This window comes from Mycoavidus sp. SF9855 (assembly GCF_024582735.1).
Lineage (GTDB): Bacteria > Pseudomonadota > Gammaproteobacteria > Burkholderiales > Burkholderiaceae > Mycoavidus.
On sequence record NZ_CP102085.1, the window covers coordinates 1031054 to 1088724 of the forward strand.

General features: G+C 49.1%; 26 protein-coding genes (2 of these 26 running past the window's edge). 15 read left to right on the plus strand and 11 right to left on the minus strand.

From position 1 onward, the window contains the following. The 6 genes from NQD60_RS04200 to NQD60_RS04225 all read left to right on the plus strand — a co-directional run. Window positions 1-3952 carry the 3' portion of a Tc toxin subunit A gene (locus NQD60_RS04200; RefSeq protein ID WP_257101188.1) on the plus strand. 929 nt of this gene lie to the left of the window's left edge, so the window shows 3952 of its 4881 coding nt (coding positions 930-4881); the start codon falls outside the window, past its left edge; it ends in the stop codon at window positions 3950-3952. A 12-nt stretch (window positions 3953-3964) separates the two neighbouring features. Continuing rightward, window positions 3965-8515 carry a neuraminidase-like domain-containing protein gene (locus NQD60_RS04205; RefSeq protein ID WP_257101189.1) on the plus strand — a complete coding sequence of 1517 codons (4551 nt, stop codon included), beginning with the start codon at window positions 3965-3967 and terminating at the stop codon, window positions 8513-8515. Window positions 8516-8562: 47 nt separating this feature from the next. Further along, window positions 8563-10320, plus strand: coding sequence for a hypothetical protein (locus tag NQD60_RS04210; RefSeq protein WP_257101190.1), 1758 nt, complete (start codon window positions 8563-8565; stop codon window positions 10318-10320). A 51-nt stretch (window positions 10321-10371) separates the two neighbouring features. Further along, the gene (locus NQD60_RS04215) at window positions 10372-11598 is read left to right on the plus strand and encodes a hypothetical protein (protein WP_257101191.1); all 1227 of its coding nucleotides are present in this window, start codon (window positions 10372-10374) and stop codon (window positions 11596-11598) included. Between the two features lie 530 nt (window positions 11599-12128). Then, a complete protein-coding gene (locus NQD60_RS04220; protein WP_257101192.1) occupies window positions 12129-16589 on the plus strand; it encodes a SpvB/TcaC N-terminal domain-containing protein in 4461 nt (1486 codons plus the stop codon). A 97-nt stretch (window positions 16590-16686) separates the two neighbouring features. Then, window positions 16687-19608 carry an RHS repeat-associated core domain-containing protein gene (locus NQD60_RS04225; protein WP_257101193.1) on the plus strand — a complete coding sequence of 974 codons (2922 nt, stop codon included), beginning with the start codon at window positions 16687-16689 and terminating at the stop codon, window positions 19606-19608. 493 nt (window positions 19609-20101) lie between these two features. On the opposite strand, the gene NQD60_RS04230 is transcribed toward NQD60_RS04225, so the two are convergent. The 7 genes from NQD60_RS04230 to dapC all read right to left on the minus strand — a co-directional run bounded on the left by NQD60_RS04230 (window position 20102) and on the right by dapC (window position 28088). Beyond that, complete coding sequence (locus NQD60_RS04230; RefSeq protein WP_257101194.1) at window positions 20102-22030, minus strand: ATP-binding cassette domain-containing protein; 1929 nt, start codon at window positions 22028-22030, stop codon at window positions 20102-20104. A gap of 9 nt (window positions 22031-22039) precedes the next feature. Next, the gene (gene cls / locus NQD60_RS04235; protein ID WP_257101195.1) at window positions 22040-23488 is read right to left on the minus strand and encodes a cardiolipin synthase; all 1449 of its coding nucleotides are present in this window, start codon (window positions 23486-23488) and stop codon (window positions 22040-22042) included. Then, window positions 23488-24375, minus strand: coding sequence for a 50S ribosomal protein L3 N(5)-glutamine methyltransferase (gene prmB / locus NQD60_RS04240; RefSeq protein ID WP_257101196.1), 888 nt, complete (start codon window positions 24373-24375; stop codon window positions 23488-23490). Before prmB ends, cls begins: the two co-directional genes overlap by 1 nt. 13 nt (window positions 24376-24388) lie before the next feature. Then, window positions 24389-25534, minus strand: a complete 1146-nt coding sequence (gene dapE / locus NQD60_RS04245) for a succinyl-diaminopimelate desuccinylase (protein ID WP_257101197.1) — start codon at window positions 25532-25534, stop codon at window positions 24389-24391. Window positions 25535-25652: 118 nt separating this feature from the next. Further along, the gene (locus NQD60_RS04250) at window positions 25653-26012 is read right to left on the minus strand and encodes an ArsC family reductase (protein ID WP_257101198.1); all 360 of its coding nucleotides are present in this window, start codon (window positions 26010-26012) and stop codon (window positions 25653-25655) included. After that, window positions 26009-26854, minus strand: a complete 846-nt coding sequence (gene dapD / locus NQD60_RS04255) for a 2,3,4,5-tetrahydropyridine-2,6-dicarboxylate N-succinyltransferase (protein ID WP_223694547.1) — start codon at window positions 26852-26854, stop codon at window positions 26009-26011. The genes NQD60_RS04250 and dapD overlap by 4 nt, the downstream gene beginning before the upstream one ends. A gap of 28 nt (window positions 26855-26882) precedes the next feature. After that, window positions 26883-28088 (minus strand): succinyldiaminopimelate transaminase, encoded by a 1206-nt coding sequence (dapC, locus tag NQD60_RS04260; protein WP_257101199.1) that lies wholly within the window; start codon window positions 28086-28088, stop codon window positions 26883-26885. A 176-nt stretch (window positions 28089-28264) separates the two neighbouring features. Here dapC and NQD60_RS04265 point away from each other — a divergent pair, with 176 nt between their 5' ends. From NQD60_RS04265 to NQD60_RS04280, 5 genes are all read left to right on the plus strand, one after another. Further along, a complete protein-coding gene (locus tag NQD60_RS04265) occupies window positions 28265-29242 on the plus strand; it encodes a DMT family transporter (RefSeq protein WP_257101200.1) in 978 nt (325 codons plus the stop codon). Between the two features lie 353 nt (window positions 29243-29595). Next, entirely contained in the window at window positions 29596-29814 is a 219-nt protein-coding gene (locus NQD60_RS09175) for a DUF1127 domain-containing protein (protein ID WP_368736112.1), read from the plus strand. A 344-nt stretch (window positions 29815-30158) separates the two neighbouring features. Next, window positions 30159-33677, plus strand: a complete 3519-nt coding sequence (smc, locus tag NQD60_RS04270) for a chromosome segregation protein SMC (protein WP_257101201.1) — start codon at window positions 30159-30161, stop codon at window positions 33675-33677. 26 nt (window positions 33678-33703) lie between these two features. Next, the gene (locus NQD60_RS04275) at window positions 33704-34843 is read left to right on the plus strand and encodes a cell division protein ZipA C-terminal FtsZ-binding domain-containing protein (RefSeq protein WP_257101202.1); all 1140 of its coding nucleotides are present in this window, start codon (window positions 33704-33706) and stop codon (window positions 34841-34843) included. 104 nt (window positions 34844-34947) lie between these two features. After that, window positions 34948-39852: a YadA-like family protein gene (locus NQD60_RS04280; protein WP_257101203.1), complete on the plus strand. Its 4905-nt coding sequence runs from the start codon at window positions 34948-34950 to the stop codon at window positions 39850-39852. Here the strand turns inward: NQD60_RS04280 and NQD60_RS04285 are convergent. Then, the gene (locus NQD60_RS04285; protein WP_257101204.1) at window positions 39849-40028 is read right to left on the minus strand and encodes an Hpt domain-containing protein; all 180 of its coding nucleotides are present in this window, start codon (window positions 40026-40028) and stop codon (window positions 39849-39851) included. The genes NQD60_RS04280 and NQD60_RS04285 overlap by 4 nt on opposite strands. 956 nt (window positions 40029-40984) lie before the next feature. Here NQD60_RS04285 and NQD60_RS09135 point away from each other — a divergent pair. Beyond that, complete coding sequence (locus NQD60_RS09135) at window positions 40985-45151, plus strand: YadA-like family protein (protein ID WP_306438082.1); 4167 nt, start codon at window positions 40985-40987, stop codon at window positions 45149-45151. On the opposite strand, the gene NQD60_RS04295 is transcribed toward NQD60_RS09135, so the two are convergent. The 3 genes from NQD60_RS04295 to NQD60_RS04305 form a co-directional block, all read right to left on the minus strand. After that, window positions 45148-47670, minus strand: a complete 2523-nt coding sequence (locus NQD60_RS04295; protein WP_257101205.1) for an ATP-binding protein — start codon at window positions 47668-47670, stop codon at window positions 45148-45150. The two genes, NQD60_RS09135 and NQD60_RS04295, sit on opposite strands and share 4 nt — an antisense overlap. Before the next feature lie 225 nt (window positions 47671-47895). Then, window positions 47896-48396, minus strand: a complete 501-nt coding sequence (locus NQD60_RS04300; RefSeq protein WP_257101206.1) for a DUF4385 domain-containing protein — start codon at window positions 48394-48396, stop codon at window positions 47896-47898. Between the two features lie 188 nt (window positions 48397-48584). Then, window positions 48585-48749 (minus strand): hypothetical protein, encoded by a 165-nt coding sequence (locus NQD60_RS04305; RefSeq protein ID WP_257101207.1) that lies wholly within the window; start codon window positions 48747-48749, stop codon window positions 48585-48587. A 304-nt stretch (window positions 48750-49053) separates the two neighbouring features. On the opposite strand from NQD60_RS04305, the gene NQD60_RS04310 reads away from it, so the two are divergent. From NQD60_RS04310 to NQD60_RS04320, 3 genes are all read left to right on the plus strand, one after another. After that, on the plus strand, window positions 49054-54744 hold the full coding sequence (locus tag NQD60_RS04310) for a pentapeptide repeat-containing protein (RefSeq protein ID WP_257101208.1): 5691 nt from the start codon (window positions 49054-49056) through the stop codon (window positions 54742-54744). Window positions 54745-54878: 134 nt separating this feature from the next. After that, a complete protein-coding gene (locus NQD60_RS04315; RefSeq protein WP_257101209.1) occupies window positions 54879-55133 on the plus strand; it encodes a DUF6429 family protein in 255 nt (84 codons plus the stop codon). A gap of 753 nt (window positions 55134-55886) precedes the next feature. Beyond that, window positions 55887-57671 carry the 5' end (the start) of an SDR family NAD(P)-dependent oxidoreductase gene (locus NQD60_RS04320; protein ID WP_257101210.1) on the plus strand. Its footprint extends 13848 nt past the window's final position, so only the first 1785 of its 15633 coding nucleotides appear in the window; the start codon lies at window positions 55887-55889; its stop codon lies beyond the right edge, outside the window.

Sequence of the window (57671 nt, forward strand, 5' to 3'; positions counted from 1 at the left end):
TACCCTGCTTACAAAGTCAGAGACTCTCCTTGAAGAGCAAGCGAGGTTTTTTAAGCGGAACTTTGGGGTGGAGACCCTGCAGGAGCTTCAACGCACAGAGGTATTTTGTCTTCAGACAGATACGCCGCGCCATGATTTAGACACATTATTTGCGATCCAAACACATGCGCCGTTTATCTCGCCCAACGTGCAAACGAATAGCCGTACAAACGATGCATCTGTCTTTGGTGCTACATTCATCAACAGCGGCCCTCAGCCGCCGATTGGTCTAGAGAGTGCTGGCGCGATCGAAGAGATGGAGGAGGACGAAGCAAAGCCCGCACACATTCTGCGTGATCTGACTGCGGATCGGGCCGACCGCGTCAATCGCATGATTCGGCTCAGTCGCTGGATGGGAGTGTCGTATAGCGAAGCGGACCAGTTGGTCATGGCCACCATCACTGCTGAGCAGGGGGATCCCGCACGACCCTGGATGACGACTAATACGCTTCGTGCGTTAGGAGTGTTTCGTGATCTGCGAGCGCGCTATGGGGTGAAAGCAGAGGATTTTGCCGCCTGGCTTCATCAGATTTCGCCGTATGGACAAGGCGATACGCCCTCGCAATTCGACCGAATTTTCAACATTCAATCGCTCTTTGCTGAGCCGTTTGTGTTGGATGGCACGCCTTTTGACATTCAGCCTGCGGATACCGACGAGCGTGGCAAGCAGACTGTACAGCAAATTAGCACTGCCTTGGGGCTCAACCAGGAAACCTTCCAATATATGGGCCGATTGATTGTGACGAGCGCTGAGGAGACCCAACTCACACGCTCGCTCGAGGTGGTCTCATCGTTTTATCGCATCACAAGCCTTGCGCGGTACTTGAAGCTACACCCGATTGTGCTCACTGCGTTATTAGAGACACTCGACCATGGCGGTGAGTCGCTGGTGCGTCAGGTGATGGGAAAACCAGTCAATATTTCATATCAGGTCTACGGTTACGCTGATCTGCTCAGTACACTGGTTGCCGTGGTTTCCTGTATCGAGTGGTGTCGGGATAACGACATTGATGTCGTGTGGCTGATCCAACATATTCAGTCGCCGGTGACGCCCACCGTTGCCACCGAAGCGGAAAACAAATTAATTCGCGAAATTAAGAGTCGGCTGGAGCCCGTCCGCGTGACCCAAACCGTTCTACTCGAGTCTGGGATACCAGAGACGATTTACATTCCGGATCCCCGACCAGGAGAGTATCCTCCGATAGAAAAGACGCCCAACTGGTTTGATCTGTTACAAGATTTGGTGGATGTTGACGGGATTATCCGAGACGGCGTGTCGGCTTCGGACGAAGACTACGCCTTTAGTGCTCGTAACATCATTGATGATATGTTGGACCAACTCTATACAGTCGAGACAAATTCAACTTTTGCCCAGAGGCAGCCTGCCGCGGAGGAAACAGTGCTTGCTCGTCCGGGTGACGTGACGGTGGAGGTGGAAAAGCGTCAACTGGCCGAAACGCTGCTGGCTATTGTGCTGCGCGCTCGGGCGGCACAATATGCGGTGGTGCAGGAAAGTGGAGCGGGCTATTTGAAGCTGAGTGCAGAACTGGTGTTGCCGCTCATCGCCTGGGCTGGCCAAAGTGCGTACGACCTGCTGGCCTGGTCGATGCGCGCAGTCGATGAGCCAGGCAATGCGATGCTGGCAGCAGCCAGACGTATGAGCACGCCGTTGGATCAAGACGAAGAGGAGGAGGCGAGTAGCTATGACAAGATGCTGATCAAAATGGTCGATCTCAGCCGGCTGGCCCGTATTGTTCAGCAATTCCAGTTGGATGCTGCGATGTTGCAAGCCCATACGCAGATGTGGGGGCAAGATTGGTTTGGTTTTGAGGCGGGTGCGGTGACGCTGCAGAATATCTATTACCTCAGCCTATATGCGCGCCTAATCAAAAATGCACGGCAACCCCCTGAAAAGCTATTGCATTATCTGAGGCTGGTCAATGACCCAGAGCTGTTTGCTTCGGATGCCATGGACGGGCCGTCTGCAGATCACTTGCGTTTAGTGCGCGATGGGGCCGCTGGAAAACTGGCTGAGTTACTGGGCTGGAGCGCCCGCGAGATCCTGCAGATCGCTTTGACGATCAATCCATACGGCATCGTGTTCAACCTGGTTGAATTCGACAAGCTACTGCGCTGCTACGTGCTTTGTCAGTCAACGGGTCTAAATGCGCGGGCATTGCTTGATCTGGGGCAACTGGATTTTCATTCTCCCGATGAGGTTTACCGCAAAGCGGCGCAGAACGCGCTCAGTTGCTTGACTGTCGCGACGGTGGCTACTCAGAAGGCGGAGCAGGGGCCCGTGGCCGAGGTGGGTCAGAGTGTGACGAGTACCTGTGAGGTTAGTCCCGAGAAGTTGATCGCGAATTACGACGATTCTAAAAATGTGGCGACCTTGACGCTGACCATCCGGGATCTGACCAATCAGCCGCTGCGTGGCATTGTGGTTCGTTGGAGTGTCGATGACGCGGGTAGCTTGCGTCAGACACAAACAGTTACCAACGAGGATGGTGTGACCACTGTGATGCTTTACCCGGGCATTATCATGGGCGTGGCGCGCGTGCGTGCACGGATTGGCTTGGACCAAGTGCTCGATATGCCCGTCGTACTAATCGACTGCGACGAGGACAGCTTGGATATTGTGAGCTATACCGGCCGGCCGCCGTCGCCACCACCGCTGGCTGGCGAAAAAACCAAGGTGGATTTGTATGTTAGGTTAAAGGACCGGCCGTATGACAACGCTGGCGTGGATCGCCTTGTCAGATGGGAGACGAATGCCGGACGATTGCTGCAGACTAACGTGCACACCGATCTGGAAGGCTATGCACGCGTTCAATTAGTGAACAAATTTGCGGAGCCATGCCAAGTTAAGGCCTATTACAATGGCGTGACCGTGGATCTGCCACCTATTAGATTTGAAGATAGACCGTATATTGATGACCGGTATCGATTGCGTCTAACTACGAGCAATGTGGCCGGCGAAGACATCACGGTGACTTGCCGTTTACTGGGATTGTCGGGTGAGCCGGTCGATGGCGAAACGATTTGCTGGACGGTTGATGATGCCGAGCCACAAGCCTCAACCACGCAAGACGGAGGGATCGCCCAATTCACGTTCCGACCGACTGAGCATGGTCGCGTTAAGGTAAAAGCGCAATATAAGCCGAGCGGATGTGAGGCGCCGCAAACACTTGATACGTTTGAGCAAGATATTGATGTGCTGTCGGATCCGACACTGATCCGGGTGACTGAATCGACCCTGACCACTATTGCTAACCCTGAGCAACCGCTGCTCCTGAGAGTACGGGTGGATTCTGCCCAACCCAGTGGTGATAAAGGGGATAAAAAGCCCATCGCGCGCTATCCTGTGACATGGCGCATCAGCGGCGGTGAAAAAGTGTTGACAGCTGAGTCGACTGATGAGCTGGGCTACAGCACCTTCGCGATGCCGCGGGCTACAGAGGGCAACTATGAGGTGGTGGCCAGTTTGTCGGACGAGCAGAAGATAACGCTCCAGATCCGCGTAATTCCCGTGCCGCAATGGGACATAACACTTAATGGTCAGCCGGTTTCGACAGCATCAACATTAACCTTTCGACACGGTGAAAATGAAAAATACTGCTTACATATCAAGCCAGCCGCGGGCCAGGCTTGGTTGAAGAATGAAAGGGTGGCATTGACGTGGGATGGTCCGAACGTAATTGGGCTCGGTTTAAGCGCCAATCCGTCGTTTCTTCAAATACTGCCCATAGAGACCGAGGAGGGCCTTGAGTGGACCATCATCTGCAAGGGTCGAGAGAGCGCTCAGTTTGCGCTGGGCGTGCGTCTGACCGCGCTTGATCACGTCACCTGGCTGAGGGTCAATCTGCTGGAGTCGGCCAGCGGCCCCGCCATAAAAAACAAGTTACGTAAATAAGGATCCGCTACCATGAGCACTGATCATCCCATTCTCGCCCAACTTAACGAAAGCCGGCGCGATGCCCTGGTGCAGTTCTATCTGGGCCAAATCGTCCCCGCCGAGGGTACTGCAGCCGGGCAACTCGTGACGCCGGAAGATCTCTATCAGTATCTGTTGTTGGACAACCAGGTGAGCGCTAAGGTGACGACTTCCTGGGTAGCCGAGGCAATTGCCAGTCTGCAGCAGTACATTCACAGTATTTATAATGGTATGGAGCCAGGGCACCTAGCGGCCTACGAGCGTGAGGAAGTCGAGAGATGGCGAAATTGGGAGGCGCGCTATTCCATTTGGGCCGCCAATCAACTATTGCAATCCTATCCGGAAAACTATATTGATCCGACGCTGCGCATTAAAAAAACCGAGATTTTTAGAGAGTTCGAGTCAAAAATCGGTCAAGCGCGCATTAACAGTGATCGAGTGCGCGATGCGGCACTGGACTATTTACGACGTTTTGAGGAGGTCAGCAATCTCCAGGTGATGACGGGCTATATCGATGGTCCGAGCCATCAGGATGCGGATTACTACTTTGTCGGGCGAGAAAAAATTGCTCCCCACCGTTACTATTGGCGAAAAGCACGTGTGCAGATCGAGCCAGATAACACTCAACTCAATCCAAGCGTTTGGGACGAGTGGAAACTGATTGACCTCGCTTTCAGTGAAGAGGTCACCCACATTCGCCCGGTTCGCTCGGGCGGGCGGCTTTATATCGTCTGGGTCGAAAAACATCTCGATGTCAAAAAGCTGGAGAAAGACCAGGAGCCGTCCTATGAATATGATTATGTACTCAAGCTGGCTCACCTGGATCTGAACGGTCAATGGTCTGTGCCGATGACCGTGAAGACGATAGCAGGCCAAGATAACGAGTCATTCAAATTGCTCGCTATCGCGTTTGAGAGCCTCGCGTCGAAGAGCGCTACCCTGGCCGTGGCATTGACCCGAACTGGTGAAGGCGGTGAAGCAATCACGCTTGCATGGAATGCAGTCTTTGATCGGATCGAACTGACTTCCGGTCAGGAAAATCTTCTCAAAGGCTTGGCGGTGAATCGGTTCGATCAGGCCGAGCGCCTACAAAATCGGTTTGTCAGCTGGGAGAGTGTTTTCGATGGGATTGAATTCGAAGTCGAGTCCGTCAGAGTCAATGACAATCCTGCCCAGGAATATGGTATTACCTGGCCGCCACACCAACCACCAGGCGGCATCAATCAATACCTGGAGCTGCAAGTCGAGTGTTTCAATGAAAATAAGAAAGCAAAAAGTACGTATGAGGTCGATTTTAATGTGCGAGGGAGATGTCATGCCGTGCGAGAAATTCGGCGGATTGAAACGCTTCAGGTCCAGCTCGTCCTATTCAGCGGAATTCTGTTGAAATCTGTCTTGGAAATTCGGCCTAATAGCTGGGATTCAGCGCGACCCAGTCGGGCCACGTTTTCTATTTCCAGAATTTTATCGGGCATTGCTTTCGATGCCGAGCTGCTTTATGGCGAGAGTGAACTACCCCTCGCTGAATTGAGTTTTGCTGCGCGTGATCAAGGGCCCAAAACTTACACCTTTGATTTGCCAGAAAATATTGAAAAAGATATTCTGAAAATGTCAGCCCAACAGATTCGTGATGGTGCGTCGTTTTCATTTAGACTTAAAGGTGTTTCCCAAAAAACACCGCTGGCATCCAGCGAGAATCGATTGGTGACTTACAGGCAAGATTTTCAGTCGGTGCCATTTAAGATCTGGTCGCGCACCGGGGACAAATTTGAAAATCAGAAAAAGTTAGACCAAGCCGACACATCGCTGACCCTGAACGGCGGCGCCGTGACCCATACCGCCAGTGTAACGACCACATCCAGCCCAAACTGGCCTTACAGGCATGCGTTTATCTTTGGCGTTAGTAAAGAAGACGACCCTTCTTATGGCTATAACTGGTTTGATGTCACGCTTAAGGAAAAACCCCAAAAAGGGCCATGCATTATCGATACGGCGGATGGTGAGACTTTCCTTAATGGCGCACAATTCCTGGTGTTTAATAACGATGATTTGGCACTCAAATATGTCCGGCTTAATACGTTGTTTGTTGGGCAGTTGATCCAACGGGCGTCATTCTCGCTCGAGCGGCTATTGCATTGGGATACCCAGCATATGGAGGAGCCTGGTACGCCGGACGAACCCAATAAGCCGGTATGGATGGACTTTAACGGCGCCAACGGCCGTTATTTCTGGGAACTGTTCTTTCATATCCCCCACTTGGTAGCGCATCAGCTGACGCGGGAGTTGAACTATGCCGATGCGCAGGACTGGTTGCACTATCTATTTAATCCCAGTGCGCCCGTCATTCCGGCCGAACACGCTACGCCCAGCTATTGGCAAGTGCGTCCGTTGATGGAAGAGGGGGATGCCAGCTACGAAATCGATGGGCCCACGGATCCGGACGCGATTGCCTATAGCTGTCCCGAGCACTATTGCAAGAAGGTCTACCTGGACTATGTGCATAATTTGATCGCCTGGGCGGACGCGTTGTACCGACGCTTAACGCGCGATAGCCTGAGCGAAGCCAAGCTCCTGTACGTGCGGGCATTGTCGTTGATGGGTAACGCGCCCGCATTCCGCGGAGTCAGCCGTTGGGATCCGGCCAAGTTGGTGGAACTGTCGCCCTCAGATGCCACCGCTCTTAATACTTTCGAGGTGAGCCTAAATAGTGCCACGCTGGCCAATCTGCCACTCCGGCCCGGTGGGCCCGTTATGTTAGATTTGCTCGATGCACCAGCGTTTCGCCTGCCGCTTAACCAGCTATTACTCGACGTTTGGGACACGCTGGCGTTCCGGCTCAACAACTTGCGTCAGAATCTCACGATCGACGGCAAGCCAATGCATTTGCCACTGTTTGACGCGATTGCTAATCCACGCGATCTACTACGGGCGCAAGCTGCTGGCGCGGGCTTCGGTCAACGCAATCCCGGCGGACATTTGGTTATTCCACCGTATCGTTTCCTGGCAATCTTGCCGCGCGCACAAAACGCCATCGAAACCTTATGCCGCTTTGGCGATCAAGTCCGTCAACTGATGGAGTTAGGTGACCGGAGCCAACAGGAGGAGTTGCAGCAGCGCCATCTCATTGAAATGGCGGATTTTGCTGAACGGCTGCAGCAAGACTATGTCGAGCATGCTGAAGCCACCAAAGCTTCGTTGCAGGCTAACCAAGCGACCTTGGAACTGCGTGTTGCTTACTACCGAGAACTGGTTGAGCAAGATGTTTCACCTGCGGAGACGGCAGCGTTGGTGATGACCAACTTGAGTCAGACTTTGCAGGCTGCAACCAGCGCCATCTCGGCGGCGGGTGCTGCCGCTTCGCTTGTGCCGAATGTATTTGGCTTGGCGAACGGCGGCTCTCAGTACGGCGCGCCATTTCAAGCGGTCGCTTATGGTTTGTCGGCCCAATCGTCGGTGGCTCAGATCGTGGCCAGCAATTTGGAAATTTCGGATCGTTATCGCCGCCGGCGAGTCGAGTGGGAACACCAACGGGACCTGGCCGAAAAAGAGGTCGAAGCTTTGCAGGCGCAGATTACCGCGCAAGATGCCCAGATTCAAGCAGCCCAAACCGCGCTAGCGCAGCAAGGTCGCGCCAGAACTCAGGCCGAGGAACTCTACGCGTTCTTGAGTCAGACGCGCGGCAGCAAAGTGTCCCTTTATCGTTGGCTACACAGCCAGATGGCTACTTTGTATTTCCAGGCCTATGACGCGGTTACCGCCTTGTGCCTGTCCGTACAGGCGTGCTGGCAGTACGAAATTGGCGACTATGACACGCATTTTATTCAGCCTGACGTGTGGTTTGACAACTATCATGGGTTGACGGCAGGCGAGGCGATGAAACTAGCGCTCCTAAAGATGGAGTCAGCATTCGTGCATCGAAATGAGCGGAAATTGGAGCTGACCAAAACCGTGTCGTTGCGCGAGCATCCTGACATAGACTGGGATGATGCGGTTGGCAAGCTGAACGAGAGCGGCCAGCTGCCCTTTGCCTTGACTGCGAAAATGCTGGACGAAGATCATCCGGGATTATATCTGCGGCAGCTGCTAAGCGTCTCTGTCACGATTCCCGCGGTGATCGGCCCCTACCAGAATATTAATGCGCGATTGCTGCAAGTCTCCAGTCAAACGGTGATCAAGCCAGATATTGCGGCAGTGCGCTACACCCATAACCCGGAAGATAAAGAAGCCAATTCGACACATGTCCGGTTCAATCTTAGGCCGACCGGCCAGATTGCCCTCTCTAGCGGCCTTGATGACAAGGGCATGCTCCAGATGAACTTTGACGATGGACGCTACCTGCCCTTTGAAGGCACCGGAGCCATCTCGCAATGGATGCTCGAATTTCCGCGCCCCACATCGATGCCGCAGAAAGACCTCTTTGAATCGATGACCGACATCATCATTCAATTCCACTATACGGCAGTCGATGGCGGACGTGACTTTGCTAAATTGGTAGAACCGTTAGTGCCAGTACCTGAACCGACCCCAACCCCGACTCATTGAGTGCGGGCTTGAACGGGCCGGCCCCTTAATCCATTGATCAATATATTATGACGACACCACGCAAAATTACCCAGCGGAGCCTTATCCAAAATGGTGGCTTTGAAGAACATTATTATGAGGAGGGGTGGGAAGATCATCCTGAATATCCTAATCAAGTTCTCCAAAAAGAAGATATTCAATCGAAACGAAGGTATCTGCACTTCATTTGCGGCATTATCAAGCAGCGATTCTCTTTGCCTGTTAACCCAACCAAACTCGACGCTGAGCAAGGTCAGGGATATCTTCTGTCCTTTGAGTATCAGCCTACCCTCACACCTTCGCCGGATGAGGAACCCTATATTGAACTGTGGGCGCGTGGTGTAACCAATGACAAGCTCGAGCATTCACTGATTGCACCGGGCATTGCTGCGTCAACGGCACCGCAAAATGACACGGATTGGCTACCTTACCCTCCGGTTTTTTTTACATTATACAAAGACGGTGATGACGCGTTCGAGATCCGTTTTGCCTCGGGGAAAAATAAGGAGCGAGGGACATGTGTCCCAGAAGCGATGGACTTTGTCGAGCCGGCGGCAGTGAATTGGCCCTTCGGCATCGGACAGCTGCATCTCGGCGGCACAGCCCCGGGACAAGATCTACCCGGGGTTGCGGTGCATCTGCATTTGCCGGCGCTGCAATTAAAGGAAGACGGTATTCGGATTGCTCTCGACGGCCATCTAGCGAGATGGTTACCCGACGGCAGAGTACCAATCTGCCGTGGGGCCACGCATACGCTTGAACTGACGCCTCGGGATGAGAATGGCTGGGCAGGCGATGGCCCTTATCCGGGCACCCACGTTTATGCTGACTGGGAGAATGCCGAAGAGGCCGAGCGGCTTAGCGTTACCCTGCGTGCGACCAAGCCTGAAGAGGACGGCGAGCAGCCGGTCACTGCGCCATGGACCATCGAGTGTGGCAATCAGGCAAGCGGTTTACTGAGCGCCGACATTGAGAGCATTTACGATGCCCCAGTCTTTACGCTGCCGTGTGAAGTTGGGCATTTTAAACTGGTGATTCAGGATCATGGTCAGCCAGAACGTCATTGGCCAATTATTCCGCAAAACGAGAAGGTTGAGTTGGCCGTGCAAGTATTTAATCCCAAGGCCAACGGGTTGGCCGATGGCGTGACGGTGACTTGGTGCACGCCCGACGGACAAGACCATTCAGCGGATACCGGTGAAGACGGCTGGGCGCGTTACCTATATCAGCCTACGGCAGACAACACCACAGTCAAGGCGTCAGTCGATGCGCCGTATAACCCAGAGCCCGATAAATATGCGTTCAACAACGTGCGCGCCATCCCCACGTTGCCCTGGGGGCAGTTCAAGATCACGTTGGACGGTGACTCCGTCACGCCCGAGACGCCTCTCTCGCTCAACTGGGGCAAAGCGCATGAACTCCGAATTGAGCCCAGCGACCAATGCGTGTTGGTAGGCGAAAAGGTCGAGTTGAAATGGCTCAATGAGAATGCCTCTTCTGGCGTCACATTCTCGCCTCCGTTAGAGCAACCGGGGGCAATGCCTGCGGAAGGTCTCTGTTGGGAAGTGCAGTGCGATGAAAACGCTGCTGGTGTAGTTGAATTGGCGTTTTCGTGTGAGCGCATGGCGCCATCCCTTGAGTTCAAAGTGACCGTCGCCAACTTTGGGATTAGCACATTACGCATCGCTTCCCGAACCGAACAAGAGGCGGGGACGGACCCTTTCGATTTGCCTTACGTGAGAGAGAACGCGCTGCTCTATGTAAGAAAAATCCAGCCGAGCGTATAGCTGAGCTAACCGTAGCATTTTATCTATCTTATTACTACAACAGAGGGACTTATGCCTAAACTTGCAACCAAAACACTTCAGGCCAATATTGACGATACGGCTATACTAACTTTGCCGCGCACCGCGGACGATTTGAAGGAAGCATTTGAAACACACAAAATCCCGCTGCAGGAGGATTTTGCGGATCTCATCGATATGGCTCATGCAGGGCAGCTTGCCGCTGGCGCTGCAGCGGGACAAAATGGGCCTGGTGCAGGTTTAATACGCCAATCAGATGATGCACCACTGGAAGTCAAAGTTGCGACAACGAACCCTGGGCTGTCGGTCGATACGGACGGGCTGAAGGTGGGGGCCGGAAATGGCATTTCAGTCACGGGCGCTAGTGTAGCCGTCAAGGTGGCAGCGACGAACCCTGGGCTGTCGGTCGATACGGACGGGCTGAAGGTGGGGGCCGGAAATGGCATTTCAGTCACGGGCGCTAGTGTAGCCGTCGGAGCGGGCGACGGGATCAATGTTTCGAGTGCGGGTGTAGCTGTCAAAGTTGCGACAACGAATCCTGGGCTGTCGGTCGATACGGACGGGCTGAAGGTGGGGGCCGGAAATGGCATTTCAGTCACGGGCGCTAGTGTAGCCGTCGGAGCGGGCGACGGGATCAATGTTTCGAGTGCGGGTGTAGCTGTCAAAGTTGCGACAACGAATCCTGGGCTGTCGGTCGATACGGACGGGCTGAAGGTGGGGGCCGGAAATGGCATTTCAGTCACGGGCGCTAGTGTAGCCGTCGGAGCGGGCGACGGGATCAATGTTTCGAGTGCGGGTGTAGCTGTCAAAGTTGCGACAACGAATCCTGGGCTGTCGGTCGATACGGACGGGCTGAAGGTGGGGGCCGGAAATGGCATTTCAGTCACGGGCACTACTGTAGCTGTCTCAACCGAGGTATTGTCTAAGCTGGTCTCTGTTGAGGCGTTCGAAAATTTAATTGAATCTGACCGCGCTAGAATATTTAATCTCTTATTTGAAGCGCAGCGCGAGCCAGGAGACTTTGAAATCAGCAGTGCAATTTGTGAAGAAATTGAGCTGTCACATTATAAGCTTTCAGTAGCCTGGACTGCTTCACAGTATGCGAGCGAGTATACAGTTTCTGCTGGACTTACAAATGAAACCATTGAGGAGACTTCCATTGTCCGATGGAGCCGACAGAATCTTGTTGGTCAGACCGTGACGGTTACGGCGAGCTTAAATGGAAAGGAGAAAACGAAGACAAAAACAATAACTGGATAATAACTAGCCCCCAAAGCTTCGAATTCGGCCGAGAAGGCAATGCGTGTTAGTAGGAGAAAACGTTGATTTGAAAATCAATAAGGACACTTCGTTTGGTGCCACCTTCTTTCCCCCCATTGGGGGAGTTGAGCGTGGCACTGCTTGCGCGATCTAATGCCGAGGATAACGAAGCCGGTGGACTGTAAGACGCTAGGGACGGGAATGATGGCGAGTCTCATTGACCTCCATCACAGATGATAATCCTATAGACCTGATGATTTATTCGGTCAATGAAATGGCTACAAAATAACTTTAAATAAACTAGGCGCCCGGGAAATTTAGTCGGTTAATGGCTGAGCAGAGTTCACCGGCGTGCGCTTAGGAGGCACAATATGGCGAAAGAACAAAGAAGCGTGACGCTTGCCCCTCCTTCAATGCTTAAAGGTGGTGGTGCGGTTCAGGGAACGGGCGTACCTTTCAGTCCTGAGCACTGCGTAATCTTATCCTAGCTTGAATAGCATAGGCCATTGGGGCTTATGTAAGGAGTTCTTATGCAAAACGCACAGACGCTGTCTGTCACGACATTATCATTGCCCAAAGGGGGCGGAGCCGTCAGTGGCATGGGGGAGAGCCTCAATACGGCGGGTCCCAACGGTCTGGCTTCGTTGTCTCTGCCCTTGCCGGTTTCTGCCGGACGCGGTGTAGCGCCGGGCCTGTCACTGACCTACAGCAGTGGTGCGGGCAATGGACCTTTTGGTATGGGCTGGCAATGTGGTGTGATGAGTATTAGCCGGCGTACGCAGCACGGTGTACCGCGCTACGATGAGCGGGATACATTCCTATCTCCTTCTGGTGAGGCGATGGTGGCGGCTGCTGTCGAAGACGGACGACTCGGCAGTCACCAGAGCCATACCCTGCAGGGTATTCGCTTATCATCGACGTATACTGTAACCCGCTACCATCCCCGGCAGATACAAGATTTTAGCAAGCTGGAATTTTGGCAACCTGTTGAGAACGACGCTGTAGCGCCGTTCTGGTTGATGAGGACGCCCGACGGCCAGACGCATATTTTTGGTAAAACTGCACAGGCCCGGATAAGCCATCGTCATGAAGACGATCAGGTTGATCAGATTGCCCAGTGGTTACTTGAGGAAAGTGTCACCCCTACAGGGGAGCACATTTACTACCAGTACAAAGCGGAAGATGGCGTGTCCTTTGACGAGGAAGAGAAAACGCGTCACCCCAATGCAGGGGGGCAAAAGTACCTGTATCAGGTCAATTACGGCAACATCACCTCGCAGGACAGTTTGTTTGTATTGGAAGAGGAGATGCCTTCCCTTGAGAGTTGGTTATTCCATCTGGTCTTCGACTATGGAGAGCGGAGCGACAGCTTGGATGAGATTCCTCCATTTACGACTGCCAAGGCTTGGCCATGTCGTCTGGATAGTTTCTCTCGCTATGAGTATGGCTTTGAGCTTCGTACCCGGCGCTTGTGCAGACAGATACTGATGTATCATCGTCTGCAATCCCTAGCTGGTGAGGCGCCCGATACGGAGGAGCCCGCTCTAGTGTCCAGAATGATACTGGACTATGACCCACAGGGCTGCGTGACGACGCTGGTTGCGGTGAAGCAGGTTGGGCATGAACCGGATGGCACACCGCTTGCACTGCCTCCTCTGGAGTTCGATTATGCACGGTTTGAGCCGGATCCCATCCCGGACTGGCAAGCCTTTTCGGCTCTAGACAATTTCACTGCACAGCATCCTTATCAGTTAGTTGATCTCATGGGGGAAGGCCTGCCAGGAATACTGTACCGGGACAAGGGGGCGTGGTGGTACAGAGCCCCTCAACGCAAAGAGGGGGGGGACCCGAATGAGGTCAGCTATGGCAAGATGATGTCGCTAGATATTCCTTCATTGCAAGGCAATGTGGCATTGATGGATATCAATGGTGACGGTCAGATGGACTGGGTTGTTACCCAGCCCGGGGTGCAAGGATATTACAGTCTACAGCCTGGTGGACAATGGACACGTTTTAACACGCTTAAGGCTTTGCCTGTAGAATATTTCCATCCCCGAGCTCAACTGGCGGATTTGGTGGGCGACGGTTTGCTTGACCTGGCGCTGATTGGCCCGAAAAGCGTGCGTCTGTATGCCAACTTGCGGGACGGTTTTGCCCGCGGGCAGGATGTTGTGCAATCTGACGGAGTAACACTGCCAGTGCCGAGTGCGCAGACCCTGGTGGCGTTCAGCGATATGTTAGGCTCCGGACAACAGCACTTGGTTGCCGTTAGTGCACAAGGGGTCACCTGCTGGCCCAACTTGGGGCACGGCCATTTTGGCCAGCCTCTGGCGATACCCGGGTTCAGCCCGCCTGCGAAGCCATTCAATCCTGACTACGTTTTTCTTGCTGACATTGACGGCTCTGGGGCGACAGATTTGATTTATGCGTTGTCAGACCGGCTAGAAATTTATCTCAACGAGAGCGGTAACCGGTTTAGCAAACCGCTTATTGTCTCCTTACCTGACGGGGTGCGTTTTGACAATACCTGCCTGTTGCAGATCGCTGATATCCAGGGACTGGGGGTGGCTAGTTTGGTATTGACGGTACCCCATATGGCTCCTAGTCACTGGCGTTGTGATCTGACGAAGGATAAGCCCTGGTTGTTAAATATCATGAACAACAATATGGGAACGCACCATGTACTGCGCTATCGCAGCTCGGCGCAGTTCTGGCTGGATGAGAAAGCGAAGTTGGCCGAAGAAAAAACCGCTGCCTGTTACCTACCATTCCCGATCCATTGCCTATGGCAAACCGACACACTGGACGAAATTACCGGCAACCGATTGGTCGCCACGCTGAGTTATGCCCATGGCGCCTGGGACGGCCGCGAACGTGAGTTTCGGGGGTTTGGCTATGTTGAACAACGTGACACGGATAAGCTGGCGACCGGCAGCGCACCAGAACGCACTCCCCCTACCTTGACCAAAAGCTGGTTTGCCACCGGTCTATTGGCCGTGGATGAGGCGTTGGTAGAAGAATATTGGCGCGGTGATGAGCAAGCGTTTACCGGGTTTACTCCACGCTTCACCAGCTGGTCAAAGGGTGCGGATGATCCTTTTGAACCGGAGGATGAACACCAAACCTACTGGCTGCAGCGGGGGCTGAAAGGACAGTTATTGCGCAATGAGCTTTATGGACTGGATGAAGCAGACAATGCGCAGGTTCCCTATACGGTCAGTGAGTCACGTTATCAGGTCCGATGTCTGCCAGCGAGTGGCGACACTCCGGTGGTACTGGTCTCCACTATCGAAAGTCGCAGTTACGTTTATGAGCGTATCACCAGCGACCCACAATGTACTCACAGCATCCAACTGCAGTTGGATGCCTTTGGGTTCCCGATCCGCAGCGTAGACATCGCGTATCCTCGGCGGCCGAAGCCGGCTTCCAGTCCTTATCCGCCCTCTTTGCCTGCATCCTTGTTTGACGACAGTTATGATGGCCAACAACACCGGTTGCGCTTAATGCTGCAACGCAACAATTGGCATCACCTGACAGAGAAGGAAGACTGGGTGTTAGGTATTGCCAATGGGCAACGCAACGATGCCTACGACTATGCAGAGAGTGCAGTCCCCTCGAGTGGATTGACGCTGGAGCTCTTGCAGAAAGAAGACAGCTTGATAGCAGACGGAAAGCCACGAACGTATCTGGGCCAGCAACGTGTATTCTACACTGACGGGAAGATTGTGCTTGATGAACCCACTACGGTGCCGGTACTGGTTGCCTTCACCGAGTCGGCTATGCTAGATGAGCCATCCCTGGCGGCATTTGATGGCGTGCTGACAGAGGAGGTTCGGGATCAAGCCTTAGAGCAGGGCGGATATGTGCAATCTCCCCGCCTGTTTGATGGCGGCTCGGCAGAGTTGGTCTGGTGTGCCCGACAGGGGTATACGGATTACGGTTCGGCTGCCCAGTTCTGGCGTCCGATGGCTCAACGCAATACCCTGCTGACAGGCAAAACGTTGCTGGACTGGGATACTCATTACTGTGCCGTTGTTGTGGTCACGGATGCTGCCGGGTTAACCTCGCAGGCCGAGTATGACTACCGTTTTCTTATTCCAATTACGCTCACGGATGCTAATGATAACCGGCAGGCGGTGACGCTGGATGCATTAGGGCGAGTCAGCAGTCAGCGTTTTTGGGGTACAGAGGCCGGGAAGGTAAGTGGTTACTCTACACCACAAGCGCAACCATTTACCCCGCCAATGACCGTCGAGGCTGCTCTGGCGTTGACACCAGGCATTCCGGTGGCGCAGAGCTTCACCATTGTGGCGGATAGTTGGATGCCACAGTTTTCTGATGCGCAAATAACGTCTCTGTGGCGAGATGCGGAGGAAGCTTGGCATTCCCTGATACACCATAAGGTGATGACGAAGCGCGGGCAACTATGCCAGCTGGCATATCAGCGCTGGGTGAAGCGCCAACCCATTGCCGAAAGAGCGTTGATCTCGCTGGCGGCGCTAACCCGACAGCCGCCTCATATTTGTCTGGTGACGACAGACCGTTATGACTCTGACAATGCACAGCAGTTGCGTCAGCAAGTGTCGTTTAGCGACGGGTTCGGGCGTCCTTTGCAAAATGCAATGCGCCATGCACCGGGGTTGGCTTATCAGCGGACAGAAGAGGGGCATCTGGTTGCCGATCAGGTAGGCGCTGCTCGTGTCGAGGAAACTAACACTCGTTGGGCAGTAACAGGCCGGGTCGAATATGACAATAAGGGGCAGGCTGTGCGTGCCTATCAACCCTATTATCTAAATGATTGGCAATACGTGAGTGACGACAGTGCCCGCAGCGAGCTGTTTGCGGATACGCACTTTTATGATCCGCTGGGGCGGGAATATCAGGTGCTCACGGCCAAGGGGTTTGTACGCCGTGCTCAGGCATTTCCTTGGTTTACCGTTAGCGAAGATGAAAACGACACGGCCGCAGAAATAGGGGCCTTCAACGGTTGAGGAACAGATCGCTGGATCTAGTTTAATCCAGCTTGCTGACTATTTTTTAAGTGGCGTCCTAAACAGATTTGAGTTTCTCTTACTCAGGAGATAATGCATGGTATCCTCGTTTTTACCCGCGCTTTATGCTGGCACCCCCAGGGTGAGCGTCTGCGATAATCGGGGCCTGGCTGTGCGTGAACTGGTCTGGCGCCGTATTACAGTAGACGAGGAGGCTGAAATTCAAATCACCCGCCATCAATACAATATTCGCGGGCAGTTGGTGCAAAGCACCGACCCACGCTTATATGCTGCTAGGCAGCTCGATGATCGGGTTAAGCCCAATTTCACTTGGCATTATGACTTGGCCGGCAGTTCTTTGCGTACGGAGAGCGTGGATGGAGGACAGATAATATCCCTTAGTGACATCGAGGGTCGTCCCCTGTTGGCCGTAACGGCCATGGGCGTCATCCAGCGCTGGCACTATGAGGATGACACTTTACCCGGACGTCCGCTGGCGGTCAGCGAGTTAAGACCTGAGCAGGTAACACCTCCTATTACCGAGCGGTTCATTTGGGCCGGAAACACGCAGACTGAGAAGGACTATAACCTGGTTGGCCAGTGCGTGCGGCATTATGATACAGCTGGCTTGAACCGGCTCGACAGCCTGTCGCTGACGGGAGCGACCTTGTCTCAATCCCGGCAGTTGCTGGCCGATAACCAGGAAGCTAATTGGGAGGGTAGCGGTGAAGACACCTGGCAGGCTATGCTGGCCGAAAAGGTTTACCTTACACAAAGCACGACTGACGCAACCGGCGCCCCTCTGAATCAGACCGATGCGATGGGGAACCAACAGCGACTGGCCTACGATGTAGCGGGGCAATTGGCGGGCTGTTGGTTGACCTTGGCAGACGAGGGTGAACAGGAGATCGTTAAATCCCTGACTTACTCGGCAGCCGGTCAGAAGTTGCGCGAGGAGCATGGCAATGGCGTTGTGACGGAATACACCTATGAACCGCAGACGCAGCGTCTGACGGGGATCACGATTAGGCGTCCGTCAGACCACCTTTCCGGAGCGAAGTTATTAAGGGACGTGCATTATGAGTATGATCCTGTGGGGAATGTCGTAAGCTGCCGTGATGGCGCACAGGATACAAAATTTTGGCGGAATCAGAAGGTTGAGCCAGAAAATACCTACACTTACGATACGCTGTATCAACTAATCAGCGCAGAAGGCCGGGAAATGGCGAATAACGGTCAGCGGAACAGTCAATTACCTGAATTTTTGCCGCCTTTATTACCGGATAGAAGCGTTTACACGAACTATATTCGTACCTATCAGTATGATTTGGGTGGTAACCTGAATCAAATTCGACATGATGTGCTGCGGGTGGCCGATCACAATTATACAATCGATCTTACGGTATCGGATCGCAGCAATCGTGCGGTGCTGAGCCGGGATGGACTAAGGCCGGAGCAGGTCGATGAATTATTTGATGCTGCGGGATGTCAACAATCTTTGCCATCCGGTCAGCTCTTATTATGGAATACTCGAGGAGAACTGCAACGGGTTGTTTCAATAGAACGTAATGAAGGAAAGAATGACCAGGAACGATACCGGTACAGTGGTAACGGCATGCGGGTGCTGAAAATCAATCAACAGCAAACAGAAAATACGCTACGCGTTAAGCGGGTCATTTACCTGCCAGGACTAGAATTACGCACCACGCATAGCGGGGCCAGTCTAAACGAGAACTTACATGTGCTGACTGTGGGCGAGGCAGGAGGCGCTCAAGTACGGGTGCTGCACTGGGAAAGTGCGCCTCCTTCAGGGATCAATAACAATCAGATACGTTATAGCTACGGTGACCTGATTCATAGCGCCGGGCTTGAATTGGATCACCTGGGAGAAATCATTAGCCAGGAAGAGTATTACCCGTATGGTGGGACTGCTGTGTGGATGGCACGAAGTCAAATAGAAGCGAGCTATAAAACCGTACGCTATTCAGGAAAAGAGCGCGACGCAACAGGGCTTTACTATTATGGGTATCGGTACTATCAACCATGGGTAGGACGGTGGCTCAGTGCTGATCCAGCGGGAACTGTGGATGGCCTCAATCTTTTTTTAATGGTAAGGAATAATCCAATTACGCTATATGATCCAGTTGGGCTTAATGGTGAAAAAAAATCAGCAAGAGTACATCACTTTAAACAATCGTACTCTCATAAGGGCCCTACAAAATTTTCAACCCTAGCTTCAGTCCCCGTAAAATTCGAACAGAGTCCCCAGACATGGCACATTGATAAGCAGTATTTAGGCTCGAACATTCTTCCCAAGAATATTTACGGCGCTGATAGAGCAATAACTGGAAATGATTTAGGCGCTGTTCTTGATACCCTTAGTAGAAAGATGAGTATTACGCAACGAGAAATTACTATTTTGACTGGCACTCATGGCGCAATTGATGGAGATAATTGGGAAGATCCGACTGGAAGCAATGTTGGTCAGCGTAATCCTCAACTAATTGAAAAACAATTCCTCAAGGAAGATAAAAAAATGATGAGGAGTATCAAGAAAGTAGGTAAGTATTCTGATCAATTCATTAAGAGAATTAATGTTGTTAACATGAACGGCATGACAACTGATAAAATTAACGAATATATAAAAGACGAAAATAAACATCTCATATTGGCATATTGCTATGGCCGAAATGATGAGGCTTTAAGATCTTTTAGAGGGTTAGCTCCTGTCACTAGCTATGCACCTCTTTCTGGTCCAAAGGATCTTCTGGAGGTCGCAGAAGCCAATGTTTATATTTTAAATAAAAGTGATACTAAGCAATTTTCTATAAATACCTTCTATGATGCAAAAAATACGAATTTTTCTACTAAGAAGAAAAATCCAGAGTTTTATATGAATATTCAAGATAAAAACAGTGGTAAAACACATATTGTGAACTATGAAGGCGATTCTTTTGGTTACGATAAATCTAGTAAGGCTTTCAAGATTTTGCCGAATAGCCCGTCTCCTTTTATATAAATCAAGGTGAGGCAGTCTTAGAAAACAGATCCCAAAGTACGCTAGCGTCCAGGATGTCCTTGCTGCGTGAGGCTTGACATTTTTTGTGTAGCGCCCCAGTAGATGGAATGGTAGGCCCCCTCCCTCCGGGGAAATAATGTCCGATTTCTAGATCGAGATCTTATGCTAAGTGGCTTATGTCGTTGATCTGATGTGTTGAATGGCTAAACCAGGATGGATTACGATGAATATGCGCGAAGTTGAACAAGCTAAGGCCATACAAGGGAAACTACGCACAAAGCTCAGAAAAACTCCGCGCTACTAAAACGATATCGGGCCGAAAGCAACGCCAAGGCGCTGGCGATACTCAAAAGCGATCACCAGCAGCCTAGCAATGTATCCTGTCGGCGAACGTTTTTGATGGTAACGCGTGGTTTTAAAACGAGGCCCAAATTTCCTTGGGCGGTGTGCGTAGCGATTCCCTGATACAGTGTGAAATCTATAGCGGAGCCGCTTACAACCCCAACTGCTCCAAGGCGGCTTGTTCATTAAGCCACGCACTTTCCGTTTCTGCCAACTGCGCAGCAATTTCAGCCTGGCGCTTTAAGGCATCGGCCAAACGAACTTTATGCTCGATTTCATAACTTGCGGGGTCTGCCAATTCGGCATCAATTACGTTTTTTTCTTTACCTAAGCGCTGCAACACTTTTTCCAACTGCGTAATGCGTTGCTGGATCGGCTTTTTCGATTGTATCGCCTGTTGCCGCAGATCAGCTTGGGCGCGACGCTCGGCTTTTCGGTCAGCTGTATTGTTGCTGGTTTGACTGGTATCACGATGGTTGTTTAGGCTACGTTTAGCCGCTGCATCACGCAACAGCCAAGCGCGATAATCATCAAGGTCACCATCAAAAGGTTGCAAACGATGATTGGCGACGAGCATAAATTGATCGCAGACGGCACGCAGTAAATGCCGATCGTGCGAAACCACAATCAGGGTGCCATCAAATTGTGCCAAGGCTAAAGTCAGCGCTTCGCGGGTTTCAAGGTCAAGATGGTTGGTTGGCTCATCTAGCAACAGCAGATTGGGCTTTAGCCAGATCATTAAAGCCAGTGCCAGGCGGGCTTTTTCGCCACCGGAAAACGGGGCGATGGGCGAGATGGAAGTGTTGCCACTAAAATTAAAGCTGCCAAGAAAACTACGTAGCTCTTGCTCGCGCGCCTCTGGTGCTAAGCGGATTAAGTGCTGCAGCGGTGAATCTGCGTCGCGTAGCGTTTCCAATTGATGCTGCGCAAAATAGCCAATGCGTAACCCCTTGCCCGTGTGCATATTGCCAACTAATGGCGGCAGCACGCCAGCGAGGGTTTTAACTAAGGTTGACTTACCCTGACCATTGGCGCCGAGTAAGCCAATGCGCTGGCCGTTTTGAATCGATAGCGTCAAGTCGTTAACGATGGCGACATCGCGGCTCGCCGAGCGATAGCCACACTGGATGTCATCCAAGGTCAACATCGGATTAGGCGCGGCCCCCGCAGTACGAAAACTAAAGCTGAAAGGGGAGGCCGTCTGTACGCTGGCGATTTGCTCCATTTTTTCTAGTGCTTTAACCCGACTTTGGGCTTGGCGAGCTTTACTGGCCTTTGCTTTAAAACGGCTAATAAAACTTTGCAAATGCGCGATATTGCGCTGCTGTTTGTCGTAAGCGCTTTGTTGTAAGTTGAGTTGCTGCGCGCGCAACAGTTCAAATTGACTGTAATTGCCGCCGTAACGAGTGATTTGCTGCTGGTCGATATGCAGGGTTGAGGCACAGACCGCATCCAAAAATTCACGGTCATGCGAAATCACAATCAAGGTGCCCGCATACCGGTTAAGCCAATCTTCGAGCCAAACAATCGCATCTAAATCCAGATGGTTAGTCGGCTCATCGAGTAACAGCAGATCGGAGCGGCACATCAGCGCTTGCGCGAGGTTAAGCCGCATGCGCCAGCCACCGGAGAAATGAGCCACGGATTGCTGAGTTTGCGCCAGCGTAAAACCGAGCCCCAGCAACAGCGCTTGCGCCCTGGCTGGTGCTGTATATCCATCCGCATCGGCAAAAGCCGCATGCGCATTGCCTTCGGCCAAGCCATCGTGGGCCGCGTGTGCACGCGCAATCTGCGCTTCAATCTCACGCAGTACGGTATCGCCATCTAGCGTATAGTCAAGTGCGCTACGTTCGGTCGCTGGGGTCTCTTGGGCGACGTGGGCAATGCGCCATGATAACGGCCAAGATGCGTCTCCGGCATCCGCTTGCAAGGTGCCGCGCAAGACCGCAAAGAGGCTTGATTTGCCCGCTCCATTGGCGCCGACAAGACCGGCTTTTTCGCCAGGATTGAGGGTAAATGAAGTCTTTTCAAAAAGAGGCTTAACGCCACGGGCTAAGGTAAATTGGTCAAAACGAATCATGCCTATACACTATAAAATCGGGGAAAAAAGCCGCGCCACATGCATTACCGTGCGCCGCCAAGCGGGAACTCTTGTATATTCAGTTAACTCTACGGTCTCGGCTAACGCAAAATCTGCCTTAAGCATCTTATTAACTTCAGCGGCGAAGGTAGAGTCAAGCGTTAATAGCATGAGCTCAAAATTAAGTCGGAAAGAGCGATGATCTAGATTCGCGCTGCCGATGGCGGCAGCGGTTTCGTCAATGAGCAGCACTTTCTGATGCACAAAACCAGGCCGGTAACGCAATACCTTGACCCCAGCCCGCACAGCATCATAGGCATACAGCATAGACGCCTCGAAAACGACCGCATGATCACTGCATGCCGGAATCAAAATGCGCACATCGAGGCCGCGTAAGACGGCCAGTCTGAGGGCGGCAAATAAAGCCTCATCAGGCACAAAGTAGGGCGTGCTGATCCAGATTCTTTGGCGGGCGGTATTGATTAACTCAATACAAAATAACAAATAGGTTTCAGAAGGATCTGCTGGACCGCTTGGCATGACCAGACAATGCATATCTGCTGCAAGCAGCGCGCGGGGCTTGGCTGGCTCAAGCACCGGAAATTGTTGGGTTGCCCAATACCAGTCTTCGATAAAAACAGCTTGAATATCTTTAACGGCGGGCCCTAAGATATCAATATGGGTATCGCGCCATGGCGAAAGCGGTGGCTCTTCGCCAAGGTATTCAACGCCAACATTATGACCACCGATAAAAGCACGTTCACCATCGACCACCACCAGTTTGCGATGGTTGCGGAAATTCAGCTGAAAACGATTCAAGAAACGCCGTGCGGCAAATTGATAGACCTCGACGCCGCCGGCTTTTAAGCTATCGGTATACTGCCGTGGTAGCTCATAGCTGCCAATCCCATCGTACAGAAAATAAACCCGCACGCCAGTGGCGGCTTTATCCAATAAAATATCTTTCAGCTGCCGCCCGAGGCGGTCATCACGCACCACAAAAAACTGCACCATCACATAGTGGGTGGCGCGCTCAATCGCCGCAAAAATCGCCGCAAAAGTTGCGTCACCATTGATCAGCAGGCGAACTTGATTGCCTTCTGTAAAGGGCCCCTGAGCTAATTTGGTCAACGCAGTGAGAGTATTTTGATTTAAACCATCAGTCCGTTTGTGATGCTCAGGTCCTTGATCAAGTGCGCTAGCCGCTATTCTTTGCGGTGCGTGACGACGCATTTGCCGATTACATAGCCGCCGTGCATTGACATACCCGGTAAACCGGCTATGGCCTAAAAAAAGATAAGGAATCAGCGTGATATAAGGCGCGGCGACCAATGACACGGCCCATGCCACCGCCCCTTGCGAAGTACGTGCATGCCGAATCGCATGAAAAGCCGCCAGCACCCCCAACAACTGAATGAGGGCAATGAGTGTCCCAATCCCCAATAAATTGAGCAGCATTAGGCGTTTAAATCAGCCGCAGTGAGCATAAAAACAAAATCATCCCCGGCACTGGTGGTGAGCCAATTGAGATTGAGCGTACTGAACGCCGCTTCTGCGTATGCCCGTTCATGCCCAGTCTCAATGATCAACATACCATGAGGTGTTAGCCATTGCCGCGCCCCCTCAACAATGCGACGCACAATATCCATGCCATCGCCGCCGCCGGCTAGCGCAAGCCGCGGCTCATGTTGATATTCAGCCGGCAACTCGTGCATCGATGCCTCATTCACATAGGGCGGATTGGCGATAATTAAATCATAGCGGCGCTGCGCTGGCAGTGGCGCATACAGGTCACCTTCGTACAGGTTAAGGCGCGCATTCAACTTATACGTAGTGACATTGCGTTGAGCCACGGCCAGCGCATCCGCCGACAGATCAACCGCATCCACTTTAGCCTCAGAAAAAGTCTCTGCAGCGAGAATCGCCAGACAGCCGGAGCCGGTGCATAAATCAAGCACGGTCTGGACAGGTTGTGTTTCATCCAGCCACGGCGCGAATCTTTCTTGCAATAATTCACCAATCAGCGAGCGCGGCACAATTACCCGCTCATCCACATAAAATTGATAGCCATGCAGCCAGGCTTCATGCGTAATGTAAGCCGCTGGTATGCGCTCCTTGACACGCCGCTCAAGCACCTGCAAAAGCGCCGCAATCTCGGTCTCAAGCAAGTGCGCATCTAAAAAAGGCGCTAACATATCAAGCGGCAAATGCAGTGTATGTAAAATCAAATAAGCAGCTTCATCATAGGCATTTGTACTGCCATGCCCAAACGACAACTTGGCTTCATTAAAACGCGATACAGCATAACGCAACAGATCGCGCACAGTCAGAAATGGGGGATGCATGGGATGAGTCTTCCTAAATTATCAGTTGGGTAAGCACTCTAAAATAAATATTTTTTAGAGGTTCAATATGGTTCAGAGGGATGGACTCATTGATTTGATGAATGCTCTCATTGCTCGGCCCAAATTCAATCACCTGGTCGCAAATCCGGGCGATAAAGCGGCCATCTGAGGTGCCACCGGTGGTAGAGAGCTTAGCTTGGACGCCGGTTTCATGTTGAATCGCTTGCATCAGTGCGTTTGATAAAGCACCTGACGGTGTCAGGAAGGGTTCACCACTGAGCTGCCAGTCAAGAGTATACTCTTGACCCTCTTTAAGTCCATGCGCATCAAGCATAGCGTGGACACGCTGTTTGAGCGTATCAGCAGTGCTGGCGGTTGAGAAACGGAAGTTAAAATCAACTATTACCTCGCCTGGCGTCACATTGGTGGCGCCCACCCCAGCATGAATATTTGAAATCTGCCAACTCGTCGGCGGAAAATATTCATTGCCGCGATCCCATTCGGTCGCAACCAGTTGCGCTAGCACTGGCGCTAACAGATGGACTGGATTGCATTGCGGATAAGCGATATGCCCTTGGCGGCCGAATACCGTTAGCGTGCCTGATAATGAACCGCGCCGGCCATTTTTGAGTGTGTCGCCGAGCTGTTTGCCGCTGGTGGGTTCGCCGACAATGCAATAATCGAGCCGTTCACCGCGCGTTTGTAAGTGCTCGACGACCTTTACCGTGCCGTCGGTGGCTGGACCTTCTTCATCACTGGTCAGCAAAAATGCCAGCGATCCAGTATGAGTCGGGTGTGCCGCAACAAATTCTTCAGCGGCTACCACAAAAGCTGCAAGCGAAGTTTTCATATCGACTGCGCCACGGCCGTATAGTGTGCCATCGCGTTGGGTTGGCGTAAACGGCGGGGACAGCCATTCATGCAGTGGGCCGGGCGGCACAACATCAGTATGGCCTGCAAAGACCAGCAACTTGCCCGCCTCAGCGGCGGCGCCGCGGCGCACCGCCCAAAGATTGGTTGTCTCACCTGCGGTAATTGTTTCGCAAACAAAGCCCACTTGTTTAAGGCGCGTGGCAATCAGCGCCTGACAGCCCGCGTCATTTGGAGTGACTGAAGCACGGGCGATCAATTCTTCAGCAAGGGCAAGCGTGATAGACATTTGGTTTTAATAAATCAGGTCAAAGAGCGGCAAGAATCCCGACCACCTTATAAAATTATGAAATTAATTATATTAATAATCAGCTACTTGAAGGTTTTTGTTCAAGCAATAAATAGAATTAACTCAGGTTAAAAAAAGCATCGTATACATCGGCTGAAAAGCCCACGGCCTGAACGCGATCATTGACCACCAGCACCGGGCGTTTAATCACCGAAGGGCTGTCCACCATCAACTTTAACATGCTCTCTTTATCTGCCGCAGTGGCCTTCACCTCGTCAGATAGCGTGCGCCATGTCGTACCACGGCGATTTAGCAACGTATCCAGGGCAACGTCCTGCAGCCAGTTGCCTAATATAGCTTGACTGACACCGGCTTTTTTAAAATCATGGAATTGATACTGAATACCTTGCGCATCGAGCCATAGACGGGCTTTTTTCACCGTTTCACAATTTGGAATGCCATACATAACAATCTTCATGCATCTTCTCTTAACAGCTCGTTAAGCGCTGTTTTAGCACGGGTTTTTGCATCCACTTTCTTGACAATAATGGCGGCGTATAAGCTATAGCGGCCATCTGGCGAAGGTAAATTACCCGGCACCACTACTGAGCCAGGCGGGACTCGGCCGTATAGGATTTCACCCGTCTCACGATCATAAATTTTTGTGCTTTGACCAATAAAGACACCCATCGAGAGCACTGAATTTTCGCCCACAATCACGCCTTCTACAACTTCCGAGCGCGCCCCAATAAAACAATTGTCTTCAATAATGACTGGGTTTGCTTGCAACGGCTCAAGCACGCCGCCAATGCCAGCCCCGCCCGATATATGCACGTTTTTGCCAATTTGCGCACACGAACCTACGGTAGCCCAGGTATCGATCATACTGCCTTCATCAATATACGCACCGATATTCACATAGGAAGGCATCAGCACCACATTTTTGGCAATAAACGCACCCCGCCGCGCAATCGCCGGCGGCACCACCCGAAAACCGCCAGCAGCAAAATCATCTGCCGAATATGCGGCGAATTTGCTTGGCACTTTGTCATAAAATTGCGTATATCCGCCGGCGGCGACAGGCGCATTATCGCTCAGCCGAAAGGATAGCAAGACAGCTTTTTTCAGCCACTGATGGACTTCCCAGCCACCGCCGGTGGGCGCTGAAGGGCGTTTAGAGGCAATTCTTAAGTCACCTTTATCCAGCTTGTCAAGCACATGCGCAATGGCCTCGCGTACTTCAGCGCAGGCTGATTTGGGGGAAAGCTCAGCACGGTTTTCCCATGCACGATCGATAATAGCTTGGAGTTGTTCCGACATAAAAATAAAAAAAGAAAGTTTAGACTCGTTAAATTCGTTTAAGCCCTTGGCAAAACGCAACAATCCGTTGTGCCCCTGCTAAACACTCATCCAGTTCAGCCATCAACGCAAGCCGCACATAATCACGACCTGGATTGACACCACCCACATCACGCCCTAAGTAGCTGCCCGGTAAAACAGTCACATTGTATTCAGTAAAAAGACGCTGCGCGAATTCTGTGTCATTCACCCCCAATCCGTCAACGCGCGCCCACAGATAAAACCCGGCATCCGGCATATGCACATCTAGCACCTCAGCTAACAAGGGCGTCACGGCTTGGAACTTACGGCGGTATTTTGCGCGGTTTTCACGCACATGCGCTTCATCGCTCCAAGCCGCTATACTGGCTGCTTGTACAGCAGGATTTAAGGCGCAGCCATGATACGTGCGATAGCGTATAAATTGTTTCAGCAGCGCTGCATCGCCGGCGACAAAGCCCGAGCGCAGACCTGGCACATTCGAGCGTTTAGATAGGCTAGAAAGCACCAGCAACCGCTCAAAGCCACGGCCCAGAAGGTGCGCTGCTTGCAAGCCACCGAGTGGCGGCTGAGCGTCATCGAAATAAATTTCTGAATAACATTCATCGGCGGCAATCACAAAGCCATAGCGCTCAGAATAGTCAAATAATCTACGCCAATCTTCAAGGCTCAAGACAGCCCCCGTTGGGTTACCTGGCGAACACAGGTAGAGTAACTGCGTCCGCGCCCAAACCTCCGCCGGTACCGTAGTATAGTCGCAGGCGAACCGATTATGCGCACTAGCCGCTACAAAATACGGCTGGGCTCCCGCCAGTAGCGCCGCGCCTTCATAAATCTGATAAAACGGATTAGGACAGATGACCAGCGCGCCTGGGCGGCTGCTATCGATAACTGTTTGCGCCAGCGAAAAAAGCGCCTCGCGTGAGCCTGCTACGGGCAACACCTCGGTAGCTTCATCAACCGAGGGCAACTGATAACGCGCTTGCAACCAGGCCGCCAGCACCTGTCTTAGCTCTGCTGAACCCACGGTAGATGGATAGCTGGCCAGCCCGCTTAATGCATTAATCAATGCGTCTTTGATAAATTGTGGTGTAGGATGTTTAGGTTCACCCATGCCAAAACTGATCGGTGTTAGCGACGCTGGCATAATATCGGCAAACAGCAGCCGCAGCTTTTCAAACGGATAGGGCTGTAATTTATTGAGAAGAGGATTCACGTCAATGGTCTTGCAGGCGAAATTAAAAAAGGCATGATCAATTTAAGCTCAAGATTGTAGGGCAAAAACGCTCGAGCGAAAGCGCAAGGCGCAGCCTAAGCATTGCTTGCACAACCAAGATAAATAGAGCAAACCATACAATTTTTGTAAAAAAACAGACCACACAGAAAGGCAATATGAATTTAAACGTAAAGGGAGAGGGGCGCTTACCCCTATTGTCCCATAGTAGGCAAACTTTGCCAGCACTGGCTATTTTATTAGGCGCATCCGTTTGGGGCGTTATTTGGTATCCGCTGCGGCTGTTAGCCGCGCTCGGCATCTCTGGCACGCTGGCGGGTACGTTAGTGAGCTTGGCCACCTGCTTATTTTTAGCGGTTGTATTTTGGCGTTCTTTATCCGCCGCGCTACGCTCAATCTGGTCGAATTCACTCGCTCTTTCTAGATACGATGCCTGTTTACTGCTGGCCGCGTTGGCGCTTGCCGGCGGCGTGACAAATGTTGGCTTCGTGTGGGGCACGATTCATGGACAAGTCATGCGGGTGATGTTGTTGTTTTACTTATCGCCTGCTTGGACCGTCTTTTTTGCACACTGGCTATTGCATGAGCGTTTAAATTTAGCCGATATAGCGATTGCACTCTTATCGTTAGCAGGTGCCATGTTGATGTTGTGGTCCCCTGAGCTTGGCCTACCGCTGCCAGCCGATCTAGCTGAATGGGCCGGACTGCTCGCGGGTATCAGCTTTGCGCTGCAAAATGTATTGTCCCGCAGAATGAGCCATGCGTTACCCACCTTACCCGCCCAGCTACGCACCGCAACCGTATTTGCTGGCGGTGTTTTAATTGGCTTAGCATCGATTGCGTTTGAGCCTATTTCGCTTGACCGCCTACCATTCGCACCGCCCGTATTAACCTATGCGTTGCTCCTAACAATTTGCCTGGGCGCGGTGCTTGCATTAAACAATATGCTTGTGCAATACGGGATACAGCGCGTCGCAGCAAACCGCGCAGCCCTCATTATGCTCTTTGAAATTGTGATCACCGCGCTATCTGTCTGGTGGCTGACGGGCGAAATGCCTGGGCCGCGCGAGTGGAGTGGAGCGAGTTGTATTATTGTTGCTACGCTTTTATCAAGTTGGATTCATCGGCGGCGTTAATCAACCATAGCCGCATTGGTGCGACGCACCATTGCGGCCTCATTTCTATACAAAAATAGCATCTTACTTAGACCTTTTTTAAATTTTGCGCTGCAGCAATGCATTTTTAGAACGGGTATATTAAATCACCGCTATCTTTTATATCGTTGCTACTTAAATCTTGACAAAGATTTTTAATAGATTATCTTAGAAAACCCAAATTGATTTTGTTTGGTCCAACACTAGCCAAATAAACGGGGAGAAAAAAATAGATTTTTTTGAGCTCTTAGCCTTATCTAGCTTAGAGTTCACGATTTTCTGGGCTGCACATTTTTAAACCAATCTATTTATTATTAGCTAAATCTGGGGTTAATATGGTTGATTTTCTGGGCTTAGGGGTAAAGATACTCAAAATATTGCAAAATGAGTGGCGTATTGCTTGTACCCGCTCAGCATTGAGCGTACTAGACGATGAAGCATTAAAAGATATTGGGCTAACGCGGGTCCAAATATGGCAAACGGAGGAAACCCCGTGCGTAAACAAGTGCTCAAAAAGCTATCCTTATAACCATCGTAAGGTGAATCAAGGGTGAACCACGGCTGTTTTAGCTCAAGAAAAGCGGTGCCTTGATGCTGGCCAGATGCGCTTATGGCAGCAAGATATTTTTATGACACACATCACTTAGTAGATTACCACAGCACCCAAATACCTAACAAGCATCAGTTTTTCCCTCTGTACGACCGATTCCCATCTGATTTTTAGATATATACTGCGGGAGTGTGCCTTGAGCATAGTGCTTTCAAAGATGCACTCAAGCGGTGGGATGATTTCAACTTAGCGCCGGTGCATCGACCTCGGCCTGTCAATTGGCACGGGGCAGTATGGTGTTAGGCACATTGTACTTTTTCGTTAGGTTTTCTATTCAGCGGTTGCTTCGTGCGTTTAATCTCAATCAAACTGGCCGGCTTTAAGTCATTTGTCGATCTAACCTCTTTTTCGGTACCTGGCCAACTGGTTGGTGTGGTGGGTCCAAATGGCTGTGGCAAATCAAATATCATTGATGCCGTGCGCTGGGTGTTAGGTGAGTCGCGCGCCTCGGAATTACGCGGCGAATCGATGCAAGATGTCATTTTTAATGGCTCAACGCATCGCAAACCGGGGAGTCGCGCAAGCGTAGAGCTGGTTTTTGATAATCAAGCCGGCCGCGCCGCCGGCCAGTGGAGCCAATACGCTGAAATCGCGGTTAAGCGTGTGCTTACGCGCGATGGCACATCAAGCTATTACATCAATAACCTGAGTGTGCGCCGCCGCGATATTCAAGATATTTTTCTCGGCACGGGCTTAGGCCCCCGGGCTTATGCCATTATTGGGCAGGGCATGATTGCGCGCATCATCGAGGCCAAACCCGAGGAGTTGCGAGTTTTTCTTGAAGAGGCCGCGGGCGTTTCAAAATATAAAGAGCGCCGGCGGGAAACGGCCAACCGCTTGCATGACACGCGTGAACACCTGATACGGGTTGAAGATATCCTCCGTGAGCTCAGCACTCAACTCGATAAACTTGAAGCCCAAGCGACTATCGCGCAACGCTACCAGGCGCTAACGACTGACAGCGAAGAAAAGCAACTGCTATTATGGCTATTACGCAAAAATGAAGCACAAGCAGAAAAAGCACGGCAGCAAAGCATACTGACGAGCACTCAGATCGAACTCGAAGAGCAGACCGCCAAGCTGCGTGAAATCGAGGCTCAGCTTGAGATTTTAAGAGCGGCTTACAGCACTGCTAGCGACACCTTGCAAGCCGAGCAGGGCCTACTGTATGAAATAAATGCGCAAATAAGCCAACTTGAGACGCAAATACGCTTCATTACAGAAACCCGTAACCGGATCCAAACGCAGATTGCAAACCTAAGCGCTCAGCGTGAGCAATGGCGGACCCAAGCGGCCCACGCCAGCACTGAATTGATTAATGCAGAACAGACCCTAGCCCGCGCTACAGAAAAAAGCGCGCAGGCAGATCATCAAGTTCAGACCCAAAACGATGCATTACCAGCCCTCGAAACGCGCTGGCGCGACGCACAAGGTGCGTTAACCCGGGTGCATGCTCAAATCGCCCAGTTTGAACAGGCGTGCACACTTGAAACCGCTCAGCAACAGAATGCGCAACAGCAGTTACAGCAATGGCAACAACGGCGTGAACGGCTGCACAATGAAGTTCGTTCACTGGCCACGCCCGATCTGGCACAGCTTGAAGCATCGCGCATCCAAATCGCTGAACAAGATGACCATCTCCGTCATCAGCAGCACCGTTTAAACGAAGCCCAGCAAGCCACCCTACAAACCGAGCAAGTGCAGCGCTCAGCCCAGCAACAGTGGCAAGCTGAAAGCGCCGCCCTACAGCAACTCGAAGCGCAACTCAACGCCTTAAAGCAACTACAACAAAGCGTACAAGCCAACGATACACTCCAGCCCTGGCTTGAGCAGCACGATTTCGCCGCGGTGCCGCGCTTATGGCAAAAACTCCATATCAAAGCAGGCTGGGAAACTGCGCTTGAGGCAGTGTTACGTGAACGCTTGGCCGCCCTTGAAATTGCAGATCTGGCGCAAACGCCTACACTAGTAGCTGGAGCGCCTGCCGCGAAACTCGCCTTTTTTGCGTCGCCGCCAGCGTGCCCGTTAACGCCGACCATCGGTACCGGTTTACGTCCGCTGTTCGCCTTCTTACGCATTAACGACCCCAATTTGCGCACGGTACTAGCGGACTGGCTAGCCGGTGTCTTTATTGCCGACACTCTGACGCAAGCGCTCGCCGAGCGCACGCAACTGCCGGTTGGCTCAGTCTTTGTTGTGCCAGCGGGTCATCAGATCAGCCGCGTCGGCGTGCAATTCTATGCTGCGGACTCTGAGCAAGCAGGCCTGCTTGCGCGCTCGCAAGAAATTGAAAACTTGGACAAACAAGTGCGTGCGCAAAGCTTACTCACGGAGGATGTCAAAACCGTGGCAACGCGCGCTGAAGCCGCCTGGCGTCAAGCCAATCAAACGCTAACCGAAGCCCGCGCACAGATCGAACAGATCACCCAACACGGCCATACCTTGCAACTAGCAGCACTGAAACTGACCCAAGCCGAAGAGCGTTATACTGCACGCAGCGCACAAATCAATGAGGAGCTAGCGGAAGTCGTGGCGCACATTGAGACGCAACACGAACACCTCGCTCAAGCTGAAGATAACTTTAAACAGGCGCGCCAATCGCTACTGGCGGCCCAGGCAACTCTCAGCGATGATCAACACCGCTTCGGCACACTTGAGCAAGCGCTGACTCAAGCGCGTCAGCAAGCCCGCGAACATGAGCGTAGTGCGCAAGAAGCACACTACGCAGTGCGCGCTGCAGCCAATCGAATCGATGAGTTAAAACGCCTGATCCAAGCCGCCCATGAGCAAGCTGAGCAGCACCTGAACACGCTACAGCAAACCCAGGCTGAACTTGAAGCCACCCATAGCGAAACCTTACAGGAAAGCCTTGAGGATGCGCTGAACGCGCGCGTTGCCAAAGAACAAACAGTATTGGCGGCACGCACCGAGCTCGATACGCTTGGCGCGCAACTCCGTACGACCGACGAGGCGCGTTTAACGGCTGAGCGCAGGTTACAGCCGTTACGCGAACAGATCACCGGACTACAACTCAAAACACAAGCCGCACAACTGAATCAAACGCAATTCGACGAACAACTTGCTAGCGCCGGCGCCAACCAAGCTGAACTTGCCGCCAAACTCTCCCCGGAGCTTAAGCCATCTGCTTTGCAAAGTGAGCTTACCCGCTTAAATCAGGCAATCCAGGCACTTGGCCCGGTCAATATGGCGGCGCTTGACGAATGTGCAGCCGCCCGTGAACGTAAGCAATTCTTGGATGCGCAATCCACCGATTTAAATAGCGCGATCGATACGCTTGAAACAGCCATTCGCAAAATCGACCAAGAAACACATCTGCTATTACAAAACACTTTTGATGAAGTGAACCGTCATTTTGGTGAACTCTTCCCACGCCTTTTTGGCGGCGGGCAAGCAAAACTGTTGATGACTGGCGACGAAATTCTCGATGCTGGCGTACAAGTGATTGCCCAGCCGCCGGGCAAGAAAAACTCAACCATTCATTTACTTTCCGGCGGTGAAAAAGCACTGACGGCCACCGCTTTGGTGTTTGCATTGTTCCAACTTAACCCAGCACCATTTTGTCTACTGGATGAAGTGGATGCCCCCCTTGATGATGCAAACACCGAACGTTTTGTCAATTTAGTGCGGGCGATGTCCAGCCACACGCAATTTCTGTTTATCTCACACAACAAAATTGCGATGGAAATGGCGCAACAACTGGTTGGCGTTACTATGCAAGAGCAGGGTGTTTCGCGCATTGTCGCAGTCGATATGGAGGCGGCAGCAAATTTTGTGGCCGCCGCCTGAGGCACAGACAAAACTAGAGAAAGGGCATGGACGAACTGCAATTCGCTTTAATCAGCGCGGGAATATCGGTTTTACTGAGCGTTATCACTTACAACGCATGGCAACGGATTAAAATTCGGCGTGCTTTGCCACGTTCATTGCCAACTGAACTCAAGCCAAAGGAACAGGTAGAAGAACTATCTGATGAACTCGCATTGCTTAATTCTGCACAAACCAGCCTTCAGCCTCAAGCGGATAATACACAGTACGACGAAGTAGCCAATGGAGCAACCTTAAGCATACCCTCGGCCGCCCATCCGCTAGCCGAGCCTACAAACGATCTGCCTCTAACCAACGATCCCAGGCTGGTGAGCATCATCGATCGCCGTATCGATTGCATTGTGCCATTACATCTGAGCGCGCCGATTGCTGCCGAAAAACTCATGCCACTTGCGCAACGGCTACGCCGCGCGGGCAACAAACCTATTTTTATCGAAGGCAAACCTAGCGACAACAGCGCCAACTGGCAAAGCTTACAGCCTGGTGGCCGTTATCAAGCTTTGCGTATTGCCGTACAGCTAGCCAATCGTTCCGGCCCATTAAACGAGCTAGAGTTTTCTGAATTCATCACCGGTGCACAAACCCTTGCCGAGGCGCTAGATGCCGAATTAGATTGTCCCGATATGGCTGCAACTGTCGCTATTGCGCGCGAACTTGACGCGTTTGCTGCCCAATGTGATGTCCAACTTTCAATCAATGCAACCTCGGACGGCGCTCCTTGGTCAGCCCAATATATACAAGCCATTGCAACCCAGGACGGACTGCTGCTGTCACGCGACGGCATGCGCTTTATCAAACTCGATGCTAAGCAAAATCCAGTATTTGTATTGCAATTTAACAACATCAATTTCCTGCGAGACGACCTAACATATAAAGGAGGTCAAAACATTACACTTTTACTTGATGTACCAGCCGCCGACGAGGAAGTTTTGCCGTTTAGGCTCATGTGTCACTATGCATCATCCCTCTCGCAACGCATTGGCGCACACTTAACTGATGACCGGCAACGCGCTTTGTCAACAGCTGAATTGGCTGCAATCGAACAGCAATTAATAACTCTCTACGCTAAGCTTGAAAAAGTGGGTATGCCAGCTGGTTCGCCACTGGCACGGCGGCTGTTTATGTAGGCGTTACTTAACTAAATCTAGATTAATATTTAAACATTAAAATAATCTAGATTTAAATTTGAATTGTAAGTATTAATTGGCAATTGCGCAAATAATTAAAATAAATGCCTTTATTTTATTTAAGGTTATTCTTATATTCAATTCAAGTTCCTTTAAGATACATTTCATTATTTTTTTATTTTGAGGTTTTAATGCAGTACTTTTGCAATTTAAATGCGGTGAATACGCTTGCCCAAATTAATATTAAGCGGAGTAAATTTATTGAATGCACATACACATTGTTACGGAAAACAATTTTTTATGCAGTGGTTATCTTAAGTGTTATTGCCAGTACATTTGGGCATGCTATGAATAGCGACCAGGGTGAATCTAAATCGTCAGATCAGCGCGCTGAACTTAAAATAACTATTCCTTTGACACGAAGAGGGTCTGATTCTCAGTTACTAGTGCCAAGGGACAAACCTAGATCTAACTCTCGAACTCTATCACCCACTACCCCAGCTAATATTGATTCAAACGAAATTAGCACAGGCAAAATCATGCTTGAGCAAAGTGAGCATTTGAAAAATGTATTAGAAAAAAGGTTGTCATCAGATAAATTAAAATATGATGCAATAGAAAATTCAATAGACTTTAGTCACGAAGATTCTTTTGATTCTAATGTCTCTCTGGTGCTGGGTGGAGAAAGATATTCAAGTTATTCTGATTATTTTTCTCATCTTGATAATATTACAAAAGAAATAGGAGAATATAATAAAGAAATACGAGAAGAGGACAGCCACTCAATGCCAGTCTTCTATGACGCTAATCAAGATAATGAATCTGTTACCGAGCTAATTACACTCACTAAAAACTCTGGTCGCCCTACAATAATTCGTGGGCTCGCCACAGCTGAAAAAGATGAAGATGCAGTTTCCTTTGGCTTATTTAATGAAATATTAGATACAAAAATCGAAGCAATACAACGTTTTACAAGTGAGATTTTTACACAAAACTTGAATCAAGTGAATCACTTGAGTTCTAAACTTGATTCATTATTCGAGATAAATGATCCTACCCAAATAGGAAGGAGTATACCTCCGCTTTCCTTGGGCCGGAGTAGCCATGCAATCGGCTCCGGAGCAACTGCATTTGGTGTGCGTGCGTTAGCCTCAGGTGCTGGCACGACTACATTTGGCAGCGGCTCACAAGCGGCTCGTGATCAGGCTTCATCATTTGGACATGAGGCTATTGCGAAAGGATTCAATTCACTCGCACTGGGTTGGCAGAGTATTAGCGATAGAGCAAATACCGTATCAGTAGGGGGACCAAACAATTTACGTCAAATGACTCATGTCCAGGATGGTGAATATCCGACTGATGCGGTGAATGTTAGGCAACTTGATGAAAAATTAATGGGAGCCGAGGAACGAATGGGAAGTTATAATTATAATAATATTAAAAAATCATATGAAGATTGGAGTAATAAATTTAACTCCTTACAAAATGATGTTGATAAGTTAATTCCTATAGATGATAAATTGACAAAAATAGATAGAAAAATTAAGAAACAAGAACTTGAATCTTTAAATCAAAAAGATAGAGTGGATGCATTAATTTATTTCAAAGATGAGAATTCTGATGCGCTATCGAAACTTCGTGGTTATTTGTTAAAAAATAATAATATTATAAATAATAATTTTGATTATAAAGCACCAAATAATTCTGAAAAAATTATTGGCAACAATAAGCGCTCATTTAATGTAAGTTATCATAAAAAATTGGATGATACTACTACTAGTATTAGTTTATTTCCCGAAGAAAAGTCAGGCGTAATTCTTAGAAATATTGCTCCTGGCAAATTTGACAATGATGCGGTGACAATCAGCCAGCTTAATGATCAGTCGCAAAAATTTGATAACCATATTACTAAAAATTATTCTCAAGTCCATGCGGAAATTAATCAATTTTACACAGAGTTGGATAATTTTTCACAAGGTTTAACCTCCGTAGAAGCTGATATAGGAAACGTTAAAAACAGTATCGCGCAGATTAGCTTAGATCTTACCGGAGCACCTAATCTTCAGTCCTATGTTAACGAGCGTCTTGACAGCTATGTTGACAACTATGTTGACAGCCAAGATTTTGAAGACAGGCTAAGTACTAGCCCAGTATTAAGTCACATGTCAAGATCTAAGCAATCACCTCATCCATCTTCTATTGGAGTGGAGCTTCTTACTAAGTATGCTCGAGATTGTAACTCCTTAGGAGAAACCAGTAACACCCTATTTTCTTCAACTTCAAATAATCATCGTGCTAACCAAAAAACTCACTTTAGCCCTATTAAAAGATCTATGATTTTCGAAAGAAGAAAAAATAAGCGGGGAATGTACCATAATGAAGGAAACTCAAGCGATAGTAGTGCAACAACAAACAAGCCAAGCACTTCTATATCTAACCGCCAAAACACAGTATCTAGAAAAACATTCAATCTTTTGGCTAAAGATGTAAAAAATCTATACCATATAGTTGACTCTTTAAGTCAAATAGAACCCCCCCTTCATAAGTTTCTCGAATCGACCATAAATAGTATGACGCAAGCAACTGAGATAACAGAAATGCTATTACACTCATCGAATCTTACAAGTGATAGCGATAATATTTCCTATTCATTATCCGACAGCGATACAGATACTAACTACACTACAATTTCTGACTCTAGTCCAAGAAATCGCTCAAAGAGAAAAGGTTACAGTTCAAACTTAGTGCCTATTCGTGAAAACAGTAGTGAAGCATTGGCGGGTATATTTCAAATTAACAATGTTGTTGCTGGTAATCAAGCTACTACGGATGCTAAAGAAAATATTGAGACTAACGTAGCAATTGTCGCAAGCGCTACTACAGGTGCTCAAGAAAGTATTGCGACTAAAGTAGTGACTGTCGCAAACGCTACTGCAGATGCTCAAGAAAATATTGCGACCAACGTAGCAACTGTTGCAAACGCTACTACAGATGCTCAAGAAAGTATTGCGTCTAAAGTAGCAACTGTCGCAAGCGCTATTACAGATGCTCAAGAAAATATTGCGACTAAAGTAGTAACTGTCGCAAGCGCCACTACAGATGCTCAAGAAAATATTGCGGCTAACGTAGCAACTGTTGCAAGCGCCACTACAGATGCTCAAGAAAGTATTGCGACTGACGTAACAACGATCGGAAATGCCGCTACAGGTGCTCAATACAAAATTACGACTAACGTAGAAACTGTCGCAAGCGCTACTACAGACGCTCAAGAAAGTATTGCGACTGACGTAACAACGATCGGAAATGCTGCTACAGGTGCTCAATACAAAATTACGACTAACGTAGAAACTGTCGCAAGCGCCACTACAGACGCTCAAGAAAGTATTGCGACTGACGTAACAACGATCGGAAATGCCGCTACAGATGCTCAAGAAAATATTGCGACTAACGTAGTAACTGTCGCAAGCGCTACTGCAGATGCTCAAGAAAGTATTGCGACTGACGTAACAACGATCGGAAATGCCGCTACAGATGCTCAAGAAAATATTGCGACTAACGTAGTAACTGTTGCGAGCGCTACTACAGATGCTCAAGAAAATATTGCGACTAACGTAGCAACTGTCGCGAACGCTACTACAGATGCTCAAGAAAATATTGCGACCAATGTAGCAATTGTTGCAAACGCCACTACAGATGCTCAAGAAAATATTGCGACTAACGTGGCAACTGTCGCAAACGCTACTACAGATGCTCAAGAAAATATTGCGGCTAACGTAGTAACTGTTGCAAACGCTACTACAGATGCTCAAGAAAATATTGCGGCTAACGTAGTAACTGTCGCAAGCGCCACTACAGATGCTCAAGAAAATATTGCGGCTAACGTAGTAACTGTCGCAAGCGCTACTGCAGATGCTCAAGAAAATATTGCGACCAACGTAGCAACTGTTGCAAACGCTACTACAGATGCTCAAGAAAATATTGCGACTAACGTAGCAACTGTCGCAAATGCTACTACAGATGCTCAAGAAAATATTGCGGCTAACGTAGTAACTGTTGCAAACGCTACTACAGATGCTCAAGAAAATATTGCGGCTAACGTAGTAACTGTCGCAAGCGCCACTACAGATGCTCAAGAAAATATTGCGGCTAACGTAGTAACTGTCGCAAGCGCTACTGCAGATGCTCAAGAAAATATTGCGACCAACGTAGCAACTGTTGCAAACGCTACTACAGATGCTCAAGAAAATATTGCGACTAACGTAGCAACTGTCGCAAGCGATGCTGCAGATGCCCAAGAAAATATTGCGACCAACGTAGCAACTGTTGCAAACGCTACTATAGGTGCTAAAGAAAATATTGCTAATAAGACAGCTGATTTTATGAGAGCAGCTACAGCAGCCGAGCAAAACATCACTGCTAATGAAGATAAATGCGTAGCTTTAGGAGAAAAACTTGATAATATCGAGCTACGAGTTAATACGATTGACGCAAATATAACTACTCGCTCTCCTTTTTCAGAAGAGCATAGCAATGCAGTACTTTACGATAATTACAAACGTAATAGCGTTACTCTAGGTGGCGCCGATTCAGAAACTCCTGTCAAAGTCTCTAACGTAGCGCCAGGCGAAATATCAGAAGACAGCACTGATGCAGTCAACGGGGCTCAGCTTTTTGAGAGCATCAATTATTCAATGGCTAAATCAGCACAATACACAGACCAACGTTTTTCTGAAATGGGGCAAAACATAAATGACATGCGCCAAAGCATCAATAACGTAGCAAACCACGCCTATTCAGGTGTAGCTGCCGCCATGGCTATGCCCAGCATGGGGCCAGCCCGCCCTGGCCACACCATGGTAAGCGTAGGCACCGCAAGTTTTAAAGGACGCAAAGCAACCGGCGTTGGCGTGACTTACCGTTCACGCGGTGGCCAAGTGATGATTAATGCTGCTGCTTCAAAAGCAGGCTCAGACACAGGGATGCGCGTACAGGTTGGTTATGAATTTTAAGCTTGGTCCAACTGCCCGCGATCAGCGCTACGAGAGCGGGCTATCCTTTCTAGCTGATCAGCGGTATGAGCAATAGCTGAAAACTTGCACATCAGGGTTGATCCTTTAATCTGGTGCGCATAGTGGGCAACGCCTGCTATGTCGCACTGGTTCAAAGCAGTATCAAGTTGACTCATGTCTTGCGCCATACTCTGTTGAAAACGTATGATCAAGCGGCTCGGATCTTCGATTGAAGTCCGAGCTGTTTTATTTCAGAGAGAACTGTGGGCTTATCCGAAGTGCTGTCGACGCTACTCTCAGGGCTGCAATGGCGCCCAAACCGTCAACATGCAGCACAGCACTGTCTAATGGTTTACTCAATACGCCGTCCATCCCGCTTGCAAAACATTGTGTTTGATGCGTATTATCAGTAGCCGCGGAAAGAGGGAGGAGAGCAGTACGAGGGTAATTTTGACCCTACTGTTGTTCCATGCGTCTAATCTCACGCGCGATGGTACTCGCTTCATCAAACCGGATGCTAAGCAAAGCTCCGTCTTTTTGTTGTAATTTAACAACATCAATTTCTTGCGAGATGACCTAACATATACAGGGGGGCAAAAGCATTATTTTTTTACTGGATGTACCCTGTTGGCGAAGAAAACTTGCCGTTTAGGTCGATGTATAACTATGCAGCGTCGCTCTCGCAACGCATTGGCGCCCACTTTAACGGATGACCATCGGAACGCTTTGCCACCGGCTGCACGGGCCGCAATTGAGTAGCAATTAAGGCTCTCTACACTAAGCTTGAAGAAGCAAGCATACCCGCTGGTTCACTGCTAGCGCGACGGTTATTTATCTAATTCCAATTAAAATATTTAGACATAAAAACCTAATTTTTATTTTGAAAAAATAAAAATTATATATTTAAATATCAATAAATTCTTTCTGCTTTACATTTTTAAGACTATTATTATATATAGCTAAGTTTTACCCATCTAAACTTAAAGTGTATTTTTGTTTTTTTTGTTTTAATTTGAGGTATTTAATGCACTATCGTTGTAAATCATATCATAGCCCTCTGGGAAATCAAAGACAGGCAGAAGAAAATAATTTTTTCTCCTGGTGCCTACATAAATCCATAACTTTTATTATAGTGATCATTTTAGGATTTATTAATAGTAAGTTAGTTTATGCAGCGGAGAACTCCGAATCGGCTGCGGACTCACTGAATTCTGCTACGAGTTCAGAAAGGCCTAGTTCATTTGCAAGTGCCACTGATGCAGGAATTTCACGTAAAGAAAGAGTGGATCTAAAACGAAATTCAAATAGTAAAGAATTATTAGGTAAAATAATATCTGATACAGAAATTTTATGGGCGAAAGATGCAAGGCGAATGAGAGATAGCATATCTTCGATGTCTTCTATTTCTTCTCCGCTAGAAGAAGCGGATAGCATTTATATGGCATCCTCTACCTCAGGAATCAACCATAGTCTAATGCAAGATAATAGCTTAATCACAACAAGTGATGCTTTACTTGACGAAAGTAATAATTTGCTCCAGCAACTGAAAAGTACTACACAAACATATAAAGAAGAAATAGAAGAGTTAGAGGCTGAAGGTAAGCAAGTGCATTATGGTTTACATTCTCAGGTAGATACAGATATAGGAACCGCGATCGGATTTCAGGCTAAAGTACATAAAAACGCAAATAACTCAGTTGCGATTGGTGACTATAGCGAAGCCAATGTAGAAAATGTCGTATCAGTTGGAAACTCAGTGTCTAAACGAAAAATTGTCAATGTGGAGCATGGTAGACGGAATAGTGATGCTGCAACGGTAGGGCAAGTAAAAAGTATGGCAGTTTTGTATGATGAAAATTCTGATGACCCTGAATTTGACAAAATCACGCTCTCAAAAAAAACGGATGGAAATAAGCTCGTGAGAATTTCCGACGTAGCACCGGCTAAAAGTGATAACGATGCAGTTAATCAAGGGCAAATCAACGATCTTATTATGCATATTACCCCAGAAGAAGGCTCTCGTATTATGGAAAATATGGGAAATGCTCTGAGCTCCCCCCCAATTTATATGGTGCCGGAAATTCCAGAAGCACTGGGAACTCAAAGAATTCCAGCATCTGTTTTAATGGGTGGACGTCAAATTCGTGGTGTAGAAGCTGGCACTGCCGAAAATGATGTAGTCGTGATGGGCCAATTGGAAGACATTTTTAGGGGGGCTGTAAATGTAGGCATTGCAAATCTTATTGAACCATTTTACATAAAAAAATCTAATGAAAATATAATTGACTTTTCAACTAATGATCCATCGGATTCCAAAAAAAGGATGCCATCAATATTAAATGGAGTTGCGCCGGGGAACTCAGAGTATTCAGCAGTAAATAAGGGGCAACTAGACCTGCTAGATAAAAAATTTGATTCATTACAAAGGCAAAAGTTACTTGTTAAATTTAGCCATGATAAAGAATTGGTTAGCTTTATTTCAGAATATAATAATCCATTAAGATTGGCTGGAATCGCAGACGGCATAGAAGGTAACGATGCTGTTAACCGTCAACAATTAGATTGTGAATTTAATAAATTAAATCAATCAATTATGGAAAAGCAACGTTTTATCACAAGTTTGGATAATCATTTATATAAATTATCAAATGATTACCATGACACCCGAGAAAACCTAACGAAAGAGTTATCGAAAATAATTGAAACAGACACTGATAAATATAGAAAAGATCTGCAAGATTATATTGTTTTAACAGAATCGATACGAAAAGACACGGATAAAATAAAAGAAAAACAAGAAGAATTTCAGGGGAAATTGGAAGGGAAAGTCAGCCAAACACATTTTGATGAAGCTACTGCTATATCTAAGAGATTATCCGAAAGAAGAGAGCGGACTGAAAATAATTTATTTGATAAAATTTTTGATCTATCTGGAAAACTTGAAAATATTGAAAAGAAAGCAGATATTTCTATCGTGAAGTCTAAATCTAAAAATGATTTAAAACTAGAAAAATTAGATGAGTTGTTTTTAACCGTAGGGACAGTAGAAAGTCGTTTGGATCAAGCTGAGATTGATATTGATAGGCTTAATAATGTATCTATGGAACTACAAGATTCTATAGATACAATGAATCTTAGAGAAATTCCTAGTGAAGCACAAATTAAGCAAGCAGTTTTAAACGAATTTGATATATTAACAGGTAATAGCCCATTGCTACCTCTTAGCCGGGAGCTATCAGATTCAGAAAGTCAAGCTTCAGATAATGAAAGTCCAAACAATAGGCGCAATAGTAGGTTTTTTACGGCTGATAACAAACAGGCTTTCAGCTCCTATCCTACTTTTTCATCCGTAATGGGAGCATTGCCGGGAAACAGCGAGATTCATACAGACAGTTCTACGAAAGATGACCCACAATCTGAGGATGATTTATCTCCCCCTCCAAAAAGGTCTAGACCTTTAAAGGAACTTTCTATTGATTCAGATTTAGCAAATTCTGTGTTTAGATCTACCGTTTCTGCTGAAATAAGTGCTCAAAGCAATGCTGAAAACAGGAAAATTGAACAGGCCAGAAAAGAAACAGAGGCAGAAGCTCTAGAGAATATATCCACTCAACAAACGGTCCTTACTGACAAAGATACAATTGCAGAAGCTAAACAAACTGTCCTTGCTGACACAGACACGGTTGCAGAAGCTAGACAAACGGTCCTTGCTGACACAGACACGATTGCAGAAGCTAAACAAACGGTCCTTGCTGACACAGACACGATTGCAGAAGCTAAACAAACGGTCCTTGCTGACACTGATACGATTGCAGAAGCTAAACAAATTGTCCTTGCAGACAAAGGCGCGGTTGCAGAAGCTAAGCAAGCTGTCCTTGCTGACACCGATACGGTCGCAGAAGCGAAACAAGCTATCCTTGCTGACACCGATACGGTTGCAGAAGCGAAACAAACTGTCCTTGCTGACAAAGGCACGGTTGCAGAAGCTAAACAAGCTGTCCTTGCTGACACCGATACGGTCGCAGAAGCTAAACAAGCTATCCTTGCTGACACCGATACGGTTGCAGAAGCTAAACAAACTGTCCTTGCTGACAAAGGCACGGTTGCAGAAGCTAAACAAGCTGTCTTTGCTGACAAAGGCGCGGTTGCAGAAGCTAAGCAAGCTGTCCTTGCTGACAAAGGCACGGTTGCAGAAGCTAAACAAATTGTCCTTGCTGACAAAGGCACGGTTGCAGAAGCTAAACAAATTGTCCTTGCTGACACTGATACGGTTGCAGAAGCTAAACAAATTGTCCTTGCTGACAAAGGCACGGTTGCAGAAGCTAAGCAAGCTGTCCTTGCTGACACCGATACGGTCGCAGAAGCGAAACAAGCTGTCCTTGCTGACACTGATACGATTGCAGAAGCTAAACAAACGGTCCTTGCTGACACTGATACGGTTGCAGAAGCTAAACAAATTGTCCTTGCTGACAAAGGCACGGTTGCAGAAGCTAAGCAAGCTGTCCTTGCTGACACCGATACGGTCGCAGAAGCTAAACAAATTGTCCTTGCAGACAAAGGCGCGGTTGCAGAAGCTAAGCAAGCTGTCCTTGCTGACACCGATACGGTCGCAGAAGCTAAGCAAGCTGTCCTTGCTGACACCGATACGGTTGCAGAAGCGAAACAAACTGTCCTTGCTGACACTGATACGGTTGCAGAAGCGAAACAAACTGTCCTTGCTAACAAAGATGTGGTTGCAGAGTCTACGCAAAATATCCTTGCATTTGAGAGGCTTACAAAAAATATGTCTGCCTCTGCCTTTCCCTCAGGAAGCCATAACAATGCAGTACTCTACGATGATGACCAACGTAATAGCGTTACCCTAGGCGGCACCGATTCAAAAACTCCGGTCAAAGTCTCTAACGTAGCTCCTGGCAAAATATCAGAAGACAGCACTGATGCAGTCAACGGGGCTCAGCTTTTCCAGAGCACTATGTATTCAATGAATAAATCAATGCAATACACAGACCAGCGCTTTTCTGAAGTTGTGCAAGGCATGAATGACATGCGCCAAAGCATCAACAACGTAGCAAACCACGCCTATTCAGGTGTAGCCGCCGCCATGGCTATGCCCAGTATGGGGCCAGCCCGTCCTGGTGGCACCATGGTAAGCATAGGCACCGCAAGTTTTAAGGGACGCAAAGCAACCGGCGTTGGCGTGACTTACCGTTCACGCGGTGGGCAAATGATTATTAATGCGGCTGCTTCAAAAGCAGGCTCAGACACAGGGATGCGTGTACAGGTTGGTTATGAGTTTTAAACTAGCGGGCGCTCCTGCCCGCTGCAAGCCTTGCGTAAATCCCGTAGCGCTTGGTCCAGCTGCTCGCGATCAGCGCTACGAGAGCGGGCTACCCTTTCTAGCTGATCAGCGGTATGAGCAATAGCTGAAAACTTGCACATCAGGGCTGACCCTTTAATCTGGTGCGCATAGTGGGCAACGCTTGCTATGTCGCACCGCTGCAAAGCAGCATCAAGTTGGCTCATGTCTTGCGCTATACTCTGTTGAAAACGTATGATCAAGCGGCTCGGATCTTCGATTGAAGTCCGAGCTGTTTCGTTTAAAGGATTTATTTCAGAGAGAACTGTGGGCTTATCCGAAGTGCTGTCGACGCTACTCTCAGGGCCATGCAATGGCGCCCAAACCGCCAACATGCGTTGCAGCGCAGCACTGTCTAATGGTTTACTCAATACGCCGTCCATCCCACTTGCAAAACATTGTGTTTGATGCGTATTATCAGTAGCCGCGGAAAGAGCGAGGAGGGCAGTACGAGGGTAATTTGGACCCCGCTGTTGTTCCATACGTCTAATCTCACGCGCAACTGTATAACCATCAAGATCAGGCAATGAACAATCCATCAGCACAAGTGGAAATGAATGCTCTTGCCACATTTTCAATCCTTGCGTGCCATTAGCGGCCAGTACGGCACGATAGCCAAGCGCGCTAATTTGCTCGAGTACGATAGATTGGATAGCAATATGATCTTCAATCAAAAGCACCGTGGGTGCAGTGGAAGTAGGCGCAGAGGCTTGCGCGACTACGCTCAGTGACGGACGTTGATCAACCTGTTGTTTTGCCTGTTGTTGCGGGTGATTTGAATTCCATTGCAGCACCTGTATAGGCACCCACACCCTGGCTGTTGTGCCTTGCCCTCGTACGCTCTCAATCGTAATGCTGCCGCCCATACGTTTAACGAGCTTATTTGAAATCATCAGCCCTAAGCCAGAACCGCCATAGCGACGGGTGATTGAATGATTGGCTTGCGAGAAAGGGCGAAATAGACGGGTTTGCTGCTGTGGGCAAATTCCAATCCCTGTATCGCGCACCTCTATGATGAGTTCAGCTGTATTTTCAATGAAATTGGATTTATCTATTGCAAGCTTCAAAGTAACTGAGCCCGTATCTGTAAATTTAACCGCATTGGCCAGTAAATTAACGCAAATTTGCTTAAGCCGCAAAGCATCTACGTAAACCCGCTCGGGCAGGTTTTTGCTCATATCTATAAAAATGGGCAAACGCTTATTTGCAGCAGGTGCAGCAACGACATCGATCGCTTCTTTAGCCAATGTTGCTAGTTGTACCGGAGTTTTTTTAAGCGGCAGCTCACCCTCATTGTTTAACGTATCATTAAGTAATAGCAGCAATGATTGGGCCGTTGATTCCGTCACGGCAATCAAGCGCGATTGCCGCCTTGCGTCACCAGAAAATCGTTTAAGCATTTCAACTGCACTGATAATCGCACTAATCGGCGTGCGTAATTCATGACTGAAAACAGCAAGCAACAGAGATTTTTCTTTTACTGTTTCGGAAGCTTTTTTATGGGTCTGCCACACGTGCAAAACTAGACAAATAAAAATGATTGAGCTTATCGCTAGCACCAGGGCTTCATGATATGAGCGATAAAATGAAGTATGGTGCGCCACTGTTTGAGACGCGGATTGCGCCCCGGAAGGCTGAGGCGAGAGATAAATCCAGCGCTGTTCAATCTCATCTTTTTGTGCCGCTGAGAGCATCGCGAGCGATTTATCTAAAATATCTCGCAATAAAGCAAGATCACCTCGCACCCCCATGCGGCCAATAATCGGTAAATTAGGGACTTTACTTGAATAAAAAAGTACGCCACGGTACTTGGTATTTATTAAATGATGAAAATTCATGCTAAACCCCAACGCTGCATAAGCTTTACCTGTGGCAACAGCAGCCAGAGCAGCTTCTGAAGAGGTAACCTTTAAGATTTTAATGTCGGGATGATATCGACCTAGCCAATGCGTATAAAATGTACTGTTACTGATTGCCACCACATGGCCGGCGAGTTGTTGCAAATCGGCGGTCACCGGCACCTCCCCCTTAGTAATGAAAACGCTTGAGCCGCTGAAATAAGGGCGGGTACAAAGCACATAGCCCAATGCTTCATCCACTTCAGGAAAACCATACGCGATTGGCAATAGATCTACATGACCCGCTCGCAATTCTTTGAGCGATGCCTGCAAGGAGCCGGTGGGTACCAACTGAAATTGCAAACCACTGATTTGTGTAATAGCCTGTAGATATCCAGCGGTTAAGCCTTGATGCTGGCCGTGCTCGATAAATTCAATCGGTCCCCAACCCGGCGCGACCGCAATCCGCACCACTGGATGCTGATTAAGCCAAGTTCGCTCCTCAGAGGAAAAGCAGATTTTATTCTCGGCGCCATGCGCGTGAATCGAGATCGTGTAAACCCAAACGAATAGCACCGACCACACCCAGTAACAATGCCCACAACTTAAATAACCTGTGTTCATGAGAAATTTGCCGACGCTGTAGTATGCCTCATGCAAAGCCATGAATCCGTGCCATAAAGCAGTAGGGCCAGGGGGAGATCATGCTTGCGGGCTAGGTAGTATAGCGGGCAATTATTTATAACCTCTAGAGCTTCTTCTCAGCTATTGGTAATCATGAGGTATTCTGCATCACTACCCCAGTTAAGAATGCCCATAACCAAAGAGAAGGCTTGACAATTTTAGTGGTTAACCATAGTTTTTTTTCCAATCTGCTTTCATTTTCTTATATACAAAATTACTTTCCGCTTCCTGCCATTTTTGACGAAAAATAGCAGCACTCTCCGCTTTTACAGGATCTTCCGGCGAACGCGGTAACTCTTCTCCGTTTTGCGAATCGTATTTTCTGCCACCGGCATGGTTTGCATATCGGCGCGCGCGCGTATAACCCATTTGCAGAAATTTGCGTGCCATATCGGCCCCTACGAAATCTGCTTTTGCTAGATATGCTTGAAAAAGATCGAAGATTTTAGTGCTGCTTATTTCGGAAATCGAAGCATCTTTGAAACGCCAATGAGGCAGAATTTCTGATTTGTAAGGCTCACATAAAAGAACGCCTTGTTCGCCTTTGCCAACTTTATATTTTTCAGGATGCAATCGATAATCTGTTTCAGAATTCCATGAGTAGGTATCCTTAATATTATCCCAGTTCTCTCTTTTATGCTGTTTGGTAGAGGATTTATAGACCATTAGAGAAACCCCAACATTGAAAATAATTTTTATTTTTAAAATGGCTAGAATTTAACATGATTATCTTATTTTGCATGAATGCAGTCAATTCATAAAATAGCCATACATAAGATCAAACTCATTGATCAGGATCCTACATGGGGGCTACGCTCAACAATGGTATTGGTTAGCGTTATCGTCTGGCATATCTAAAATGGAAGATTTGCATGGCCTTGGATTGCCGGAAAGAGCAGCTTGTAAATGTTAGGGATATCGTAATTCCACTCAGAAATTCCAGTGAGCGTAGGCATTTCCTGCTTCACATCAGGGCCGGGAACGACATTGCTTGAATACAGGTAACGTCGGTTTGCCATGAGCTTTTCTCCAAAGTGAGTATTAAGGGAGGATGGATGGGTATGAGAGCAATAGCCTTTTTTCTGATAGCAAAAATATCTAATAGTCAACAACAATAAAATAAAAATCTTTTTTCTTGTTTTCCTACAGTAGTGCTACTAGTATCTATTAGGCGCCCTTCAATCCGATGATATCTTTGGGAAGAATCAACTTCAATCTAATTTTTACACACTCTGTATAGCCAATGAGTGATGGAAAAATCGCGATAGCGGTGTGCGTGCAAGTTAATCCAATTAAATATGATCAAAGAAATAGAGGCTAAATATGTTTGGCAAAATATTTCACTCGACGTTACCCGAAAACGTTACACGCAACCTAGGCGAGTTTTATTTAGGCCAAGCTCGTACTGAGAAAAAACAGGGACACTTTGAGGTAGCGCTGGCTTTATACGATCAAGTGAAAGAAGCCCTGATGTCGCTTGGGAGCGTAAAAGAGGCGTTGAGAAAAGCGCAAAATCCCCAAACCTTAGCCGATGAGACGGTGCGCGCCATGATGGCCGATGCCTATTTCGAACGTGGGGAAATATTAGAGGATTTAAAGTCATTTGACAAAGCACGAGCCAGCTATCTTAAAGCTGAAAAATGGGGGCGTGAAGGAGCCAAACATCGGGTGGAAGCTTCGCTATCCTTGCCATCAGGACATAGCGCCCACTCCAGTAGCTCAGGGTGGGGGCGGTTTAGGTCGCCGTCCTCTTCTGTCCCGACCCCTCAATTGAGCGTTTCTGCGGCTTTTGTCGCGCCGGTTTCTCACTTGAGGGAGATTGCCAATATAGGACTGGAACCCCCAATTTTAGAGGCTCCGGCCTTACAATTTTTCAGAGAAAATCTAACCACGCCGGTGATGAAAGATGCGCTGCCCGCAGTTGGCGCGCGTCCCAAGGACCTTCAGCAGTTAGCGGATGCTCTTACCCTATTATCATTGCAAGCGCAGAAGAATGAGGCTTTTGAAAAAATTGAACTCGCTGACGAGGCGCGCGCTTGGTTGCATGACATAGAAAGGGATGGAGCCGAAGTAAAACGGCTCTATAGCTTGGCTACCGATGTCATCCGTGTTTTTGTTGACGATGAACTGAAAGCGCTCTCAGTCGCTGAAGTGGTGGTACTTGCCTCGGGTCTTACAAAAGAGTTATTTAACACGTTACTTAAAAGATTGATCAATGGAATTCAGCAAAGTACGTTGTTAGAAACTGATTTACTCAACGGCTTAGCTGAGATGATCTATAACGCTGCTCCTGAGTATCTGGATGCGGATGATTTAGTCAAAATTTTAGAGGTCGTCAGCGAGCGCTTGCAAAAAACCCACGGTCAAAGCGAAGATCATCTGTATCACTTAACCTACGCGTTAGCTCGTATTTTAGATGCGATGGCCGATTATGTAAAAGACGTAGACCGTGAACGACTGCGCGAGCCGTTATTGAGTTACCTAAAAAGTTTACAAGGCAGCAGCAACCCCTACCTGGTTTATCAAGCGGCTTACGCTTGCCAAGCTTTAGCCTATGTGCCTGATGATGAAACCCCTTGGCAGGGCGCGGTGCGCCGCGGCAGTAGCATCCTCAAAGGGGTCTCCGGCTTAGTCAGCGCCGTCAAAGGGTTTGATCTGAATCAAATTGTCGAAAGTTTGGGCAATATATACGATGGGGTGGGTGGTGCTGGCGGGATCGTCGAAACGGTGGGCGATGTGTATCAGCAGGTTAAATCGTTAGCTGAAGGCGGACAAGATTTTGTGAGTTGCCTAAAAGAAGGTTTAACGTTTGACAAAAAAGAGACCTGGTATAAGGCATTAGAAGGCGTTGATGTACTGCTGCAACAGCGCAAGCTGAGTGACTTCGAAGAATTTGTGCGCCAAGCCTCTTGCCGTCAACATAAAGCATTCCAATGGGGCTTAAGTGAGCGCCTGGGCCAATTAGCGGCTAACCCGGAGTTAGATAAAGAGACTCAGCAAGGCGCCTTGCGTTTTTTAGAGGATCTTTATGGAAACGACGCGCAGTGGGGTACGCAAGCCTTTGCTAAAAAGAGAGTTATCCAAATTATCAGAGAATTAGCCATTGGCTCGCCGATTGCAGAGGAAGCAGGGAAACTGCTCGCTCGTTTAGCCTACGAAATCGACTCCCAAAAAAGAGCGTTCTATGAATCTTGTCTAAAAGATGCAGCGGCAGGCCCTTACCCTCTTTATAAGCGGGTACTTGCAACATCCTCTCCCACACTGCTTGAGCGCGCTCAAAATACGCCCAAGGTTGAAGATGATTTGCGCCAACTGAAAAGAGAACGTTTAAAAGAATGGAAAAAGGATGAAAGACTTTACGTCAGGCCACAGGGTAAAGCCAATTTTCATGATATTAAGACATTTGATTTAACGGATGAAGTCAATAAATTTCTCAACAGCGCCGATAAAAAAATCTTATTGCTATTAGGGGACTCTGGAGCAGGTAAGTCAACGTTCAACTGTGCTCTTGAAGCCGATTTATGGAATGCATATCTAAAAGATCCAAAAAATCCAGCAAAAGATCGTATTCCCTTATTAATTGCCTTACCCGAAATTGACAATCCAACGCATGAGTTAGTGGAGAAATATCTCCATCTGAAGGGCTTCAGCCAGAAGCAGATGCGGGAATTAAAGAGTCATCACGAATTCGTCTTTATTTTAGATAGTTATGATGAAAGCCAACAGTCTAAAAATTTATATCTCAGCAATAAGATTAACCAAGAGGGCGGGTGGCAAGGACAAGTCATTATTGGCTGCCGCTCTGAATATTTTGGTGAAGATGATCGAGCTCGTTTTGCACCTGCAGATGCCACGCAGTTGCAAGAAATTGTCGTAGCGCCGTTTTCAGAGACAGAGATTAAACGATATACAGAGGCCTATGCGAAAGCGAATCCACTGAGTTGGACAGCAGAACGCTACCAAGACGTTCTAAAAAGTATTCCCAATTTAAAAGAGTTGGTGACCAATCCTTTTTTACTGAAGATTACATTAGACGTGCTACCTGGTCTGGAGAACCAAGAGCACAATTTATCGACTGCTGGCCTAACCCGGATGGCGTTATATGACCAGTTCGTCGAACAGTGGTTCGAGCGTGCCAAACAACGTTTTTTAAGGGAAAAAACGCTTGAGGGCCAAGAAAAGAAAGTCTTTGAAGAATTGATTGATGAGGGTTTTACCAAGAATGGCATTGCCTTTGTAAAGAAGCTCGCGGTTCAACTTTATGAAAGGCAGAAGGGCAATCCGGTTGTTAAATATGTCCGTTTCGAAGACCAAGAGACGTGGAAAGCGGATTTTTTTGGTTCAGAAGATGAAAAGAGGTTACTGCGAGAGGCTTGGCCCTTAAGCCGTAACAAAGATCGCTATCAGTTTATCCATAAATCGTTGTTGGAGTATTTTATCGCACGTGCGGTATTTGAACCTGGGCAAAGCGAGTTGATTGCCGCGGAGATGACGGGTTCAAGTCCTCAAGTGAAAAAGAGGGCGCGTCGCCTCAGCTTTGAGAGTCAATATTCTCTTGATGAAAGGACTATTGCAGTTGAGCAGGGCTTGTTAGATTCGCCGTTGGCTCGTAAGAATTTTGTGAGTGAACCGGCGGTTATAGGATTTCTGGCCGAGCGCGCCCAGAAGGAGCCGTTATTTAAGAAGCAATTGCTGGCTGTGATTGAGCGCTCGAAAACCATCGACAAGGATCTAGCGACCCATAGCTTAATCCGTAAAGCTGCCGCCAATGCAATCACTGTGTTGGTCAAAGCGGGGATCCAATTTAATCGGCAAAATTTGCAGAAAATCCAGGTGCCAGGGGCGGATCTGAGTGGCGGTATGTTCGATCATGCTCAATTGCAAGGAGCGGATTTAAGACATGTCAAACTTCAGAATACATGGCTGCGCGAGGCGAATCTAAGCGGTGCTCAGATGGCCGGCGTACAGTTTGGCGAATGGCCATTTCTCGAAGAGGATAGCCAGGTGGGCTCCTGTGCGTATTCACTGGATGGGACAGCATGCGCCGTGGGTCTTAGTAGTGGCAATATCAGCGTATACGCTACTTCGAACTGGGCAAAAATCCGCACCTTAAGCGGCCATCGCGGCGCGCTTTGGAGCGTCGCCTATTCGCCGAAAAACGATCAGATTGCCGCTGGCGGCCAAGACAAGAAAGTCAGGCTGTGGGACGTAACAACCGGAGCTTGCCGCTACACCTTAAGCGGCCATAGCGATGAGGTGACTAGCGTCGCATATTCGCCCAAAGGTGATCAGGTCGTCTCTGGTGGTGACAAGACAGTACGGTTGTGGGACGTAGAAACGGGTGCTGCTCTCCATATCTTAAGTGGCCATCGCGGTAAGATTACTAGCGTTGCTTATGCGCCGAAAGAAGAGCAGATCGCCTCTGGCAGTGAAGACAATACAGTGCGGTTATGGGACATAGAAAGTGGAGCTTGCCGCTACACCTTACGTGGCCATGACGATGAGGTGACCAGCGTCGTGTATTCGCCACAAGGAGAGCAGCTTGCTTCTGGCAGTGATGACAATACAGTGCGGTTGTGGGACGTAAAAACTGGCGCTTGTCAGTACATCTTAAGCGGCCATAATTATCCGGTGACTAGCGTCGCGTACTCACCGAAAGGAGATCAAATTGCCTCTGGCAGTCATGACAAGACAGTGCGACTGTGGGACGTGGCAACCGGCATTTTTCGCCGCACCTTAAGCGGCCATAGCGCTTGGGTTAGGAGCGTCGCATATGCACCAAAAGGAGATCAGATCGCCTCTGGCAGTAATGACGGTACCGTGCGGTTATGGGATGTGGAAATCGAAGTTGGCCATACCTTAAGCGGCCATAGCGGTGAGGTGAATAGCGTGGTGTATGCGCCGATAGGCGAGCAACTCGCCTCTGGCAGTGAAGACAATACAGTGCGGCTATGGGATCTAGAAACTGGAGTGTGCCGCCACACTTTAAGCGGCTATAGCGTTGGGGTTCCTTGCGTCTTTGGGATTACTAGCGTTGCGTATTCACCGCAAGGTGATCAGCTTGCTGCTGGCAGTTGGGACGATAGAGTGAGGCTGTGGGACATTGCAACCGGAGCGTGCCGCCACACGTTAATCGGCCATCGTGGTACGGTTTTTAGCGTTGCGTATTCGCCGACCGGCGAGCAGCTCGCCTCTGGCAGTGAAGACAAATCAGTGCGGTTGTGGGACGCAAAAACTGGAACTCGCCGCCACACCTTGAAGGGTCATAGAAGTGACGTTAAGAGCGTCGTCTACTCGCCGACAGGAGAGCAACTTGCCTCTGGCAGTGAAGATAAGACAGTGCGGCTATGGGATGTAGCAACCGGAGTGTGCCGCTACACCCTGAAAGGTCACAAAGGCAATGTGAATAGCGTCGTATATTCGCCAACAGGTGAGCAACTGGCTTCTGGCAGTGAAGACAAAACAGTGCGTCTGTGGGATGTAGAAACGGGAACGTGCCGCCACACCTTGAAAGGACATAAAGGTGATGTGAATAGCGTTATGTATTCGCCAAAAGGTGAGCAACTCGCCTCTGGCAGCGAAGACAAAACAGTGCGGCTGTGGCAGGTTGAAAGCGGCCACTGTCAGATGGTGCTTGAAGGGTGCAACGGTTCGGTGATGAGTGTCGCCTGGAAAGAGGCTTCCGCCGCCGGCCACTATTTGGTAACCGGTAGTGGTGATAAGGCAGTACGACAGTGGCAGGTGATAAAGGCGGGAGATCAATATAAAGCTTTTCTATGCTGGAGTTCGACGCATGACGTTCTTACAGCGAAGGGTACTTTAATCGAAAACGTACAGGGCTTAAGTGAGATCAATGAGCAGCTATTAAAGCAGCGCGGAGCGGTCTTACTTGAAAAAAATAAAGAGAGCGTAGTATCTGCCGAAGAAGGTGCTGACGAAATAGCCTCTGATGATGAGGGCTCTTGGTCAACAGCCTCTGACAATGACAATGAAAGTGTGGCAGAAGCGCTTTGAGAGAAAAACCGCGGAAGGCTAGCCTGTGTGATTTCGCGGGAACGGTATGCCAACGCTATGTAAGTGTTTTATGCTATCGCTAAATCGGGTAACGGTCAGATCAGATCACGACTAGTACACTTGAAGGAGATGCGATGGACATCGACAACGAAGCTATCGACGAAGTGGTATTGGCGCTGCTTCACTTGAATTTATGCGACCAGAACCGGGCCTGGAAAGGCTTAGACTGGCCAGCGTTGAAACGGCTGCACCTCAAAGGTTTCATCCACGACCCAGTCAGCCGTGCGAAGTCGGTGGGGCTAGCGGAAGAAGGGTTGCACGAAGCTGAGCGGCTGTTCACGAAATATTTTGTGCGCCGGAATCCCGGGTCGGAAGGTCAATGCAGTTGATGTATCTTGCGAAAGATGGTTTGAAACTTATCGCTCCGCTTGGTGGAGGAACAAAGGATCGTTAACAAACAGACTGAAACGCTGAAGCTATTCAGTGGGAATGCCGCCGGAGCCTGAAGTGCACACGTAAGCCCCAACGAAATCAAGGGGACATGTGCCACAGAAATATCAGAAATTCTTTGCCAAGATTAGACCTAACCCTCTACAATTCAGGAAAATTGTTCGCGAGGACGGTGGTGTGGTTGCACAGTGGCTATTACAGCGAGTCACGGCCTTCCAAATAGAAAAACCCCTAAAATAACCTAAGCACCTGTAATAAAAATCAAGTCAAATTTTCCATCCATGGTGATTGACGTTGCAGGATGCTATTAAGGCTGGTGCAGCACGAAAGCGGTCTATCAGTTTTTCAGCAATCCCAAGGTGAGCGAGCAAGCAATCCTGAGCGGACACCTTGGTTATATGGCTTGTGCCAACGACCCTCCGCCTGGCAACATCGTTATCTAGAGGAGAATGCGAGGACTCATCGATATCCAGATCGGCTTTGAGCTCGCTCAAACTTGTGGGTAATTACAAGGTTCATGGAGTGCTTGCAAAGTAGCAAGAGGGCTGGGGCCAATGAAATAAAGAAAGATGTATGCCGGATAAAATGTGCTTATGATATGAGTCGCCTTCAAGTCTCAAGATTAGCTTAGATTTGCCACCTTTATGGTGAGCCATCATATAACAAAATATAACGTTTTAGGGATTGTCATTATGCTAGACATCATCAATGGGTTGGCTAATGGATGGGTTGTTTCACATGTGATTGACAGCTTCGCTCGGCGCGGAATTTTAGAGGCGATGTCAGTCCGATCGATGACGCTCAAGAAGATCGCATCACGTTACCGAGGCAATGCCGGTCATCTGCATGCGGCTCTGCGGCTCTTGTATGAATTGGGTTGGGTGGAGTGGATTGAACCGGACCGATATGGGGCGGTTGCGGGGGCTGGCTTGGCTCGGCAGTTACCGAGCGATTTGCTGGAGTTGCTGCAATTACCGCTGGCGCAAGCGCTCGCGACTGAACAGTCTGATCCATCCGAACGTTTGCTACGTTGGTTGGATCGTTGTGGCGCGGAGTGGGGCGGGGTCGATCCGGCAGTGGCGAGCGTGCTGGATGGCGCCTTGTTGGCGCCATTGTTGGTACAAATAGACACCTTGGGCGGCGATGTACTGGAACAGACGCAGCCAAGCAATATATCGACGGCCGCGTTGCAAGCCGTGCGAACCTTGTTCATTCAGCGTGGCTGGGGGCAGGTTGAGGCAGCGAGTTTTCAGTTAACGCCGAGTGGCCGGGCGTTGCTGGCGAATAGTGGTGCTTTGGGTACGGTGGTGTCCTACACACCGATGCTTCGTCATCTTGATGATTTATTGTTCGGCGAAGCACGGGCAATCTTTGGTACGGATGAACAGGGACATGAATGGCATGTCGACCGTACGGTACATGCCATTGCCAGTGGCGTGCAACATCAACGCCACTTTGCCGAGCTTGACACGCTCATTCTACGCATCTTTGATCAGGCCCCTTTAGCCACACAACCCCGTTACATCGCGGATATGGGATGTGGTGACGGGAGTTTACTGCTCAGAATCTACCAGCTTATCAAAACGCGTTCAGCACGAGGGCGGGCACTGGCGGAGTATCCACTCACGCTGATCGGCGTAGAAGACAACGCGTTATCGCTCGACGCCACAGAAAAAACGTTAGCTGGCTTACCACACTTACTGGTGCGGGGAAGGATCGCAGACCCGCAGCAATTGATCACTGATTTAGCCGCTGCAGGCATCGAAGATCCAGAAAACATTTTGCATGTGCGGGCGTTTTTAGACCATGAGCGCCCGTTCCTGTCGATTGAAGACAAGAGAGCGGCTCGGCGGCGAGAGGGTTTGAATTACACTGGCGTATACATAGCGCGCGATGGCAGCGAAATTAAACCTGCCCACGCAGTACAAGGGTTAGTGGAGCATCTGCGCCGTTGGCGTATGGCCATCTCCCGCTTTGGACTGCTCTCACTAGAGGCGCATTGTCTGCGGCCGAATACCGTTAAGTGCCTGGGGAATATGACAGAAAGCGCTCATTTTGATGCTTTTAAAGCGTTTTCTGGTCAGCAACTGGTCGAAGCTTCGGTTTTTTTAATGGCCGCAGCTGAAGTTGGCCTCTTTCCTGAGCCGGGCCTGTCGCGCACTTTTCCCGAGCGGCTGAACTTTACCCGCCTCTCTTTGCATCGGTTGATCCCCCAGCCTTATACGATTCGTCATCCAGTCCGAGCCGATCTATCTCGCCTCAAGCACCTTAACCGGATGTGCGAGCCAAGCGCCATGCGTATCTCCACCGCGGAAATAAAGCGGCGCGTGTGTGATGTTCCACAGCAGCAAATGGTATTGGAGTTTGCCGGACAGATTGCGGCTGTGTTGTATACGCAGCGCATTGATTCTGTCGCAGCACTGCGCAGCATCTGCTATGCCGAAGTCGGGTGTTTATGCCAAGCAGAAGGCCGCTAT

Excerpts from the sequence above, each read along its gene's own strand:
- NQD60_RS04205 (WP_257101189.1), top strand. The coding sequence starts at position 3,965 with ATGAGCACTGATCATCCCATTCTCGCCCAACTTAACGAAAGCCGGCGC.
- NQD60_RS04210 (WP_257101190.1), top strand. The coding sequence starts at position 8,563 with ATGACGACACCACGCAAAATTACCCAGCGGAGCCTTATCCAAAATGGT.
- NQD60_RS04215 (WP_257101191.1), top strand. The coding sequence starts at position 10,372 with ATGCCTAAACTTGCAACCAAAACACTTCAGGCCAATATTGACGATACG.
- NQD60_RS04220 (WP_257101192.1), top strand. The coding sequence starts at position 12,129 with ATGCAAAACGCACAGACGCTGTCTGTCACGACATTATCATTGCCCAAA.
- NQD60_RS04225 (WP_257101193.1), top strand. The coding sequence starts at position 16,687 with ATGGTATCCTCGTTTTTACCCGCGCTTTATGCTGGCACCCCCAGGGTG.
- NQD60_RS04230 (WP_257101194.1), bottom strand. The coding sequence starts at position 22,030 with ATGATTCGTTTTGACCAATTTACCTTAGCCCGTGGCGTTAAGCCTCTT.
- cls (WP_257101195.1), bottom strand. The coding sequence starts at position 23,488 with ATGCTGCTCAATTTATTGGGGATTGGGACACTCATTGCCCTCATTCAG.
- prmB (WP_257101196.1), bottom strand. The coding sequence starts at position 24,375 with ATGCATCCCCCATTTCTGACTGTGCGCGATCTGTTGCGTTATGCTGTA.
- dapE (WP_257101197.1), bottom strand. The coding sequence starts at position 25,534 with ATGTCTATCACGCTTGCCCTTGCTGAAGAATTGATCGCCCGTGCTTCA.
- NQD60_RS04250 (WP_257101198.1), bottom strand. The coding sequence starts at position 26,012 with ATGAAGATTGTTATGTATGGCATTCCAAATTGTGAAACGGTGAAAAAA.
- dapD (WP_223694547.1), bottom strand. The coding sequence starts at position 26,854 with ATGTCGGAACAACTCCAAGCTATTATCGATCGTGCATGGGAAAACCGT.
- NQD60_RS04265 (WP_257101200.1), top strand. The coding sequence starts at position 28,265 with ATGAATTTAAACGTAAAGGGAGAGGGGCGCTTACCCCTATTGTCCCAT.
- NQD60_RS09175 (WP_368736112.1), top strand. The coding sequence starts at position 29,596 with ATGGTTGATTTTCTGGGCTTAGGGGTAAAGATACTCAAAATATTGCAA.
- NQD60_RS04275 (WP_257101202.1), top strand. The coding sequence starts at position 33,704 with ATGGACGAACTGCAATTCGCTTTAATCAGCGCGGGAATATCGGTTTTA.
- NQD60_RS04280 (WP_257101203.1), top strand. The coding sequence starts at position 34,948 with ATGCCTTTATTTTATTTAAGGTTATTCTTATATTCAATTCAAGTTCCT.
- NQD60_RS04285 (WP_257101204.1), bottom strand. The coding sequence starts at position 40,028 with ATGAGTCAACTTGATACTGCTTTGAACCAGTGCGACATAGCAGGCGTT.
- NQD60_RS04295 (WP_257101205.1), bottom strand. The coding sequence starts at position 47,670 with ATGAACACAGGTTATTTAAGTTGTGGGCATTGTTACTGGGTGTGGTCG.
- NQD60_RS04300 (WP_257101206.1), bottom strand. The coding sequence starts at position 48,396 with ATGGTCTATAAATCCTCTACCAAACAGCATAAAAGAGAGAACTGGGAT.
- NQD60_RS04305 (WP_257101207.1), bottom strand. The coding sequence starts at position 48,749 with ATGGCAAACCGACGTTACCTGTATTCAAGCAATGTCGTTCCCGGCCCT.
- NQD60_RS04310 (WP_257101208.1), top strand. The coding sequence starts at position 49,054 with ATGTTTGGCAAAATATTTCACTCGACGTTACCCGAAAACGTTACACGC.
- NQD60_RS04315 (WP_257101209.1), top strand. The coding sequence starts at position 54,879 with ATGGACATCGACAACGAAGCTATCGACGAAGTGGTATTGGCGCTGCTT.